The 43,555-nt window shown below is 43.7% G+C and carries 37 protein-coding genes, 2 tRNA genes, 2 rRNA genes, 1 pseudogene and 1 riboswitch (1 of these 43 running past the window's edge); of the genes and pseudogenes, 31 read left to right on the top strand and 11 right to left on the bottom strand.

Features of this window, described 5'->3' with window-relative positions:
- Positions 1–7 precede the first annotated feature (7 nt).
- The 7 genes from rrf to thrS all read left to right on the top strand — a co-directional run bounded on the left by rrf (position 8) and on the right by thrS (position 8,453).
- Positions 8–125: ribosomal RNA gene (gene rrf, locus OCV65_RS06280) — 5S ribosomal RNA — on the top strand.
- A 47-nt stretch (positions 126–172) separates the two neighbouring features.
- A tRNA-Ile gene (locus OCV65_RS06275) sits at positions 173–246 on the top strand.
- A 73-nt stretch (positions 247–319) separates the two neighbouring features.
- Positions 320–392, top strand: a tRNA-Ala gene (locus OCV65_RS06270).
- 1,076 nt (positions 393–1,468) lie between these two features.
- Positions 1,469–4,356 (top strand): 23S ribosomal RNA (locus tag OCV65_RS06265).
- A 333-nt stretch (positions 4,357–4,689) separates the two neighbouring features.
- On the top strand, positions 4,690–5,544 hold the full coding sequence (locus OCV65_RS06260; protein ID WP_262581348.1) for a DUF3990 domain-containing protein: 855 nt from the start codon (positions 4,690–4,692) through the stop codon (positions 5,542–5,544).
- Between the two features lie 15 nt (positions 5,545–5,559).
- Positions 5,560–6,042 (top strand): antitoxin, encoded by a 483-nt coding sequence (locus OCV65_RS06255; protein ID WP_262581347.1) that lies wholly within the window; start codon positions 5,560–5,562, stop codon positions 6,040–6,042.
- 443 nt (positions 6,043–6,485) lie between these two features.
- The gene (thrS, locus tag OCV65_RS06250) at positions 6,486–8,453 is read left to right on the top strand and encodes a threonine--tRNA ligase (RefSeq protein WP_118453322.1); all 1,968 of its coding nucleotides are present in this window, start codon (positions 6,486–6,488) and stop codon (positions 8,451–8,453) included.
- 92 nt (positions 8,454–8,545) lie between these two features.
- On the opposite strand, the gene OCV65_RS06245 is transcribed toward thrS, so the two are convergent.
- Positions 8,546–9,433: a LysR family transcriptional regulator gene (locus tag OCV65_RS06245; protein WP_262581346.1), complete on the bottom strand. Its 888-nt coding sequence runs from the start codon at positions 9,431–9,433 to the stop codon at positions 8,546–8,548.
- Positions 9,434–9,680: 247 nt separating this feature from the next.
- Here OCV65_RS06245 and OCV65_RS06240 point away from each other — a divergent pair, with 247 nt between their 5' ends.
- The 20 genes from OCV65_RS06240 to OCV65_RS06145 all read left to right on the top strand — a co-directional run bounded on the left by OCV65_RS06240 (position 9,681) and on the right by OCV65_RS06145 (position 31,908).
- On the top strand, positions 9,681–10,517 hold the full coding sequence (locus OCV65_RS06240) for a sugar phosphate isomerase/epimerase family protein (protein ID WP_118453320.1): 837 nt from the start codon (positions 9,681–9,683) through the stop codon (positions 10,515–10,517).
- A 37-nt stretch (positions 10,518–10,554) separates the two neighbouring features.
- Entirely contained in the window at positions 10,555–12,525 is a 1,971-nt protein-coding gene (locus OCV65_RS06235; protein WP_262581345.1) for an NAD(P)/FAD-dependent oxidoreductase, read from the top strand.
- 82 nt (positions 12,526–12,607) lie between these two features.
- The gene (locus OCV65_RS06230; protein WP_262581344.1) at positions 12,608–13,483 is read left to right on the top strand and encodes a shikimate dehydrogenase; all 876 of its coding nucleotides are present in this window, start codon (positions 12,608–12,610) and stop codon (positions 13,481–13,483) included.
- Between the two features lie 27 nt (positions 13,484–13,510).
- Positions 13,511–14,797 carry an MFS transporter gene (locus tag OCV65_RS06225; protein ID WP_262581343.1) on the top strand — a complete coding sequence of 429 codons (1,287 nt, stop codon included), beginning with the start codon at positions 13,511–13,513 and terminating at the stop codon, positions 14,795–14,797.
- Positions 14,798–15,051: 254 nt separating this feature from the next.
- Positions 15,052–16,455, top strand: coding sequence for a hypothetical protein (locus tag OCV65_RS06220; RefSeq protein ID WP_262581342.1), 1,404 nt, complete (start codon positions 15,052–15,054; stop codon positions 16,453–16,455).
- Positions 16,456–16,629: 174 nt separating this feature from the next.
- Complete coding sequence (gene pyrE, locus OCV65_RS06215) at positions 16,630–17,310, top strand: orotate phosphoribosyltransferase (protein WP_262581341.1); 681 nt, start codon at positions 16,630–16,632, stop codon at positions 17,308–17,310.
- A gap of 14 nt (positions 17,311–17,324) precedes the next feature.
- Complete coding sequence (locus tag OCV65_RS06210) at positions 17,325–17,477, top strand: hypothetical protein (protein ID WP_199665978.1); 153 nt, start codon at positions 17,325–17,327, stop codon at positions 17,475–17,477.
- 28 nt (positions 17,478–17,505) lie between these two features.
- Positions 17,506–17,961, top strand: coding sequence for a VanZ family protein (locus tag OCV65_RS06205; protein WP_330666891.1), 456 nt, complete (start codon positions 17,506–17,508; stop codon positions 17,959–17,961).
- Positions 17,930–18,325, top strand: coding sequence for a DUF6142 family protein (locus tag OCV65_RS06200; RefSeq protein ID WP_262581339.1), 396 nt, complete (start codon positions 17,930–17,932; stop codon positions 18,323–18,325). Before OCV65_RS06205 ends, OCV65_RS06200 begins: the two co-directional genes overlap by 32 nt.
- Positions 18,326–20,389, top strand: coding sequence for an aminopeptidase (locus OCV65_RS06195; protein WP_262581338.1), 2,064 nt, complete (start codon positions 18,326–18,328; stop codon positions 20,387–20,389).
- Between the two features lie 127 nt (positions 20,390–20,516).
- Positions 20,517–21,029, top strand: a complete 513-nt coding sequence (gene purE / locus OCV65_RS06190) for a 5-(carboxyamino)imidazole ribonucleotide mutase (protein WP_262581337.1) — start codon at positions 20,517–20,519, stop codon at positions 21,027–21,029.
- Between the two features lie 16 nt (positions 21,030–21,045).
- The gene (gene purM / locus OCV65_RS06185; RefSeq protein ID WP_118383137.1) at positions 21,046–22,071 is read left to right on the top strand and encodes a phosphoribosylformylglycinamidine cyclo-ligase; all 1,026 of its coding nucleotides are present in this window, start codon (positions 21,046–21,048) and stop codon (positions 22,069–22,071) included.
- Entirely contained in the window at positions 22,065–22,694 is a 630-nt protein-coding gene (gene purN / locus OCV65_RS06180) for a phosphoribosylglycinamide formyltransferase (protein WP_118453311.1), read from the top strand. The genes purM and purN overlap by 7 nt, the downstream gene beginning before the upstream one ends.
- A gap of 23 nt (positions 22,695–22,717) precedes the next feature.
- Positions 22,718–23,989 (top strand): phosphoribosylamine--glycine ligase, encoded by a 1,272-nt coding sequence (gene purD, locus OCV65_RS06175; protein ID WP_118383135.1) that lies wholly within the window; start codon positions 22,718–22,720, stop codon positions 23,987–23,989.
- A 108-nt stretch (positions 23,990–24,097) separates the two neighbouring features.
- On the top strand, positions 24,098–25,414 hold the full coding sequence (locus tag OCV65_RS06170) for an MATE family efflux transporter (protein ID WP_262581336.1): 1,317 nt from the start codon (positions 24,098–24,100) through the stop codon (positions 25,412–25,414).
- Positions 25,415–25,472: 58 nt separating this feature from the next.
- Positions 25,473–25,847 carry a GntR family transcriptional regulator gene (locus tag OCV65_RS06165; protein WP_262581335.1) on the top strand — a complete coding sequence of 125 codons (375 nt, stop codon included), beginning with the start codon at positions 25,473–25,475 and terminating at the stop codon, positions 25,845–25,847.
- A 6-nt stretch (positions 25,848–25,853) separates the two neighbouring features.
- On the top strand, positions 25,854–28,286 hold the full coding sequence (locus tag OCV65_RS06160) for an ATP-dependent Clp protease ATP-binding subunit (protein ID WP_262581334.1): 2,433 nt from the start codon (positions 25,854–25,856) through the stop codon (positions 28,284–28,286).
- A gap of 133 nt (positions 28,287–28,419) precedes the next feature.
- Positions 28,420–28,833: an endosialidase gene (locus OCV65_RS06155; RefSeq protein ID WP_262581333.1), complete on the top strand. Its 414-nt coding sequence runs from the start codon at positions 28,420–28,422 to the stop codon at positions 28,831–28,833.
- A gap of 106 nt (positions 28,834–28,939) precedes the next feature.
- Positions 28,940–30,298 carry a DNA repair protein RadA gene (gene radA, locus OCV65_RS06150; RefSeq protein WP_118453308.1) on the top strand — a complete coding sequence of 453 codons (1,359 nt, stop codon included), beginning with the start codon at positions 28,940–28,942 and terminating at the stop codon, positions 30,296–30,298.
- A gap of 251 nt (positions 30,299–30,549) precedes the next feature.
- Positions 30,550–31,908 carry a sn-glycerol-1-phosphate dehydrogenase gene (locus tag OCV65_RS06145; RefSeq protein ID WP_118383131.1) on the top strand — a complete coding sequence of 453 codons (1,359 nt, stop codon included), beginning with the start codon at positions 30,550–30,552 and terminating at the stop codon, positions 31,906–31,908.
- 237 nt (positions 31,909–32,145) lie between these two features.
- Here OCV65_RS06145 and OCV65_RS06140 read toward each other — a convergent pair whose 3' ends face one another.
- From OCV65_RS06140 to OCV65_RS06130, 3 genes are read right to left on the bottom strand one after another with little or no spacing between them, the layout of a single operon-like run.
- Positions 32,146–32,820, bottom strand: coding sequence for a beta/alpha barrel domain-containing protein (locus tag OCV65_RS06140; protein ID WP_262581332.1), 675 nt, complete (start codon positions 32,818–32,820; stop codon positions 32,146–32,148).
- A gap of 21 nt (positions 32,821–32,841) precedes the next feature.
- Positions 32,842–33,399 carry a hypothetical protein gene (locus OCV65_RS06135; protein ID WP_262581331.1) on the bottom strand — a complete coding sequence of 186 codons (558 nt, stop codon included), beginning with the start codon at positions 33,397–33,399 and terminating at the stop codon, positions 32,842–32,844.
- Between the two features lie 15 nt (positions 33,400–33,414).
- A complete protein-coding gene (locus OCV65_RS06130; protein ID WP_262581330.1) occupies positions 33,415–34,551 on the bottom strand; it encodes a BglG family transcription antiterminator in 1,137 nt (378 codons plus the stop codon).
- 72 nt (positions 34,552–34,623) lie between these two features.
- On the opposite strand from OCV65_RS06130, the gene OCV65_RS06125 reads away from it, so the two are divergent.
- A complete protein-coding gene (locus tag OCV65_RS06125; protein WP_226815992.1) occupies positions 34,624–34,965 on the top strand; it encodes a transposase in 342 nt (113 codons plus the stop codon).
- Positions 34,965–35,870, top strand: coding sequence for an IS3 family transposase (locus OCV65_RS06120; RefSeq protein ID WP_226815994.1), 906 nt, complete (start codon positions 34,965–34,967; stop codon positions 35,868–35,870). The genes OCV65_RS06125 and OCV65_RS06120 overlap by 1 nt, the downstream gene beginning before the upstream one ends.
- A 105-nt stretch (positions 35,871–35,975) precedes the next feature.
- On the opposite strand, the gene tnpB is transcribed toward OCV65_RS06120, so the two are convergent.
- Complete coding sequence (tnpB, locus tag OCV65_RS06115; RefSeq protein ID WP_262581329.1) at positions 35,976–36,338, bottom strand: IS66 family insertion sequence element accessory protein TnpB; 363 nt, start codon at positions 36,336–36,338, stop codon at positions 35,976–35,978.
- Entirely contained in the window at positions 36,331–36,708 is a 378-nt protein-coding gene (tnpA, locus tag OCV65_RS06110; RefSeq protein ID WP_173790570.1) for an IS66 family insertion sequence element accessory protein TnpA, read from the bottom strand. Before tnpA ends, tnpB begins: the two co-directional genes overlap by 8 nt.
- Before the next feature lie 424 nt (positions 36,709–37,132).
- On the opposite strand from tnpA, the pseudogene OCV65_RS13430 reads away from it, so the two are divergent.
- Positions 37,133–37,294: pseudogene (locus OCV65_RS13430) on the top strand (site-specific integrase); the annotation flags it as partial.
- 75 nt (positions 37,295–37,369) lie between these two features.
- Here the strand turns inward: OCV65_RS13430 and guaA are convergent.
- A complete protein-coding gene (gene guaA / locus OCV65_RS06100) occupies positions 37,370–38,914 on the bottom strand; it encodes a glutamine-hydrolyzing GMP synthase (protein WP_262581328.1) in 1,545 nt (514 codons plus the stop codon).
- A gap of 202 nt (positions 38,915–39,116) precedes the next feature.
- Positions 39,117–39,286, top strand: a riboswitch (M-box (ykoK) riboswitch).
- A gap of 152 nt (positions 39,287–39,438) precedes the next feature.
- Here guaA and mgtE point away from each other — a divergent pair.
- A complete protein-coding gene (mgtE, locus tag OCV65_RS06095; RefSeq protein ID WP_262581351.1) occupies positions 39,439–40,773 on the top strand; it encodes a magnesium transporter in 1,335 nt (444 codons plus the stop codon).
- Here the strand turns inward: mgtE and spoIIID are convergent.
- From spoIIID to OCV65_RS06075, 4 genes are all read right to left on the bottom strand, one after another.
- On the bottom strand, positions 40,760–41,041 hold the full coding sequence (spoIIID, locus tag OCV65_RS06090; RefSeq protein WP_118382991.1) for a sporulation transcriptional regulator SpoIIID: 282 nt from the start codon (positions 41,039–41,041) through the stop codon (positions 40,760–40,762). The two genes, mgtE and spoIIID, sit on opposite strands and share 14 nt — an antisense overlap.
- A 77-nt stretch (positions 41,042–41,118) precedes the next feature.
- Positions 41,119–42,315: a sensor histidine kinase gene (locus OCV65_RS06085; RefSeq protein ID WP_262581327.1), complete on the bottom strand. Its 1,197-nt coding sequence runs from the start codon at positions 42,313–42,315 to the stop codon at positions 41,119–41,121.
- 15 nt (positions 42,316–42,330) lie between these two features.
- Positions 42,331–43,026, bottom strand: a complete 696-nt coding sequence (locus tag OCV65_RS06080) for a response regulator transcription factor (protein WP_262581326.1) — start codon at positions 43,024–43,026, stop codon at positions 42,331–42,333.
- 12 nt (positions 43,027–43,038) lie between these two features.
- A protein-coding gene (locus OCV65_RS06075; protein WP_262581325.1) for a DUF975 family protein crosses the window boundary here: on the bottom strand, positions 43,039–43,555 show its 3' portion. 239 nt of this gene lie beyond the right edge of the window; only the last 517 of its 756 coding nucleotides appear in the window; its start codon lies off the right edge, out of view; its stop codon occupies positions 43,039–43,041.

The raw sequence follows: 43,555 nt of genomic DNA, 5'->3' as shown, positions 1-43,555 counted from the left end.
TAATCTTTCTGGTGGCGATGCGCTTGTGGGAGACACCCGTTCCCATACCGAACACGATGGTTAAGACGCAAGCGGCCGATGGTACTGCACTGGAGACGGTGTGGGAGAGTAGGTGGCCGCCAGATCAAAAAAAGAAAAAGTTAAGGGCACCGGATGGTGGCTGAACTGAGAAGGGCTTATAGCTCAGCTGGTTAGAGCGCACGCCTGATAAGCGTGAGGTCGGTGGTTCGAGTCCACTTAAGCCCACTTACTTAAGTGTTCGCCTGAGGAGGTAAGGTCACTTAAGCCCATTGGTTATCATACCAATAAAACTACATATGGGGGATTAGCTCAGTTGGGAGAGCGCCTGCCTTGCAAGCAGGAGGTCACGAGTTCGACTCTCGTATTCTCCACTTGACCTGAAAAAGGTCAGATATGTACCTTGAAAACCGCATACAAGAAATATGATAAGATTTTTAAATATCTTAATCAAGACATCCGAGGTAATTGTTATAAACAGAGTAATGTAGTAATGATTACACACTTGAGAAAACAAGTAAAAACAAACCTAGAACCAACGCATGTAACGCTATACATGTGTGGATGTTGGAACAACCCGTTTCCAATATCAAGTTGGTTATGCTAATAAGAGCGCAGGGTGGATGCCTTGGCACTAAGAGCCGATGAAAGACGTGATAAGCTGCGAAAAGCTTCGGGGAGGAGCAAATATCCAATGATCCGGAGATATCTGAATGGGGAAACCCACTTGAGCAAACCTCAAGTATCCATACGCCAATCCATAACGTATGGAGGGGAACCCGGTGAACTGAAACATCTAAGTAGCCGGAGGAAGAGAAAACAACATGTGATTCTGGAAGTAGCGGCGAGCGAAACCGGAAGAGCCCAAACCAGCGTGCGTGCATGCTGGGGTTCGGACCGCATAATTGATTGATGAGTCTAGCAGAATGGTTTTGGGAAAGCCAGCCAGAGAGGGTGAAAGCCCCGTAAGCAAAAGGCGAATCGACATGGCGGTATCCAGAGTAGATCGAGACACGAGAAACCTTGATTGAATGAGCGGGGACCACCCCGTAAGGCTAAATACTCCTTAGTGACCGATAGCGCATAGTACTGTGAAGGAAAGGTGAAAAGGACCCCGGGAGGGGAGTGAAAGAGAACCTGAAACCCTGTGTTTACAAGCTGTGGAACATCCATATGAGATGAACCGCGTACTTTTTGTAGAACGGTCCGGCGAGTTACGCTGGCTGGCGAGGTTAAGTTCTNGGTCAGATATGTACCTTGAAAACCGCATACAAGAAATATGATAAGATTTTTAAATATCTTAATCAAGACATCCGAGGTAATTGTTATAAACAGAGTAATGTAGTAATGATTACACACTTGAGAAAACAAGTAAAAACAAACCTAGAACCAACGCATGTAACGCTATACATGTGTGGATGTTGGAACAACCCGTTTCCAATATCTAGTTGGTTATGCTAATAAGAGCGCAGGGTGGATGCCTTGGCACTAAGAGCCGATGAAAGACGTGATAAGCTGCGAAAAGCTTCGGGGAGGAGCAAATATCCAATGATCCGGAGATATCTGAATGGGGAAACCCACTTGAGCAAACCTCAAGTATCCATACGCCAATCCATAACGTATGGAGGGGAACCCGGTGAACTGAAACATCTAAGTAGCCGGAGGAAGAGAAAACAACATGTGATTCTGGAAGTAGCGGCGAGCGAAACCGGAAGAGCCCAAACCAGCGTGCGTGCATGCTGGGGTTCGGACCGCATAATTGATTGATGAGTCTAGCAGAATGGTTTTGGGAAAGCCAGCCAGAGAGGGTGAAAGCCCCGTAAGCAAAAGGCGAGTCGACATGGCGGTATCCAGAGTAGATCGAGACACGAGAAACCTTGATTGAATGAGCGGGGACCACCCCGTAAGGCTAAATACTCCTTAGTGACCGATAGCGCATAGTACTGTGAAGGAAAGGTGAAAAGGACCCCGGGAGGGGAGTGAAAGAGAACCTGAAACCCTGTGTTTACAAGCTGTGGAACATCCATATGAGATGAACCGCGTACTTTTTGTAGAACGGTCCGGCGAGTTACGCTGGCTGGCGAGGTTAAGTTCTTAAGGAATGGAGCCGAAGGGAAACCAAGTCTTAATAGGGCGAGTAGTCAGTCGGAGTAGACCCGAAACCGGGTGATCTATCCATGTCCAGGTTGAAGTTGCCGTAAAAGGCAATGGAGGACCGAACCCACATCCGTTGAAAAGGGTGGGGATGAGGTGTGGATAGGGGAGAAATTCCAATCGAACCCGGAGATAGCTGGTTCTCCTCGAAATAGCTTTAGGGCTAGCCTCATGAGAGTCTTGCGGAGGTAGAGCACTGAATTTCCTAGGGGGCGTCAAAGCTTACCGAAGAATATCAAACTCCGAATGCCGCGTAGATGATTCATGGGAGTCAGACTGCACGAGATAAGTTGGGTAGTCAAAAGGGAAAGAGCCCAGACCTGCAGCTAAGGTCCCAAAATGTGTGTTAAGTGGAAAAGGATGTGGGATTTCAAAGACAACCAGGATGTTGGCTTAGAAGCAGCCATACATTAAAAGAGTGCGTAATAGCTCACTGGTCGAGAGGTCCTGCGCCGAAAATGTCCGGGGCTGAAACACACTACCGAAGCTCAGGAATCAACTTAGTTGATTGGTAGAGGAGCATTGCATACGGGAAGAAGCAGTACCGGAAGGAGCTGTGGACTGTATGGAAGAGAGAATGCCGGAATGAGTAGCGAGAGGAAGGTGAGAATCCTTCCGGCCGAATATCTAAGGTTTCCAGAGTAAAGCTGATCTGCTCTGGGTAAGTCGGGACCTAAGGCGAGGTCGAAAGACGTAGTCGATGGACAACAGGTTGAAATTCCTGTACTACGGTAATACAGAACTGTGGGGACGCAGTAAGAGAGCACAACCGGGAATGGAAAAACCGGGGCAAGCGAGGTAGGAGTTACGTTGGCAAATCCGCGTAACAATCCGAAGACGTGATGCGTACCGAACTAAGAGTAGGGAAGAGTGTGAGCTAACTGCCAAGAAAAGCCGCTATTGTTGTTACCGTACCCGTACCGTAAACCGACACAGGTGGATGAGGAGAGAATCCTAAGGCCGACGGGAGAAGCATTGTTAAGGAACTCGGCAAAATGACTCCGTAACTTCGGGAGAAGGAGTGCCTGGGAGACCAGGCCGCAGAGAATTGGCCCAAGCAACTGTTTAGCAAAAACACAGGTCTATGCAAAACCGAAAGGTGAGGTATATGGGCTGACGCCTGCCCGGTGCTGGAAGGTTAAGGGGAGAGGTTAGCGCAAGCGAAGCTTTGAACTTAAGCCCCAGTAAACGGCGGCCGTAACTATAACGGTCCTAAGGTAGCGAAATTCCTTGTCGGGTAAGTTCCGACCCGCACGAAAGGCGTAATGATTTGGGCACTGTCTCAACAATGCACCCGGTGAAATTGAAATACCAGTGAAGATGCTGGTTACCTGCGCCAGGACGGAAAGACCCCATGGAGCTTTACTCCAGCTTGATACTGGGATTCGGTATTGCATGTACAGGATAGGTGGGAGACTAGGAAATGGTAACGCCAGTTGCCATGGAGTCGCTGTTGGGATACCACCCTTGTGGTACTGGATTTCTAACCTGCGCCCGTGAACCGGGCGGGGGACAATGTCAGGTGGGGAGTTTGACTGGGGCGGTCGCCTCCGAAAGGGTATCGGAGGCGCTCAAAGGTTCCCTCAGAATGGTTGGAAACCATTCGAAGAGTGCAAAGGCAGAAGGGAGCTTGACTGCGACACCGACGGGTGGAGCAGGTACGAAAGTAGGACTTAGTGATCCGGTGGTATAAAGTGGGATTGCCATCGCTCAACGGATAAAAGCTACCCTGGGGATAACAGGCTTATCACTCCCAAGAGTTCACATCGACGGAGTGGTTTGGCACCTCGATGTCGGCTCATCGCATCCTGGGGCTGAAGTAGGTCCCAAGGGTTGGGCTGTTCGCCCATTAAAGCGGTACGCGAGCTGGGTTCAGAACGTCGTGAGACAGTTCGGTCCCTATCCGGCGTGGGCGTAGGATATTTGAGAGGAGCTGTCCTTAGTACGAGAGGACCGGGATGGACTGGCCGCTGGTGTATCTGTTGTTCTACCAAGAGCATGGCAGAGTAGCCAAGCCGGGAAGGGATAAACGCTGAAGGCATCTAAGCGTGAAGCCCCCCTCAAGATGAGATATCCCAACGTAAGTTGTAAGACCCCTTGAAGACGACGAGGTAGATAGGTCAGAGGTGGAAGTGTGGTAACACATGTAGCTGACTGATACTAATCGGTCGAGGGCATAACCAAGACGGAGATAGGTAAGAAGATGTAGAGTTTCTTGTATACGGTTTTGAAGGTATATATGAAGAGGCTGTAGACCATAAGGTTTGCAGCTTTTTTTGTTCAGTTCAGAGCCAGGCAGAAGTAGAGGGAAGAACTATGCCGTGCTTGCACGAGGTATAGTTCTTCCCTCTACTTCTATTTGGCGGATACGTTCACTGACGAAACGCGTAGCGTTTTGGAAGTGAACTGGCTCTGAATATGTCTCTGAAAAACTTATTTAAGTAATATGATATAAACAAGTTTTGGTTGAACTTATTTAAGTAATATGATATAAATAAGTTTGAGAGGATGATACGTATGAAATATAATTTTTCAAAGGACCTGCAGTCAATTCGAGAGATATTAGGTCTTACACAAAACGAATTTGCAAAACAGATTGGCGTGGAACAAGTAACAATTTCAAGAAATGAACTGGGAAAAACAGATCCTTCTGCAAAGCTTTTAGAGAGAGTATACATATATGCATTTGTAAAAAATATAAAGATAAATAAATTAAAGGAAATGCTTTGGAGAGATGACTTAGAAAAGAATGAAAAATTACTTTTCCATGGTGCGAAAAGTGGAATTGACGGAGAGATAGATATTCATAGAGGCAGATGCAATAATGATTTCGGACAGGGATTTTATACAGGAGAAAGTTATGAACAGGCAATATCGTTTGTATCAGGGTTTGAGCATTCATCGGTGTATTATATTTGTTTTGATGACAGGAATCTGAAATGTAAAAGATATAAAGTGGATCAGGAATGGATGATGACGATTGCCTACTATCGAGGTGCACTGGATGAGTATAAGAATCATCCGGCTATAAGAAAACTTATAGAACAGTCAAGAGATTGTGATTATATCATTGCGCCAATAGCAGATAATCGTATGTTTCAGATTATCAATTCATTTATTGACGGAGAGATCACGGATGAACAATGTAAGCACTGTCTTGCGGCAACGAATCTTGGAATGCAGTATATTCTTATAAGCGAAAAAGCTGCCTCGCAGGCAAAACTTATAGAACGTTGCTATATTTCAGAGAATGAAAGGGAATACTATAAGAACGTACGATTTGAAGAGTCGAAGCTGGGTGCTAATAAAGTGAAATTGGCGAGAAAGCAATATAGAGGAAAAGGTCAATATATTGATGAAATTCTGGTGTAAAGAGGTGAGTGATGTATGAAGAAGATAGATAAGAATGGCTTGCTTTTGTGCGACCTCCAGGCGACGGCATTTGAATGTTCTGTGGATAAAATGGAGTCAAGCTCAGAGATTTTTATCAGACGATTTATGAAAAGTGAGATAGCTAAAAGATTTGATAATGAATCGATCCTTGAAACTAATATACAGGCGAATGATATTTTGCAGTTAGTAGATGAAGAGTATGGTGTGTCTGATTATGGCTCTGTGAAATATACTCACAATGAGATGTACTGGATTGGATATATTTACAGATATTTTGCTGTTACTTATGAATTAACATCACCACAAGTTTATAAAATTGTAAAACCTAAGGAATTACGCGGTTTATTTTTACCGTATCACACTATGGACCCGGCTCAGGCAATTGAGAGAATATTGGAAGCAAAAGAGATGTTGATTGATGAGGATATGGAACTGAAACGTCAGTATGAAATTTTTAAAAGAATAAGAAATCAATAAGATTCATATTGACTATTTGGGTGTTTCGTACTAGTATATTAAAGAACACGAAGAAGAGACGAGTAGCATGTGTTGAAGGACCCAGAGAGAGAAGTATTTGGTGGAAGCTTCTTGACTGATCATATGTGAAGACCAGCTCTGAGTGACCCTAATCCGGTCCGGTGATACCGTTATCATCAGTAATGAGATTTTCCATAGATGATTTATACATAAGTAATTTATGCATGGATAATTCTAGTTGAGATATGACTTAGGATATGGAAGATGAAGATGGGTGGAACCACGATAGATATATCGTCCCTGACATTGTTTTAAGACAGTGCCAGGGACTTTTTTATATGTTAAAGAGGGTAGAAAGTCAGAGGCATGATCTTAAAATCAGAAGTATCTATTTTATGCTCATATACAGGAGCACACATTTTTATCATGAGGAGGAAATTAAAATGAAGATCACATTAAAAGACGGATCTGTCAAAGAGTATGCAGAAGCAAAATCAGTATATGATATTGCATCAGACATCAGTGCAGGTTTGGCAAGAGTTGCCTGTGCAGGAGAAGTGAATGGAGAAATCGTTGATCTTAGAACAGTAGTAGATCAGGATTGTGAATTGAATATTGTAACAGCCAGTGATCCGGAGGGACTCAGAGTTATCCGTCATACAGCATCTCACGTGCTGGCTCAGGCGGTTAAGAGAGTGTTCCCAAATGCAAAGATCGCCATCGGACCGGCAATCGACGATGGTTTCTATTATGATTTTGAAGCAGAACCATTTTCAAGAGATGATCTGGATAAGCTGGAAGCAGAGATGAAGAAGATTATCAAAGAAGGACATGAATTAAAGAGATTTACACTTCCTAGAGAAGAAGCAATCGCATTTATGAAAGAGAAGGATGAGCCATTCAAGGTAGAGTTGATCGAAGACCTGCCGGAAGGCGAAGAAATCTCATTCTATGATCAGGGAGAATTTGTAGACCTGTGTGCAGGACCGCACCTGATGAGTACAAAGGGCATCAAGGCATTTAAGCTGACATCATCATCTATGGCATACTGGAGAGGTGATTCCGAAAAAGCACGTTTGCAGAGAATTTATGGTACTGCATATAATAAGAAAGAGGAACTGAAAGCACACCTCGAGAAAATGGAAGATGCAAAACGCAGAGATCACAATAAACTTGGCCGTGAGATGGAATTATTTACAACGGTAGATGTGATCGGACAGGGACTTCCACTCTTCCCACCGAAGGGAACGAAGATGATCATGAAGCTGCAGAGATGGATCGAGGATCTGGAAGATAAAGAGTGGGGCTATGTACGTACCAGAACTCCGCTGATGGCCAAATCTGATCTGTATAAGATTTCCGGACACTGGGATCACTACAAAGACGGAATGTTCGTACTGGGTGATGAGGAGAAAGATAAAGAAGTGTTTGCACTTCGCCCGATGACTTGCCCATTCCAGTACTATGTATATAAGAATACACAGAAGTCATATCGTGATCTTCCTTACAGAATGAGTGAGACATCTACACTGTTCCGTTCAGAGGATTCAGGAGAAATGCACGGACTGACACGAGTTCGTCAGTTTACAATTACTGAGGCTCACAATGTTATCCGCCCGGATCAGGCTGAAGAAGAATTGAAGAACTGTCTGGATCTGGCATACTATGTGCTGACTACATTAGGACTGCAGGATGATGTGACATATCGTCTGTCTAAATGGGATCCGGCTAATAAAGCAAAATACCTTGGTGATGACAATTACTGGAACAGCACACAGGATGCGTTGCGTGCCGTACTTCATGAGAAGAATGTGCCATTCGTAGAGGCTGACGGAGAAGCTGCATTTTATGGTCCAAAGATCGATATTCAGGCTAAGAATGTATATGGTAAAGAAGATACCATGATCACAATTCAGCTTGACTGTGCGATTGCTGATAACTTCGATTTGTATTACATTGATCAGAATGGCGAGAAGAAACGTCCTTACATCATTCACAGAACATCGATGGGATGCTACGAACGTACACTTGCATGGCTGATCGAGAAATACGCCGGCAAGTTCCCGACATGGCTGTGTCCGGAGCAGGTGCGTGTACTTCCTATTTCTGAAAAATACGCAGACTATGCGAATGAAGTATGCAAAGAGTTGAAGAAAAATGATATCGACGCTACAGTTGATAACCGTTCAGAGAAGATTGGATTCAAGATCCGTGAGGCAAGACTGGATAAGCTGCCATATATGTTAGTAGTCGGACAGCAGGAAGAAGCAGACGGAACAGTGTCTGTAAGAAGCCGTTATGCAGGTAATGAAGGAACCAAGCCACTTGCTGAGTTCATCGATGCAATCTGCAAAGAGATCCGCACAAAAGAGATCAGAAAAGAATTGCCGGAAGAAGAAAAGGCAAAATAATCATTAGAATGAAAATAGCTGGTACACAGTTCTGTCAAGAATCATAGATTCGATGTGCTGTGTACCGGCTATTTATTTGCATTTGGCATGCATTATACTTCGGCATGTTCAGTAACATACTTTTTAAAGTTCATAACAACCGGTGCCTGGTATACATTTTTTAAAGTAGCCATATAGAAGAGTCTTTCCCAGGATGGGGTTGCGATTTCTATGATGGATACAGGCATGTAGGAAAGAATCGGCATCTTCGGAACGACAGCAATACCAAATCCGGCACCGACAAGTCCGGCAACACCCTGATCTTCTTCCATGGAATAAGCAATCTCCGGATAGCCGCCACATTTTTCAAATAGTTTATCAATAACCTGCCTTAAACCACTTCGCTTAGAAAAGACGATATGTGGATAAGCAAGTGAATCTTTCAAATCTATAGAAGTCCTATCTTCTAAAGGATGCCCTTTGGGTACGATCAGTACAAGTTCCTGTTTGGCAACAGGGGGAAATTCGATCAATGGTTCATTATCCATCTTTGAACAGAATGCAATGTCATATTTCCGTTCTTTTAATCCTTGGATCATGTCAAAGGTAAGACCGGTCGAACTGTGAAAATGAAAATCAATCTTCTTATTAGATGAGGAATCCAAAAAACCTTTCACAAAGTTAGGAACAACAGTGCTGCTGAGTACACGAAGTTCAGCAATATCTATCCGACCTTCCCCAAATCCTGTCATTTGAAGCTTATTGACGCTTGAATCAAGCATATTCAGAGCCTGTTCAACATCAACCAGAAAAGCCTGTCCACATTTGGTAAGTACCACATTGCGGCCATCCTTTTCAAAAAGCTTAACACCGAGTTCCTTTTCCAGAGATGAGATTGCATGACTCAGGCTGGGCTGGGTAATAGAGAGGATTTCAGCTGCTTTTGTATAATGTTCCAGATGAGCGAGAGTAGCAAAATATCTGAGATGATAGAGATTCATAAGGTTTTCTCCTTTTCTGATTAATATTTGTATCTTACCGTTATTTGTAAGTGAGTATTTAGTATTCAGTTATATCATCGTACCACGAATTGCCAATAAAATCCATAAACAAAATCTATCGATTGTGACAGAATTATCAATTTGTCTTTTATTTAACGATTCGTTATAATTTAGACATAGAAAATATTACAAGATTGAACGACCAAATTAACGGTATAGTATTCAATTTCACAATGGAGGTAGAATTATGTCAAAGAAGAATCCAATCACAGTAAGCTCATGGACACTTGGAGATCAGTGTAAATTTGAAGATCGTGTAATCGCTGCCAAAGAAGCAGGATATGAAGGAATCGGTCTTCGTGCAGAGACTTATGTTGATGCTTTGAATGAAGGACTTCATGATGAAGACATTCTTGCAATTCTTGACAAACATGACATGAAAGTAACAGAGGTAGAGTACATTGTTCAGTGGTGTGAAGAACATCGTTCCTATGAGCAGAAGTACAAAGAGCAGATGTGTTTCCATATGTGCGAACTCTTTGGAGTAGGTCACATCAACTGCGGACTGATGGAAAACTATTCTGTAGAGTACACAGCTCAGAAGTTAAAAGAACTGTGTCAGAGAGCCGGCAAATACATTATTGGTGTTGAGCCGATGCCATACAGTGGAATTCCGAACCTTCAGAAAGGCTGGGAAGTTGTAAAAGCTTCCGGATGTGACAATGCAATGCTGATTCTTGATACATGGCATTGGGTAAGAGCAGATCAGCCGTACGATATCCTGACACCGGAAATCGCTGAGAAAGTTATTTCTATCCAGATTAATGATGCTTATGACAGACCGTATGCAGCTTCAATTTTAAGAGATGAGTCTATGCATGACCGTCTTGCACCGGGAACAGGAGCAAAGGATACAGCAGGATTTGTTAAGATGATCAAAGATGCCGGAATCGATCCAAAGGTTGTTGGTGTAGAAGTAATCTCTGATGAGATCCTTGGAAGAGGAATCGATGCAGCAGCTGCTTATACATATGAAAACACAGAAAAAGTATTAAAAGAAGCCTGGCCAGAACTGGTAGACTAATTCAGAAAACAGATTCATTGAAAAAAGAGGTAAAATAATGAAATTCAAAAATATGTTTTCTCCGATTCAGATCGGACCTATGACAGTTAAGAATCGTTTTGTAGTTCCCCCGATGGGAAATAACTTCGCTAATTCAGATGGAACATGGAGTGATCAGTCCGTTGCATATTACAGTGAACGTGCAAAAGGACAGTTTGGTCTGATTACGATTGAAGCAACTGTAGTACATAAAGGTGCTAAGGGAGGCCCTAAGAAACCTTGCCTGTATGATGATAACAGTATTGAAAGCTTGAAGAGAATTACAGATGCCTGTCACGCAGAAGGCGCAAAGATTTCTATCCAGCTTCAGAATGCAGGACCGGAAGGTAATGCAAAGAATGCAGGAGCACCGATCGAGGCTGCAACAGCAATTGCATCTGCAGACGGAAGGGACATTCCGGAAGCAGTACCTACAGAAAAAGTGTATGAACTTGTAAAAGGATATGGTGATGCAGCAGTTCGCGCGATGAAGGGCGGAGCTGATGCAGTAGAAATTCACATGGCACATGGTTATCTTGTAAATTCATTCATGTCACCAAGAACCAATAAGCGTGTCGATGAATTTGGCGGAAGCTTTGAAAACAGAATGAGATTTTCTCGTCTGATCATTGAGGAAGTTAAGAAGAAAACAGAAGGAAAGATTGCCGTTCTTGCACGTATCAACAGTACAGAAGATATGTTTGGCGGACTTGATAATCACGATATGTGTGCAGTAGCAGCTTACCTGGAAGAGTGTGGAATTGACGGACTTCACGTATCTCGTGCAGTACATCTGAAAGATGAATATATGTGGGCACCTACAGGTATCCACGGCGGTTTCTCGGCAGAACTGGTTGCTAATATTAAGAAGTGTGTATCTGTTCCGGTTATTACAGTTGGTCGATATACAGAGCCACAGTTTGCAGAACAGATGATCAAACTTGGCAATGCAGATCTGGTAGCATTTGGACGTCAGTCACTGGCTGATCCTCATACTCCGGAAAAAGCGCAGGAAGAAAGACTTGAAGATCTGACACCATGTATCGCCTGTCTGCAGGGATGTGTTGCTAATATGTATGCAGGTAAGCCACTTTGCTGTCTGGTGAATCCAGTACTTGGACGTGAGGTTGAAGGACTTCCGAAGGCTGAAAAAGCGAAAAAAGTATACGTGATCGGCGGTGGCGTAGCAGGTATGTGTGCTGCATTCACAGCTAAGAGACGTGGACATGATGTTACTTTATTTGAAGCAACAGATAAGCTTGGCGGTAATATGAGACTGGCTGCTTACCCACCGGGAAAAGGTGATATCACCGGTATGATCAGGAGCTACATTGTAAAATGTGAAAAAGCCGGCGTTAACATCAAGATGAATACAAAGGTGACAGCACAGATGTTAAAAGAAGATACACCGGATGCAGTTATTCTTGCAACAGGATCAGAGACATTAGTACTTCCATTTATCAAAGGTATCCACAATCCGGATATTGTATATGGTGTTGACTGTCTGGAAGGAACACGCCCGGTAGGACACAAAGTCTTAGTTGTTGGTGGCGGTATGGTAGGTGCAGAGACTGCTGACTTCCTTGCAGAACAGGGACATGAAGTAGCTGTTATCGAAATGAGAGATGCGATCGGACCGGATGTAATTCACGAGCACCGTGTATTCCTCATGGAAGCATTTGAAAAATATGGTATCAAGCAGATCACAAGCGCTGCTGTATCAGAGATTTTCTCAGATGGTGTAAGCTACAAGAACGCAGCAGATAAATCTGACGAGACAATCTATGAGGCAAGAGGATTTGATACCGTAGTTCTGTCTATGGGATTCAGCTCACGCTATACACACCGTGACGGTCAGAACGTAGTATATGACTTCGCTGAAGAATTAAAAGACATCGTACCAGAAGTTCACATGGTAGGTGACGCTGTAAGAGCACGTCGTGCACTGGATGCTACAAAAGAAGCATACGATATTGCGTTAAAACTGTAAATCTTATAATAACATACATATTCATCTGGCAGTCCGTGATATACGGACTGTCATAGAAAAGAAAACCAGGAGGATTAGGATTATGGAAAAAAGAATTTCCGGACACACAGGCTTAATGGGATTATTTGGAACACCGGTTGGACATTCAGGATCTCCGGCAATGTACAACTTCAGTTTCCAGCATGACGGATTGGATTATGCATATATGGCATTTGATGTAACAGAAGAAGAGATGCCAAAAGCATTTGATGCAATTCGTTTATTCAAAATGCGTGGTGGTAACTTTACTATGCCATGCAAAAATATTGCAGCAGAGTTAGTAGATAAGCTTTCTCCGGCAGCAGAGATCATTGGTGCCTGTAATGTATTTGTTAATGATGACGGTGTAATCACAGGTCACATTACAGATGGTGTTGGATTCGTTAAGAACCTTGAACTTAACGGAGTACCTGTAAAAGATAAAAAGGTAGTTGTACTTGGCGCCGGCGGAGCAGCTACAGCTATTCAGGTTCAGTTAGCACTTGACGGAGCAAAAGAGATCAATATCTTCAGCATTCAGGATAAGTTCTTCGAGAGAGCAAAAGGAACACAGGCTAAATTAGCAGAGAAGTGTCCGGAATGCGTTGTTACCGTTGAAGATCTGGATGACAAGGCAAAACTGGAAGAAGCAGTTAAGGCTTGTGATATTCTGGTAAATGCAACAATTATGGGAATGAAGCCACATGAGGATGTAACACTGGTTGACAAATCATTGTTCCGTAAAGACCTGGTTGTAGCAGATACAGTATATAATCCGGAGAAGACAAAGATGATCGTTGAAGCAGAAGAAGCCGGATGCAAAGCAATCGGTGGTGTAGGAATGCTTCAGCAGCAGGGGGCAGTAAACTACGAACTGTTCGTTGGAAAAGAGATGCCACTTGCCGAGTATCAGGAATTTCAGAAGGCACAGGCAAAATAAAACAATTCGACAAAGGAGATTGAGGGAATGAAAGCAAAAAAATATTTATTGTCTATCATTTGTGTTTATTTTTGTTATTTGACACATGGTATTCAAGCTATTATTTTAAGCCAGAATAACGTAAATTTTGCAAAACAGTGGGGATTCAATATGTCAGACCCACAGTCTGCAGCATATGCGGCAGGTATTGCAGCAGTTAGTACAGCAGTTGCATGGACTGGTTTCGGTAAATTCGTCAGTGTGTGGATCGGTGGAGAAATCTCTGACCGCGTAGGACGTAAGAAATTAATGATCGGCGGAGCTATCTTATATATTATCTGCTTCCTTGGATTCTTATTTACAAGCAGCGCTGTAGTCGCTTCTATCTGCGGATTTGTTGCTGGAGTTGCAACATCAGGATTCTGGGATGCATCCGGATATCCGGCTGTACAGGAAGCTTATCCTGCAGCACCTGGTTCTGCGCTGATCGGAATCAAATTCTTCGTTTCATTGTCTGGTATGGTGTATCCGCTCCTGGTTGTACATAACGCAAGCAATGGAAACTGGAAATTAAATGTAATCATTCCGGTTGTACTGTCAATCGTTTGTTTAGTACTTGCAATTGTTGCTCCATTTGTTTATGATGATCAGAAGAAGGCATCAGAAGGAAAAAATGGCAAATCAAATGATGAAGTACAGGCAGAGATTAATGCAGCTAAGGCAGCGATGCTTACTAAGCCAAACAAATTTGTAGTATTTCTGGTAATGTTTTATGCATTCCTTTGCATGGCAATCATGTATGGTGCACAGCAGTATACAAAGGCATTTGGATTATCCGTATGTGGACTTTCCGAGATGCAGGCAGCCGGTATGACTTCCATTTATACAATCGGATCTATCTGTGCAGTAATCTTCTGGGCATTCATGATGGCTAAATTAAAATGGAGTCCGCTGAAAGTTATCCTGATCGATTCTATCTGTACAGCAGTTGCACTTGCAGGTGTACTGTTTATCCATCAGGTAGCAATCATTTACATCGCAATTGCAATGTTAGGATTCTTTGCAGCAGGTGGTGCTCTTCAGACAGGTCTTGCAGTGGTTCAGTTGTTTAACCCAGGACCAAAAGGAAGAAACACAGGTATTTATTACACATTCATGGGTGCAGCAAGCTACCTGATTCCGGTAGTAGCAGCACAGCTTACAAAAGCATCAGGTGAGGCTAATGCAGTTTACACCCTTATGATCATGTTATTAGTATTTGCAATTCTTGCTATTTTAAGTTCCCTCTACTTAGTAGCTCAGCACAAGAAAATCTTCGGAAAAGGTGCATTGTAGAATATAATAAAGAAAATTGGGACTGGCGTTCCGAAAGATGTTATCATCTATAAGAATACAGTCCCGTTTTTTTAAGAATGCATTGTTAAAAAAAAGACATTTATAAAAAATATACTTAAAATTAGAGGAAAATCCAGTTGTTCTATAAAATTTATCTATAGAATAACTGGCATTGTGTTTAGACGACTGAATTGCCGGAAGTATACAGTTTAATGCTGTGTAATAAATTATAAGATAAAGGAGGACGCTCAAAGATGAGTCCGAAAAGAGCAAAAAGACCTAATGAACTTCCATATATTCCACTTGGTCCATTTCAGTGGAGAATTCCAGGGGTTCATTATAAAATTGAGTATGTAGAGTTTTTTCAGGGCCTGATCCTTGGCGCTACAGCTTTAAGTTCGATTCCATACCTGACTGATAATCTTGGACTTCCATATGAACTTGCATGGAGTTGTGTCATCATTGAAGTATTTATGTATATGCTTCACGGATGGCTGGGAGATCCGGTAGTTCCTGGATGGATCACCCCGACCCTGCCATTTACTTTGGCATATTTGAATGGATTTGAAAAAGGACCTGAGCGAATTCAGGCAATGATCGCATTGCAGCTGCTGGTAGCCTTTGTATTTATATTTATGGGAATCACCAAGCTTGCAGATAAATTTGTAAATGGTGTGCCGAATTCGATTAAAGGTGGTATTCTGATCGCAGCCCCGATCACGGTATTGCAGGGACAGTTGTCTGACGGAAGTCAGTTGATGACAGCACCGATAGCAACACTTGCAGGTACCTTGTTACTTGCATTCCTGAGTTTTTCACCGTTCTGTGAAAAGAACAGAGACAAATATAAAATACTGGATATTATGGCAAAATATGGTAATTTATTCCCATATCTTGTTGCTATGTTAGCCGGAGTTGCACTTGGAGAATTATCAAAACCGGTTCTGGAACTTGGAACAGTCATCAGAATCCCTGATTTCAGTAATATCTTCCATACAGTCAGCATTTTTGCAGTCGGATTTCCACCGATTTCAAAATTCATCAGTGCACTCCCATTAGCATTGATCTGCTATGTACTGGCATTTGGAGATTTTGTTACGTCTAAGACACTGGTAGCAGAGGCACAGGAGAGCCGAAGTGATGAATATATTGACTTTAACTCAAGCAGATCGAACCTGATCAGTGGTCTGAGAAACTTGATCCTTGCAATATTTGCGCCGTTCCCACCACTGGCCGGACCGCTCTGGGTAGGTATGACAGTATCCGTTGCTATGCGTTATAAAGAAGGAAAGAAAGCAATGAAATCTCTGATCGGTGGAATGAGTTCTTTCCGTATGGCAACATTCCTCAGTGTTATTTTGGTGCCGATCGTGTCATTCATGAAGCCGATCATGGGTGTTGGTTCAGCAATCACTCTCTTATTCCAGGCGTATGTATGTGCAAGAATCGGTATGGAATATTGTAAGACAAGCACAGATAAGAGTATTGCCGGTGTTATGGCAGCAGTTCTGGCATTCAAGGGTTCAGGCTGGGCATTGGTTGTAGGCTTTGCAATGAACCTGATGTTATCGAACATGGAATTCCAGAAGAGAAAACTGGGATTGGTTGATACAGAGAATGTAGATCAGATTGAAACAAAGGACAATGAGCCTTCATAATATATGACAGCGTAACAGGGAAAACCGGAATGATTCCGGTTTTCCCTGTTTTTTTGCAATGATGAAATGATTGATATGTCAGAGTTCACAGATACTTCATTTGAAAATGTGTATTACCTGTGGTAGAATTATACCATTAATAAAGAATGACGATGTGATGGAGGTTAATAGATAATGGAAGCATATAAACAGGAATTTATTGAATTTATGGTAGAGAGTAATGTATTGAAATTTGGCGAATTTACATTAAAGAGTGGCAGAAAGTCTCCGTTCTTTATGAATGCAGGAGCATATGTGACCGGTTCGCAGCTTAAGAGACTGGGTGAGTATTATGCGAAGGCGATCCATGATACTTATGGTGATGATTTTGATGTGCTGTTCGGACCTGCATATAAGGGAATTCCGCTTAGTGTAGTGACTGCTATTGCATACAGTGAATTGTACGGAAAGGAAGTACGTTACTGCTCTGATAGAAAAGAAGAGAAGGATCATGGTGCAGATAAGGGTAAATTCCTTGGAAGCAGCCTGCAGGACGGCGATCGTGTAATCATGATCGAGGATGTAACCACTTCCGGTAAATCTATGGAAGAGACTGTACCGAAGGTAAAAGGCGCAGCTAATGTCGAGATTGTAGGACTGATGGTATCTCTGGACCGTATGGAAGTTGGCAAAGGCGGCGTGAAGTGTGCGCTGGATGAAGTGAAGGATCTGTATGGATTTGAGACAAAAGCGATCGTTACGATGAAAGAAGTCGTAGAGCATCTGTATAACAGAGAGTGTCAGGGTAAGATCGTGATCGATGATACTTTGAAAGCTGCGATTGATGCATATTATGAGCAGTATGGAGCAAAATAGCAGGAGGTGTAAGTATGAACGAAAAGGCATATAAGACAATGGGACTTACGGGAGCAGCGAATATCGCGATCGGTATCGTGGTGATGGTTGTCGGTGTGGCAGCCGGTGTGGTAGCTGTGATCGGAGGAGCAAGACTTCTGAAGAACAGAGAGGGACTGATGTTCTAATATGAGTAGAAATAAAAGGGGAAAGGGCATGCGCTTTCTGGGGAAGGTGCTGTTCGTGTTATATATAGGATTTATCATTTATTTCCTCCTGTTTTCAGATCTCTATGGACGAACAGGCGTTATGGAGGAATATCGATATAATCTGGTACTGTTCAAGGAAATTAAAAGGTTCTGGCAGTACCGTGAACAGCTTGGATGGTATGCGATGTTCACAAATCTTTTTGGAAATGTGATTATTTTTATGCCATTTGGGTTCTTCCTGCCGATGGCGAGTAAATACCGCAGCTTTTTTGCAGCGGTATTTTACAGTTTTACACTGAGCCTGTGCGTGGAGACATTTCAGTTGTTGACGAAGGTGGGAAGTTTTGATGTGGATGACCTGCTTCTAAATACAATCGGCGGAGTGGCAGGATATATTATATTTGTGATTTGTGCAGCAGTAAGGAGGCGGCATGTTAGACTATCTACGAGAAAGCGCAGATGAAAGAGCGATACGAAGAGAACATACGAAGCGCGAGAAGGAACGCAGGAAGAGAAGAATACACAAATACGGTCAGATGGAACTGAAGCATTCCAGAAGAGGATGCATCTCTTGTATGCTGGCAGTTCTGTCTGCGTTTTTGCTGGTCAGTATTTTTTCTGTGTCATATCTCAGGCATGGTGATGTGAATATTCTGATCGGCATTGCAGGGCTTCTGGCACTTGTGCTTGCCGTATCCGGACTCAGACGGGGAATCGAAGGCTTCAAAGAACGCAATAAAAATTACATAACCTGCAAGGTCGGAACGGCATGTAATGGAATCCTTTTGCTCATTTATCTTGCAATATTTATAAGGGGGCTATTTTAAATGACAACAGAACGATATGAACTGGCAGCAGAGCGAATCAGACAGATACCGAAGGAAGAGGCAGTCAGCCTTCCTTTCCGGCGGTATTTTCAGAGTGTGTCTGAATTTGTTCTGCTGCTTCTTGATTTAAAGAAAATGATGGAAAACGGAAGCTATGGGAAGCTTTCGGTAGAAGAAAAGAAAGAATGGAACCATAAGCTGTATGCAGATATACTGCCGGAGCAGTATGAAGAGAGTTATGCGAATCCGACATATGCAGTGAAGGAGCTTGGCGAAGATTACGGACAGATCTTAAGCTTCCTGTATGCAGAAGTCCGTGGAGGAATTGCCTGGGTATTTGAAAGAAAAGAAGAATACCTGACGATCCTGATGGAACTTTTTCTGGAGGTCTATAGCTGCTTTGCGGTGGCAGAGGCTGAAGAAGGACGTGAGGTATCGCTTCATGAGCTGAAGGATATCCTGTATTGGTATGCCAGCGATTACTGTGATGTATTTGCGGCAGAACGGATCTGTGACCAGATTGATCCGTCCAGGGATTTTGCGAAGAATATTATTGAAAATGCAGATCTTACGAATGCAGAGTATCTGTATAGCTTTGGAGAATATATTGGTGAGAACCAGATCCGTACAGCAGAGCATCTGGCAGAACTTCCGGAGGAAGTGATCCGTAAGATGGCAGAGGTGTATACCGAAGGTTACCGCATCGGTTTTATTAATACGGGCAAAGATCTGTCTAAGAAATCGGTTGTCAGCATCCGTTACGTGCTGGGATTTGAACGCGTGATCAAGCTTGCGATTGCAAACTTTGCGAAGATGGGACTGAAGCCTGTAATCTATCGCGCGGGCGTCAGCGTCCTGACAAAAGCGAGAAATGGACGCGCCGGATATTATGGAGGTATTCCGAATCCACAGTATGATTATGACCATAAGGATGATATGGGATTATTCTTGAATAAACGATTCATCGAGCGGAAGCTGGAAGTAATGAAGCATACGTATGAGGAACACAAGGAACTGGCAGCGCAGTTTGCTGGACCGGCAGTGATTGAGACTTTCGGCGAGAAACCATTTATACCGGAAGTTAAGGAAGAAGCAGTAACGCTGAATGAGAAGCAGGAAAAGATCTTCCTGTCTTACACCAGCAAAGCGGGGCAGCTCATGAATACCTATATCAAGGGTGAGGAAAGAAGCTTCACGATTGTGGCTTATCCGGTGCCGGAGATTGGCTCGAAGTATGAAGAGATCTTCAACGAGACGATCCGGATCAATACGCTGGATGCGGCATTGTACACGAAGGTACAGCAGACGATCATCGATGCGCTGAATCAGGGAACTTCTGTGCATATTCTCGGACGTGGCAAGAATAAGACAGATCTTACCGTACAGTTGCATACGCTTCAGGATCCGGAGAAGGAGACAATATTTGAAAACTGTGTGGCAGATGTGAATATTCCGGTGGGTGAGGTGTTTACTTCACCACAGCTACAGGGAACGAATGGTAAGCTGCATGTGACACAGGTATATCTGGGTGAATTACAGTACCTGGATCTGGAAATGGATTTCCTGGATGGTAAGATCGCAGATTACCGTTGCAGTAATTTTGATAATGAAGAAGATGGTAAGAAATATATCGCAGACCATGTATTGCATAATCATGAGACACTTCCGATGGGTGAATTTGCCATTGGCACGAATACGACTGCCTATGTGATGGGAAGAAAATATGGCATCGAGGACAAGCTGCCGATCCTGATCGCGGAGAAGACGGGACCGCATTTTGCAGTAGGCGACACCTGCTATAGCTGGTGTGAGGATGTCAGAGTCTACAATCCGGATGGAAAAGAGATCATTGCAAAGGATAATGAGATATCCCTGCTCCGGAAAGAGGATGTGTCGAAAGCATACTTTAACTGCCATACGGATATTACCATTCCGTATGATGAGCTGGGAAGTATCCGTGTGCAGACTGCAGAGGGAAAAGAACTCTCAATAATAGAAGGCGGAAGATTTGTGCTGCCGGGTACAGAGGTGCTGAATGAGCCGCTGGACCAGGAAAATGCATAATAACTGGTCATTAATTCATCTAATAAGTAACTTGGGTAAATGCATTGAATAATTAGTTCTGCTTATGCTATGATATGAGCGTAAATAGGAAAACAGACACATTTTCGGAAGAGAAAGGATGAAAAAGATGCCAAAAGTAGGAATCGTAATGGGCAGTGACTCGGACTTAAAAGTAATGAGCAAAGCCGCTGACATGCTGGATAAACTTGGAATCGAATATGATATGACGATCATATCCGCACATCGTGAGCCGGATGTATTTTTTAAATATGCGGGATCAGCAGAAGAGAAGGGCTATAAAGTAATTATTGCGGGCGCAGGAATGGCAGCACATCTGCCGGGAATGTGTGCAGCAATATTCCCACTTCCGGTAATCGGCGTACCGATGTCCGGCAAGAACCTGGACGGACAGGACGCACTCTATTCTATCGTGCAGATGCCGCCTGGAATCCCAGTTGCGACAGTAGCGATCGACGGAGGCATGAACGCAGCAATCCTGGCAGCCAGAATGCTGGCTGTATCTGATCCGGAGCTCCTTGACAGACTGAAAGCATATACGACAGAGATGAAAGAGACCGTACAGGGTAAGGATGCAAAGCTTCAGGAGATTGGACATAAAGCATACATGGAACAAAAATAGATAAAGGAGATTCGAAATGGATTATAAGAACGCGGGCGTAGATATAGAAGCAGGTTACAAATCAGTTGAGCTTATGAAAGAGCATGTAAAGAGAACCATGCGTGCAGAAGTACTGGGCGGTTTAGGTGGATTTTCCGGTGCGTTTTCACTGGCAAAGATCAAAGAGATGGAAGAGCCGGTACTGCTTTCCGGTACAGACGGATGTGGTACAAAGGTAAAGCTTGCATTTCTGATGGACAAGCATGACACGATCGGTATCGATGCAGTGGCAATGTGTGTCAATGACATCGCATGTGCCGGTGGAGAACCATTATTCTTCCTGGATTACATTGCATGTGGCAAGAACTATCCGGAGAAGATCGCAGCGATCGTAAGCGGTGTGGCAGAGGGCTGTGTACAGTCTGAGGCGGCGCTGATCGGCGGCGAGACAGCAGAGCATCCGGGACTGATGCCGGAGGAAGAATATGACCTGGCTGGATTTGCAGTTGGCGTATGTGAGAAGAAAGAACTGATCACAGGCGAGAATCTGAAGGACGGAGATGTGCTGATCGGAATGGCATCTACCGGTGTACATAGCAATGGATTCTCACTGGTCCGCAAGGTATTTGAGATGACAAAAGAGTCTCTGGATACTTATTATGATGAACTTGGTAAGACTCTTGGTGAGGCACTGATCGCGCCGACCAGAATCTATGTAAAAGCACTGAAGAGTGTAAAGAATGCCGGCGTTACGGTAAAGGCATGCAGCCATATTACCGGCGGTGGATTCTATGAGAATATTCCGCGTATGCTGAAGGACGGTGTACGTGCAGTTGTTGAGAAAGACAGCTATCCGATCCCTCCGATCTTTACCCTGATGGCAAAGAAAGGTGATATCACAGAGCAGATGATGTATAACACATTTAATATGGGAATCGGTATGGTAGTTGCAGTTGATCCGGCAGATGTGGACAAGACCATGGAAGCAATCAAGGCAGCCGGAGATCAGCCATATGTGATCGGACATATCGAGGCTGGAGAAAAAGGAGTTACATTATGCTAAGAGTACTGGTGATGGTATCTGGCGGCGGTACGAATCTGCAGGCAATCCTGGATTCCGTGCAGTCAGGAGAGATCACAGATACTGAAATCGTAGGTGTGATCAGTAATAACCCGGGTGCCTATGCACTGGAGCGTGGTGAAAAAGCAGGGGTGCCTGTAGAGTGTATTTCTCCGAAGAGTTATGCATCCAGGGCAGAATTTAATCAGGAATTTTTGAAAGCAATTGATAGTTACGAGCCGGATCTGATCGTACTTGCCGGGTTCCTGGTAGTGATTCCGCCGGAGATGATCCAGAAGTACAGAAACCGGATCATCAATATCCATCCGTCACTGATTCCGTCGTTCTGCGGAACCGGCTTCTATGGGCTGAAGGTGCATGAAGCAGCACTTGCCCGCGGAGTGAAGGTGGTTGGAGCTACGGTGCATTTTGTAGATGAAGGAACGGATACCGGTCCGATCATTTTGCAGAAGGCAGTGGAAGTGCAGAACGGAGATACACCGGAAGTGCTTCAGAGACGGGTAATGGAACAGGCAGAGTGGAAGATCCTTCCGAGAGCGATTGATCTGATCGCCCACGGCAAGGTCAGTGTGACAGACGGCAAAGCCATTGTGTCAGAGGATTAGATGACACAGAAGGAGTAGATAGAATGAAAGTACTGGTAGTCGGAAGCGGCGGAAGAGAACATGCAATCTGCTATTGCGTCGCTAAGAGTGAAAAGGCAGATAAGATATATTGTGCACCGGGTAATGCAGGCATTTCTGCGCTGGCAGAATGTGTGCCGATCGGCGCAATGGAATTTGATAAGCTGGTGGCATTTGCCAAAGAGCAGCAGATTGATCTGGTGATCGTAGGTATGGATGATCCGCTGGTAGGCGGTCTGGTAGATGAGCTGGAGGCAGCAGGCATCCGCACATTCGGACCACGCAAGAATGCAGCGATCCTGGAAGGCTCCAAAGCATTTTCCAAGGATCTGATGAAGAAATACAATATTCCTACTGCAGCGTATGAGAATTTTACCGATCCGGACAAAGCACTCGCATATCTGGAGACAGCGAAGTTCCCAATCGTATTAAAAGCAGATGGACTTGCACTGGGTAAAGGTGTATTGATCTGTCAGAATCTGGAAGAAGCCAAAGAAGGCGTGAAGACGATCATGCTGGATAAGAAATTCGGCACGGCCGGTAATGAGATGGTCATCGAAGAATTTATGACCGGACGTGAAGTATCTGTACTGTCATTTGTAGATGGCAATACGATCAAGACCATGACTTCTGCACAGGATCACAAGCGCGCAGGAGATGGGGATACAGGACTGAACACAGGTGGAATGGGAACATTTTCTCCGAGTCCGTTCTATACAAAAGAAGTAGAAGCATTTTGTGAGAAATATATTTATCAGGCAACTGTAGATGCGATGAAAGCAGAAGGCAGACCATTCAAGGGAGTTATCTTTTTTGGTCTGATGCTGACAGAGGATGGTCCGAAGGTGCTGGAATACAATGCAAGATTCGGAGACCCGGAGGCACAGGTTGTGCTTCCGAGAATGAAGAATGATATCATCGAAGTGATGGAAGCATGTATCGATGGAACACTGGATCAGGTAGATCTGCAGTTCGAGGACAATGCGGCTGTCTGTGTGGTACTGGCGAGCGAAGGCTATCCGGTATCTTACGAGAAAGGCATTCCGATCAGCGGACTGGAAGAATTTGACAGGCATGAGGGATATTACTGTTTCCATGCAGGAACCAAATTCGACGGAGACCAGCTTGTGACCAACGGTGGACGCGTGCTTGGCGTGACTGCTAAGGGAAAAGATCTGAAAGAAGCCAGAGCCAATGCCTATGCAGCAACCGAGTGGGTACAGTTTGCCAACAAATATATGCGTCACGATATCGGTAAGGCGATTGATGAAGCATAAAGCTATATTAGAGTTATAAATATTAATAAAAGTAACTGTATGGTTACGGATGATAAAGAGCAGCCTGTGGAGAGCCACAGGCTGTTTGAGTTAGGAGAGTACGTAAGAATGAAGACCAATGATCTGACACAGGGAAGTATCGGGAAAGGATTTGTGCTGTTTGCGATACCGCTATTTCTGGGAAGCCTGTTTCAACAATTGTATAACACGGTAGATATGCTTTTTGTGGGAAATGTGCTTGGCAAGAACGCGGCGGCAGCTGTAGGCGCGAGCAGTATTCTGGTGACCTGTCTGATCAATCTGTTTACCGGAGTGGCAGTAGGAGCCGGGATCGTGATCTCGCAGCTCTTTGGCGCGAAAAAAGAAAAAGATATGAAAGAATCCGTATGGATTGCAGTCCTGGCGGGAGCTGTGGGAGGACTAATCCTTACGGTGATCGGTGTGACCTGTTCCCAAGCAGTATTAGTCAGGCTTCACACGCCAGCTAATATCATTCCGGATGCGGTTCTCTATGTGAGGATTTATTTTCTGGCGGCAATCCCGATGGTGCTTTACAACATGTGTTCCGGTATCCTGCGGGCACAGGGAGATTCCAGGACTCCATTTCATGCACTGGCAGCAGGAGGCGTGCTGAATGTGATTACGGACGCTGTGTTCCTGATATTGCTGGACTGGGGAGTTGCCGGAGTCGCAGTGGCTACGTTATTTTCCCAGAGCATGACAGCAGTATTTCTGTTGATCCATATGCTTCATCATCGCATATTGACTCGTCAGCGTCTGCGGTGGGATCTGCTGGGCAAAATTATCTGTGTGGGAGTTCCGGTAGGGATCCAGTCGATGATCCTCACGCTTTCTAATGTAGTGGTACAATATCATATCAACGGATTTGGGAAAAATGTGATCGCTGCATTTGCAGTATATTTCAAGGCAGAGAATCTGCTGTGCCTGCCAATCATTGCATTCGGTCAGGCGATGGTCACATTTACCGGACAGAATTATGGCGCTGGTAAATATGAGCGCATCCGAAGAGGTATTTTAGTGTGCAATGGAATCGCGGCAGCAGTGCTGGTGGTGTTATCCTGGTCAGCATTAGCAGCAGGTAAATGGATCCTCAGTGCATTCTGTCCGGATCAGCAGGTTGTAGCAGAAGGAATGAGGATCATCAGCGTGACATTTCCGGTGTATTTTGTCTACAGTCTGTTTGAAGTGACCGGAGGTGTGGTGCGTGGAATCGGCAAGTCGGTGCCATCTATGGTCATTGTCATTGTGAACTTATGTGTAATCCGTATTCTCATGCTGGAGATCAGTGACCGGGTATTCCACAGTGTGCAGGCGGTGGCAGCTGTTTATCCGCTGACGTGGCTGATGGCAACATTGTCATTTGTAGGATATTATCTGTATGCCCGGAAACAGATGTTGCAATGAAATAATGCCTGTGCTACTATGGGTATAACAAAATTGTAACAAAGGAAGCGATGAGACGATGATTATTGAAATTGACTTCAATAGTGATGAAGCAATCTACATACAGCTCAGGAATCAGATCATTATGGGAATTGCCACGTCTGAGATACAGGAGGGTGAATCTCTTCCATCGGTGCGTCAGCTTGCAGAGACGGTGGGTATTAATATGCACACGGTCAACAAAGCCTATACGGTACTGAAGCAGGAGGGATATATCCAGCTTGACAGAAGGAAGGGAGCGGTGATCGCTCTTGATGTGAATAAGATCGAGGCGGTGGAGAAGATGAGAGCACAGCTTCGGATCCTGCTGGCGAGAGGACTCTGCAAGGATATCAGCAGAGTAGAAGTACACGAGATGGTGGATGAGATCTATGACGAGATGATAGGAGGGTAATACAGAATGAATTATACAACACAGGCACAGGAAGTGCTGAAGCTTGCGGCAGAGTCGGCGAAGCTGATGCAGCATCCTTATATCGGCACGGAGCATCTGCTGATCGGACTCAGCAAGATCTATTCCGGCGTGGCCGGTCAGGTGCTGGATATGAATGGAGTCAAAGAGGAAGACATGCTGAAGATCATGAATGAACTGGTGACTCCACCGGAAGATATGGAGATATCCGGTAAGCCGATGGAGAGTCCGAGACTGCAGTTTATCTTAGAAGAGGCAGCAGGCGAAGCGCAGCATCTGAAAGCAAAAGAAGTGGGAACCGAGCATTTGCTCCTTGCTGTATTAAATGATGCTGACTGCGTGGCATCCCGGATCCTGCAGACGTTAAATGTGAATATGCAGAAGCTGTATCAGGATATTATGCTGGCAGTGGGTGCTGATATGAATGAATATATGTCAGACCTTCAGGGAGAGGGAAGAAAAAAAGGCGTGCTGGAGCAGTTTGGTACAGATCTTACGGAACAGGCAGCAGAAGGAAAGTTAGATCCTGTGATTGGGAGAGAACAGGAGATTGGCAGACTGATGCAGATCCTCAGCAGAAGAACCAAGAACAATCCGTGTCTCGTAGGGGAGCCGGGTGTCGGCAAGACCGCAGTGATCGAAGGTCTGGCTCAGCGCATTTCCGGCGGACTGGTGCCGGAAGGCATGAAAGAGAAGAAGATATTTACCATGGATCTTGCCAGTATGCTTGCCGGTTCCAAGTACCGTGGTGAATTTGAAGAACGTATGAAGAAGCTGATCCAGGAAGTAAAGGCAGCAGGCAATGTGATCCTGTTTCTGGATGAAGTGCATACCATTATCGGTGCCGGAGGCGCAGAGGGAGCCATGGATGCGTCCAATATCCTGAAGCCGTCGCTGGCAAGAGGCGAGATCCAACTGATCGGTGCGACGACCATTGGTGAGTATCGCAAATATATCGAAAAAGATGCAGCACTGGAACGGAGATTCCATCCGGTTACGGTGGAGGAACCAACCAAGGAGCAGTGCCTGGAGATTCTGGAAGGTTTGAAGAGTCGTTATGAGAATCATCATCATGTGACGGTAGAGCAGGAAGCATTGGAAAGTGCGGTCGCATTATCTGTGAGATATGTGAATGACCGTTTCCTGCCGGATAAGGCAATCGACGTGTTGGATGAGGCATGCTCAAAGGTAAGCCTCCGTGGCTTCAAAGTGCCGGACAGTATCGAAGAACTGGAACAGGTGATTGATAATCTGAAGGTTCAGAAAGAAGAAGCAATCCGGGAAGGCAATATGACAGAGGCATCGACTCTCCACAAAGAACAGATTGCAGCAGAAAAGAAATTAGATCAGGCGCGTAACCGTTTTCAGAAAAAGAATAAAGACCGTCAGGTTACAGTTACCGAAGAAGATATTGCTGCTGTTGTATCAGAGTGGACGAAGATTCCGGTGCAGAAGCTTGCAGAATCTGAGAGTGAACGCCTGCGTAAGCTGGAAAAGACATTGCACAAACGTGTGATCGGTCAGGAAGAAGCCGTTACCGCAGTTGCAAAGGCAGTAAGACGAGGCAGGGTCGGATTAAAAGATCCAAACAGACCGATCGGATCTTTCCTGTTCCTTGGTCCTACCGGAGTTGGTAAGACAGAGCTGTCAAAGGCACTGGCGGAGGCATTATTTGGTGATGAAAATGCCATGATCCGGGTAGATATGTCTGAATATATGGAGAAGCACAGCGTGTCGAAAATGATCGGTTCGCCTCCGGGATATGTGGGACACGATGATGGCGGACAGTTATCTGAACAGGTGAGAAGACATCCGTATTCGGTAGTCCTGTTTGATGAGATTGAGAAGGCGCATCCGGATGTATTTAACATTCTGTTACAGGTACTGGATGATGGTCATATTACCGATTCCCAGGGAAGAAAAGTAGATTTCCGTAATACGGTTATCATCATGACATCCAATGCCGGGGCACAGGCAATCATCGATCCGAAGCGTCTTGGATTCGTGACCAAAGAAGACAAAGGTGCGGACTACAAGCGTATGAAGTCTAACGTGATGAATGAGATCAAGCTGGTATTCCGTCCGGAATTCCTGAACCGAATCGATGAGATCATCGTATTCCATTCACTGGGAACAGACGAGATGAAGAAGATTACCGGACTCATGTGCAAAGAAATCGTAAAGCGCGCCAAAGAGCAGCTGAATATCACGTTGACCATCCGTGATTCCGTGAAGAAGCACATCGTAGAGACCGGAACCGACCAGAAATACGGTGCCCGTCCGCTCCGCCGTGCGATCCAGAATCAGTTAGAAGACGCACTCGCAGATGCAATCCTGTCCGGAGAGATCAAATCCGGCGATCATGTAGAAGCAGGACTTCATAAAAAAGAAATAAAATTCTTCGTAAAAGTTGAAGCGTAACGGGGAACGATGTGGTACAATGAGCGTATAGTGACGAACGCACTTTGGAAAGCGTTTGGAGCGACAGACAGAAAGAGCGCGGATAATAATGCTGAACGCGCTAGATGAACAGAAATTCCAGGAGGATAAAACTATGGCAGTAGTAAAAGAACTGTTGAGAGCAGAAAATGACGGAACACTTAGCTTTGGAGATTACACATTGGGATCCAAGACCAAACTGGATGGATTCGAATTTCAGGGCGATATATATAAAGTAAAGACCTTTAACGAGATCACGAAGCTTGAAAAGAACGGCATGTTCGTATACGAATCCGTGCCGGGAACAGCGGTAGAGAACTTCAAAGCATCTGCAGATGAAGTAGTATTCAATGTATCTGCTGATAAAGATATTCAGGTAACACTGGAGCTTGAAGCTGATACAGAGTATGTGATCTACATGGACAATGTCAATATTGGAACCATGAAGACGAACCTGAGTGGTAAGATCAGCGTGAGTGCTGAGATGGATCCGGGTAGAACCGTAGAAATCAAGGTTAAAAAGAAATAAGTAAAATATGTAAGAGATTGCGAGGGGCAGCAGATTGCGGCCCCTCGTTGCATCATAGTTGGGGACTTGTGAGCTCAACAGCATAATGTTAATGGGAGGTAACCGGGTGGCGAAAGCAAAAAAGAGTATATATTTCTGCCAGAACTGCGGACATGAGGAAAGCAAATGGCTTGGGCAGTGTCCGATGTGTAGGGAATGGAATACATTTGTAGAGGAAAAGGTGACGGTATCAAAGGGTACGGCTGCAAAGAATACAGTGCGTGAAGCAGAGGTTGTGACATTATCCAGCGTGTCTACTGATCAGGAAGACCGGATGCAGACGGAGATTGAGGAATTAGACCGTGTATTGGGCGGCGGAGTCGTACCGGGATCACTGGTGTTGGTCGGTGGAGATCCGGGAATCGGGAAGTCAACCTTGCTGTTGCAGGTGTGTAAACGGTTATCAGATCAGGGACGAAAGGTGCTTTACATTTCCGGTGAGGAGTCATTAAAGCAGATTAAACTGAGAGCGAATCGGATGGGGACATTCAGTGACCATCTGCTGTTGTTGTGTGAGACGAATCTGGAAACAATTCGCCAGGTGATCGAGAGAGAGCATCCGGCGGTGGCAGTGATTGACTCGATTCAGACCATGTACAGTGAGGAAGTGACAGCGGCACCGGGAAGTGTGTCGCAGGTGCGAGAGGCGACTAATACGCTGATGCAGATTGCAAAGGGATTAAATATTACCATATTTATTGTAGGTCATGTGACTAAGGAAGGCACCGTGGCAGGGCCGAGAGTGCTGGAGCATATGGTAGATACCGTGCTGTATTTTGAAGGAGACCGTCATGCGTCATATCGTATTCTGAGAGGCGTGAAGAACCGTTTTGGATCCACCAATGAGATTGGAGTATTTGAAATGAGGGAGACCGGACTGGAGGAAGTGCCGAATCCATCGGAATATATGTTGAACGGCCGCCCGGAGGATGCATCCGGATCAGTCGTGGCATGCTCAATGGAAGGAACACGTCCGATCCTGATGGAGATTCAGGCACTGGTGTGTCGGAGTAATTTTGGTATGCCAAGGCGTACAGCAGCAGGTACAGATTATAACAGAGTGAACCTGTTGATGGCAGTGCTGGAAAAGCGAGTGGGACTTCCGCTTTCGAATTACGATGCATATATTAATATTGCGGGTGGTATCCGCATGAATGAGCCTGCGATCGATCTGGGAATTGTCATGGCGATCGTGTCCAGCTACAAGAACCAGTCGATCTCGCCGGGAACAATCGTATTCGGCGAAGTGGGACTGAGCGGCGAAGTGCGTGCGGTGAGTATGCCGGAACAGCGTGTGGCAGAAGCAAGAAAGCTTGGATTTAAAACATGTATTATGCCGCAGGTGTCCAAAGATATGCTGAAAAAGATCGAAGGAATTGAAGTCATTGGTGTAAAATCGGTAAATCAGGCAATGAATCTGATCTAAATCAGGAAGTGGAAAATAAATCAGTGTGGTAATGTAGGAAATAGCTTACAAATAATGATTGCGTAATTGGAATATCAATTACGCAATTTTTTTGCGCAAGTCGTTAAAAAAATATTTTGCATTGCGAATTTTATTCGGAGTGTCTGAAGCTTTATGTTTGATAGACTAAGTTAAGGATAGCGTGGACTTGTAATTTTGGTTTGCGTTTTTAGAGAGAACAGATTTTATTAAATTGAAGGAAGGTTAGTGTGATGAGTAAGACATTAAAGCTTGCAGATTATCTTGGAAAACCATTTGATTGTTCATGTGGAAGAACACATTCTACTACACTGGAAGGTGTAACAGTTAGCGCAGGAGCTATGAAGGCACTGCCAGAATATGTAGAGAAATACGGATTTAAGAATTTATACATCGCATGTGATGAGATTACATACGGTATTGCGGGAGAGAAAGTAATGAACATCCTGAAAGATGCCGGAATCAAAGCAAAAGCACATGTATTCAAGGGAAAGAGATTTATCCCGGACGAGAAAGCACTAGGAGAACTTATGATTGATGCAGACAGAGATTGTGATCTGGTTGTAGCAGTAGGAACAGGTTCTATCAACGATATGTGCCGTTTCTTCAGCTTCCAGATGGGAGTTCCTTATGCAATCGTTGCAACAGCAGCACCGATGGATGGATTTGCTTCTTCAGGAGCAGCTCTGATCATCAACAGCATGAAGACAACAATCCCGGCTCAGACACCGCTGTTTATTATCGGAGATACAGATATTCTTTGTGGAGCACCTGCAAGAATGGTATCTGCAGGACTTGGAGATCTGCTTGGCAAATTCACATGTCTGAATGACTGGAGAATCTCTAAGGTAGTTAATGATGAGTACTACTGTGATGAAATTGTAAATCTGGTAACAGATTGTATTGAAAATGTATTAGCTGATGCTGATAACGTAGCATCAAGAGATCCGAAGGTAATCGGAGACATTATGGAAGGACTTGTACTTACTGGTGTAGCAATGAGCTTTATCGGTAACTCTCGTCCGGCAGCAGGATGCGAGCATCATATGTGTCATTTCTGGGAGACACTGGAACTTCAGGAAGGCAAGATCCCGGTACTTCATGGTACAAAGGTGGCTGTAGGTACAGTTATGATCCTGAAGATGACAGAGTTCCTGCGTGAGAACAGACCAGACTTCGATGCAGCCCGTGAGAAAGCAAAAGCTTACGATCAGGCAGCATGGGAAGCTAAGATCAATGAAGTATACGGTGCATCTGCAAGCTCTATCATTGCACTGGAGCATGAATCTCAGAAGAATGAGGTGAATGGCAGACTGAAACGTATCGATGCAATCGAAGCTCACTGGGATGAGATCGTTAAACTGATGGATGACAACATGCCAACAGCAGCTCGTATGATCGAGATCCTGAAGAGTCTGGATGCTCCATACCTTCCATCACAGATTGGATTCGATGATGACCGTCTGTACAATGCAATGCTTTACGCAAAAGAGACTCGCGCACGTTACACAATGCTGTCTATGATGGCTGACCTTGGTGTAACAGAGGATCTTGCTAAGAAGGTAGTAGCATTCGTAAATGAGGAAGCCTAATTTACTTATTTATAGTATCCTAATATGCGACCGTTTAGAGACAAGCAGATTTACAGGAAAAGGCAAATTGTGCTTGCACAAATGAGACTTTTTCCTGTAAAATCTATTTGGCGGATACGCTACACCTTCAAAGTGCTGTATAGCAATTTGAAGGTTGCTCTGAAGGGAAGCAAAAAAAGACATTGTTTTGTGGATGGACAATCATCCTTGAAACACTGTCTTTTTCTTTATCATAATTTATGCATTTTCAATATTTCTTATAAGCTGGTAATAAGCTTCGTCCAATGTCAGTCCCTGTTTCATCAGACCAAATAATCCGCTGCCGACAATGTAGGATTCTACACCGGCCTGCTTTAATTCCGTGAAATGTTTTTCATTACACTGTCCATCGGCTTCTACGATGTAATGATAGCCTTTTTCTTTTCTTAATTCCTTCAGCTTACAAACGGTATCAAGAGCTTCCGGGACGAAGATACCTCCGGAAAATCCCGGATCGACCATCATGACGGTGATCTTGTCCAGATGTGAAATGTAAGGATAGATCATTTCAATCGGAGCGCCCGGTACCAGGACTACGCCAAGCTTGCGCCCGTGTTTGTGCAGGTAGTGCGCTGTACGGAATGCTTCATTCATGAGCATTTCCGAATGGAAGGACAGATAAGTGCTTCCGGCTTCGATCATATCATCCAGATAATAAAATGGATCGGTTAACATTACATGAATATCGAGAGCAGCGTCTGTAATCTTGCGCATGGCTGCGATAAATGGCAGCGTGATGGAAAAATTCTTGAGATACACGCCATCGATAAAGTCTACATGATACATCGATACGTGTTTGTTAAGTGTTTTAATCTGCTCGCCAAGGTTCATAAGATCCATGCACATGACGGAGGGGCTGATAATGTAATCCATAATGAATCTCCTTATTAATGTCTAGTCGTTAAAGTCGTCGGAGTTAAAATCCATAGAAGCTTTTTTCTGTAACTCAATCTCTTTTTTGTCAGAGAATTCTTTGGCTTTTTTCTTACGCTGCTGATTTAGACGTTGTTGTTTGAAAAAGCTGGCATTTAAGATATTTCCGCGGGCGTCTAACTTTAATGAAGTAAGATCGTCTCCGTTAATTCTTGCAACGTGCGGAGAGAGGTTGGCACCTACGTCAGGATCTACGCTCATGGCGAAGGCTTCCTTTCTGGTACGGAAAGTTACTTTGTACTGCATGATCATGCTGGTCTCTTCGCAATTCTCCAGATCACGGATATTCATGCAGATGTCGCGTTTGATACCCGGAATTCCGCATGCAGCGATGACTCGTTGATCGGTAATTACAACGATTCCCGGGAATTTATCACGGCGTGTATAAATATTGGCAATGGCTGCTGCTTCAGGTTTTTCACCTGGAAGCAGCAAAGTCTCAGCGTAATTAACAGAGGCTTTATTAATCAAGCCAGCCTTTTTTTTCTGTGTTTGGGCTAATGCCTCTTTTACTGTCATGTAATGACCTCCTGTTTATTTTTGAAAACTTCCGGCTATTGCTTCTTTCAGAAGCGCAATAAAATGTTCATAGCTCGGATCCGGAAGCAGACGTTCCACGAAGTGCTTGTCTGAAAATACTTTGGCCAGATAGTTCCACAACTGAAAAGCCTTGGAACTGTTCTTGCCGACACAGACCAACAAAACCAGATTGACCATATTTTTCTGATCATCCCATACAACTGCCTGCGGCAATTCCGTAACAGCTACAAAAGAGTCAGAAGATACAGCAGTCAATGGATGCGGTACGGCAATACCATTGCCCCAGTAGGTACTACGCATATTTTCACGCTGGAAGACTGCATCTTTGAATTCAGCTCCGTCCAGTTCGAAGTATTCACTGGATTTCTGACACATGTTTTCAACGATTTTTTCACGTTTTTTGCCATCACCGATACTGTACAGATCTTTGTAGAATATTGAGGTAATATCTTCAATGCTCTGGAAACCATCAATTGCAAGCTTCAGGTTTAGATAATCCTGCTGTCCTGGGAATGGATCTACATAGAAAGCAAGCCCGGAATCGTAATAATGATTGTGTTCGGTTGTAAGGAAAATATCGTAATCTTCAATGTCTTTGTCTTCAATCTGTTCCGGCGTTTTAAATGTGAGTTCGGAGGTGGTCTCTGCGAACCAATTTAAAAGCGTCTGTTTCAATAGAATATTCTCACTCTGACGCATAGATGAAATGACAAGTACTTTTTTGGTTCCGACGGCTTGATGCTGACTTGCAAGAGCTGTGTACAGGTGAATTGCAAGGAAAGCAATTTCGTCGTCAGTTACTTTCTTATGGAAGACTTCCTGTAAATGTGAAGCGAAATAAATACCCAGATCAAATCCCTGCGGGAATGTCTGCTTGATATAATCTACCAGATGATTCTTTAACTGCATGTTGTATTTGATACGCACAATTAATGACGCAGTGTGTAATGACAATGCAATACGCAGATTCAGGTTATCAGTAAGATCGATATTATACTGGTCGCGGATTTCTTCTAACGCATCTAAGATTAGTTTATCAACGTCGGATGAAATGACATCAGCAGAACTGAAACTTCCCTGACCTTTCATATATAAAGCTAAGTAATTGATCTCCGTTTGATGTTGTATCATAAAAGTTGACACCCTATTCTCAAGGATTTTGATATATAATTATAATCAATACGAGAACAGGAGAAATAACCTATGGCACAGAATCAAAAATCTTATGACAATGAGTTTAAAGCACAGGCTGTAAAGCTTGCACAGGAAATTGGCGCACATAAAGCCGCCAACGAATTAGGAATTCCAAAGGGTACCATGTACACCTGGATTAAGGCCTTCAAAGAAGGTCGGCTCAGCGCAAATGAGGCAGTTCATACCCCTAAGAATGCTTTATCACTTAACGATGAGCTTATTGAACTCAGAAAACGTGTTAAAGAGCAGGATAAGGAAATACGCCGCTTAAAAGAAGAAAACGAATTTCTTGAGGAAGCAAGTGCTTTTTTCGCAGCCAGCCGTCGGAAGTCAGCAAAAAACAGAGATTAATGTTTATTGCAATCAAAACGGATGACGGCAGGATTAAGGGCAAAATTTCTTTTTATTGCAAAGTACTTCATGTTTCCAGGCAGGCATTTAACAAATTCCTAAAAACGAAGGATGCTCCTTGGAAATATCAGGCACTGGCAGATGCAATGATTGATATTTGCAACCAAGATGAATGCAATGACACGTATGGAAGAATGCGTATGTATCAGGCATTACAGCTTAAACAGCCGGAGGGAGTACATATTCCCAGTGAAAGAACTGTTTATCGTGTCATGGAAGAAATTGGTCTTAATCATAAACCTAAGCGTAAGCCTAACGGTATTACCAAGGCTGATAAAGAAGCACGTAAATCCGACGATTTAATTAAGCGTGATTTCACAGCTAATAAGCCTCTTGAAAAGTGCATTACCGATATGACTGAAATAAAGGCTTCCGATGGAAAACTGTATGTTTCAGCTATCTTTGACTGCTATGATTTGGCAGTATTAGGGCTTGCCATGGATACAAATATGAAAGCAACCCTTTGTGAACAAACTTTAGATAATGCTTGCAAAGCTTACCCTATGCTCCGTGGAGCTATTCTTCACAGCGATAGGGGTACCCAGTATACCAGCGAACTATATCGTAAAGCAATCAACAAATATGGCATTCTCCAAAGCATGAACAGTGCCGGTGGCCGATGCCATGACAATGCCAGATGTGAAAGCATGTGGGCACGCTTCAAAGATGAATTACTTTATGGGCGTTATGACACCACCGCAATGACTGTAGCACAGTTAAAAACTCTCATCTGGAGATACTTCATCAGCTATTGGAATAACCGGAGGATCTGCTCTGCTAACGGTGGACTGCCTCCGATGGTTAAACGACAGCAATACTATGCTTCACTGCAGGGGGCTGCATAAGGTCGAACATTCTTGAGAATAAAGTGTAAACCAATATTGACAATATCATAAATATCCTTTTCATGTATATAAAAAGAAAATATTTTTTCTACGAATTGCACAATACTACATGGTTTTAGGTGGATTCTTCAATTCTTTGATTGGGTGTTTTGCAACAATAGACAATCCCTGCATCAACATTTGAAACTGCTCTGGTGTAATCTCCATGGCTTCTTCCTTTGTACGCGGCCAGCTAAAACCGCCGATGTTCAATCTTTTATAAAGAAGCAAGAATCCATCACCTTCCCAAACGAGCCCTTTAATTCGATCGGTGCGTTTTCCACAGAACAAGAACAAAACATGCTTTTGAAAAGGATCCAAATCAAACTGAAACTTAATGGTAGATGCCAAACCGTCAATTCCACGCCGCAAGTCAGTATACCCTGTGGCAATAAAAATTTTTTCAAATCCGACAGCATCGTTAAGCATGGAGAAGACCTCCAACCTTATTTAGAAGTTCTTCCGTAGCTGTATTAGATATTTCAATTGAAACAGATCCTTTTCGTATAACAACATCCGGTTTAAAAGGACTGTCAGCTGAACTTACTTGATCAGTCATTTTGATTTCAATGAAATCTGTAGTTGTTGGAGCTGAATTCTCTTTAACAGCAGGCGTTAAGGTATTCTCTAATGTGGTAAGGTATGCTTCTTCACGAAGAATTCGTTGCCAGTAAAAAAAAGATTTGTCCGAAATACCGTGCTCTCGACACCAGGTTGTTTTAGGCATTCCACTAGCAAGACATTCTTTGATGATATTTGTCCATTGTTCACACCGGACTTTATGAGTTATTTTATCCATGAGATTATCCTCCCTCTAAAAAACCTTAGATTTTTTAAAGTAATTATCTCATGAAAACTAGCAAAAATCGTGGTACCTACTATTCACCGTTTACGATTTTTCTTTTATAAAAACTTGCTCTTATATTTATGCAGCACAAAAAGACAGATTGCTATCTGCCTAAATTAACGATATACTTTTATCGATGTTATGCAACTCGATACAGAAAACTTACTGCTGACTTAGGCTTGACTTTGCGAGGGTCGGAACGCCCGGGTCTTACAGGTAAAAGATTCTTCTGTATCAGCGTCTCAACGTCAGGTGGAGAAATGTCATTTCGCAGGAAATAACGACATATATGAATTGCTATTGTGTAATTCATTTGATAAACATGTTTTGATGTTGTATCATAAAAATCTTAGATTTTTGTCTTGACAACTGAGCCACTATACTCGGCACTTATGGTCATCTGTATCCAAATACGAATCTTGAAGTTGCTAAAAAACTGACTGGAATATTACAAGTACAATCTGCTACTGAAAGCATTGCTAATTATACCAGCAATCAACATACAGCAATCTATCACAGAACAGTTGAAGAAAAATAATGCAATGAAAATGCAATCCTATAAAGGAAAAGCTGTAAAACCCTTGTAAACAAAGGCTTTACAGCTTAGCTCCAACTATTCAAACTCAATCGTACCCGGCGGCTTACTTGTAAGATCATAGAATACTCTGTTGACTCCTCTGACCTCATTAATAATTCTGCTCATTACCGTCTGCAGTACTTCAAATGGAAGCTCAGCTGCCTCTGCAGTCATAAAATCGATAGTATTAACTGCCCGCAATGCTACTGCATAATCATAGGTTCTTTCGTCACCCATAACACCAACGCTTCGCATATTGGTCAGTGCTGCAAAGTACTGTCCGATTCCACGGTCAAGTCCTGCTTTCGCGATCTCTTCACGATAAATTGCATCTGCATCCTGTACGATGCGTACCTTTTCTGCATTGACTTCTCCAATGATACGGATACCAAGTCCCGGTCCCGGGAATGGCTGACGAAATACGAGATACTCCGGAATACCCATTTCCAGACCCGCTTTTCTTACCTCGTCTTTAAACAGGTCACGCAGTGGCTCGATGATCTCTTTAAAATCTACATAATCCGGGAGTCCGCCTACGTTATGATGAGACTTGATCACTGCTGATTCACCACCCAGACCGCTTTCTACTACGTCCGGGTAAATGGTTCCCTGTACCAGAAAGTCTACTGCACCGATCTTCTTAGCTTCTTCTTCAAACACACGGATAAATTCTTCTCCGATGATCTTACGCTTTCTCTCCGGTTCTTCCACCCCGGCAAGCTTACTATAAAAACGTTCCTGCGCATTCACGCGAATAAAATTCAGGTCATACGGTCCATCTGGTCCAAATACTGCTTCTACTTCATCTCCTTCATTTTTACGAAGAAGTCCATGATCTACAAATACACAGGTCAGCTGATTACCGATTGCCTTTGACAACATAACAGCTGCTACAGATGAATCTACACCACCTGATAATGCACAGAGCACTTTACCGTCTCCGACCTTTTCACGGATAGCCTTAATAGAATTCTCTACAAACGCATCCATCTTCCAGTCGCCGGCACATCCACAGACGTTTCTTACAAAATTATACAGCATCTTGGTTCCTTCTGGTGTGTGCAATACTTCCGGGTGGAACTGAATTGCATACAGTCCTTTCTCCTGACACTCTGCCGCTGCTGTCGGGCAGTCTGCTGTGTGTGCTGTAATCCGGAATCCCGGAGCAATCTTTGAAATATAATCAAAATGGCTCATCCAGCATACCGTCTTCTCTGACACATCACCGAATAATGGAGATGTCTTATCTACAAATACTTCTGTCTTACCATATTCACGGACATCTGCACGCTCTACTTTACCACCTAATATATGCATCATTAACTGTGCACCATAGCAAAGTCCGAGTACCGGAATACCCATTTCAAATAATTCCTTTGCATATGTCGGAGAATCCGCTTCATAACAGCTGTTCGGACCTCCGGTCAGGATGATTCCCTTCGGGTTCATGGCCTTGATCTTCTCAATGTCAGTCTTATAAGAATAAATCTCACAATATACATTGCACTCACGGACACGTCTTGCAACCAACTGATTATACTGTCCACCGAAATCAAGTACAATTACTAATTCTCTATCCACCTGTGTTCCTCCTCAATCTTGTCCTAAAAGCCAGATACTATGCCAGGCTTCCGTACTTCTTTCCATTATAAAATAGCACTCCGATATTTACAAGCATCGAAGTATGATTTCTTTTACCAAAATTTAACCCAATTTCTTCATATAACTAGTAACTATTGGTTGACATCCCCTAACTCGGGCGGTAGAATGAATTTGCAGAATTGAATATTCTCGGTAGGTGAGGTTACCGCAGGGATATGGTTATTCCTAAGATTGCTGCCGCAAAAACGTGGAGACACGATTCGCTGGTCAACAGGCTATGTCGTATTTAAGGCATAACCTAATGCAATTATTAAGCCCTGCGATACTAAAGCTTGAACGATGATGATTATTTGGAGACAGAACAACCTTGTCATTGCTCAGGCTTTGATGAGGTTTTTTATATTTTTACGAGAAAAAGGTGGTGAGAGTAATGGATTCGGACGCGGATAATTTGATATACAACTTTCGATTATTATTAGTGAAAGGATGGGATTCCGATGAATATGACAATAACAATCTTCAAAGATCTGCTTTTGAAGAAAGACTACAAGACAATCCAGAATATATTAAATGTAATGAACGCAGTAGACATTGCTCTCCTGCTTTCGGAATTAGAAGATAAGGAACTGGCCATTGCATTCCGGCTGATTCCAAAAGACGAAGCTTCTGACGTATTTTCCAATATGAGCAGCACCATGCAGGCTTATCTGGTTGAAATTTTTACCGAAAAGGAATTAAAAGAGCTTCTTGATAACCTTTATATGGATGATACCGTAGATATGCTGGGAGAACTTCCGGCCAATCTAGTTACCCGTATTTTGGACACGGTAGACAACAGCAAACGTAATGATATTAACCTGTTGCTGAACTACCCTGATGACAGTGCCGGCAGTATCATGACTACCGAATATGTAGCACTGAAAAAAGACATGACCGTGCGCGATGCCATGCGCCACATCAAGGACGTCGGCATCCACAAAGAGACCATTTATACCTGTTACGTACTGGAACGCAGAAAACTGATCGGTATCGTAACTGCTAAGGATCTGATGACTATGGACGACGACACCAAGATCGGTGACATCATGGAAACCGAACTCATTTCCGTACACACACATACTGACCAGGAAGAAGCTGCAAGGCTCTTCTCTAAATATGACTTCCTTGCTCTCCCGGTACTGGATGCGGACGGATTAATGGTTGGCATCATCACCGTCGATGATGCTATTGATGTCGTAGTAGACGAGGCCACAGAAGATATGACTGTGATGGCCGCTGTAACACCAAGTGAAAAAAGCTACTTTGATACATCCGTTTTTGCTCACGCTAAAAATCGTTTCGTATGGTTGCTGGTGCTGATGTTTTCCGCAACAATTACCGGAACGATCATTACCCGTTACGAAAATGCATTTGCGGCAGTGCCACTTCTGGTATCATTTATCCCAATGCTGATGGATACCGGCGGTAACTGTGGTTCCCAGAGTTCGACTCTGATCATCCGCGGACTTGCCCTGGACGAGATCAAATTCAAAGACATTTTCCGGGTGATTTTCAAAGAATTCCGCATCGCATTGCTAGTCGGAATCGGTCTGGCAATTGCCAACGGTATCCGTATTTTTATTATGTACAAAGATTTAAAAATGGCAATCGTTATCGCACTGTCGCTGTCATTGATTGTCATCATTGCTAAGATCATCGGCTGTACGCTTCCATTGTTTGCAAAGAAGCTACACATGGATCCTGCCATCATGGCATCGCCGCTGATCACAACTGTAGTAGATACCTGTTCGATCATGATCTACTTCTCAATCGCAACCAGAGTGTTTACACTGTCTTAAATGTTGTCTCTGACAGTTCGTGCTGATGAAGATATTTTTCACGCGTCGCCATACCGCCGCGGATGTGCCGCTCGGATTTGTTCACATCCAGAACCTTGCGCACCTCCGCTGCCAGCGATGGATTAACTGTAAGAAGTCTCTCTGTTACATCCTTGTGTATAGTGCTCTTACTGACTCCAAACTGCCTGGCCGTCTGGCGAACCGTAGCCTTATGTTCGATGATATAATAGGCGATCTCAATTGCACGTTCTTCAATATATTCTTTCATACAAAACCCCTGCATAGTTCGTTTTTTACAATCTATGCAGGGGCGTTTTGATGTATGTCTATGTTAAAATTCTTCCCTTACTCATATTCATATGGTTTCTCTTCCACTTGTTTTATCTTAATACAGAATGCTTTCGTATATCCTTCTTCTGTCGGCTGCTCCAATGTCAGATTGCCTCCGTGCATTTCAATGACTTTTTTTGAAACACTCAATCCGAGTCCACTTCCGCCCCGACTGTTTCGCGACTCATCTCCCATAACAAACGGATCAAACAAATGCCCTGCCAGCGCCGGATCGATCCTCTCGCCGGAATCCATGACTTTGATCACCAGATAACTAAGCTTCTTTTTCATGCTGATTTTTATGCTGGTTCCCGATTCATTATGCTTGATAGCATTCGTAAGCAAATTTGTAAATGCACGGCTGAACTGCATTTTATCTATTTCTGCATAGTCCGCTTCTTCCGGAATATCTATATCAGGAATCATCCCGGCCTCTTCCATATCGGTATACGCACCTGCCACAAGCTGAAGGACAAGTTCTGTGATATTGATCCGTTCCTTTTTCAGATCAAATCCTTCGCTGTCAAGCTTCACGTAATTAAAAAGCAATGTGATCAGTTCACTCATTTCCAACGATTTCTTCCGAATTGATTCCAGGTATTGCTTCTGCTTTTCCGGGTCTTCGACCATGCCGTCATTCAATGCCTGCACATATCCGGCAACCGTCGTGATCGGCGTTTTCAGATCATGGGTAATATCAGACAGTAACAGATTCCTCTTTCTGGTAAATGCTTCCCGCTGCCTTCTGTCATATTCCCGCACTTCTTCCATTTTCCTTACTACAATACCGCTGTAATATAAAATACCTACCATATACGGAAGCAAATAAAGGCAGATAAAAACAAACAACACTACAAATATCAACATCTGTTCCGTCCCGGACATTTCGGTGAGAAGATTGCTGTTTTTCCACAAGCCTGCTGAAATATAGGAAAATATTCCAGCCAGCCCTTTTGGAAGTAGTATATTAATTCCAGTCAGCAATAAATAACCGGCCATTCGCAGCAATAAAATGATATTTTCCCCTGCTGACTGATTTGTAAAAATCGACTCTGTCCCAAATAATGTATTAAAAACAGGAAACATGATTCTGGTTACAATCAGATTAATAATTGCTTCACAGGCAAAGATAAATACCATTACTGCCAACAGACGAATAATCAGGAAACGTTTCAGATGTTCTATTGTCTGCGACGTATCTGTTTGTGCCATTCCCTTTTCCTCCATCTATTTCTCCAATCGGTATCCCAGCCCTCTGACCGTCTTGATATATTTACTTCCATCATTCGATAACTTTGCTCTGAGTTTGCTGATGCACACCATAACATTATTATCATCGTCCATATATTCTTCGTTCCATCCAGCCTGAAAGATCTGCCCTTTTGTAAATACTTTTCCGGGATGTTCCATGAACATATACATAATCCGGTATTCCACAGAAGACAGTTCAATTTCTTCATTTCCCCGATACAACACGCAGCTTTCTGTATCCAGCGTCAGATCCCTCACCTTCAGATTGGCAGTCTCTGACTCCATCTTCCCATCATGCCCGCCCAGCGAATAGAAGCGTCGGATATTCGACTGAATTCTTGCTACTGCTTCAAGTGGATTAAATGGCTTCGTCAGATAATCGTCCGCGCCCAAATTGAGCCCAAGAATTTTATCCGAATCTGCGTCTTTTGCAGAAAATACAAGCACTGGAATATTACTCGTTTCCCGAAGCTTTTTCAGCACATGAAGTCCATTCATGCGTGGCATCATCACATCCAGTACTGCAAGATCCACATGTTCTTTCTCCAGAACCGCCAATGCCTCGAGACCATCTGCGGCCTCGAGGACATCATATCCACTATTTTCCAAGTATAATCTTAGCAAATCTCTGATTTCTGCTTCATCATCAGCAATTAGAATCACGTATTTCATAAGAGTCCTTCCCTACTGTTCTCCCACTACATTCTCTGTTCTTGCTATCATCTGTTCTTTCAGTGTCTGATAAAGACCGGCATCCGTAAGTCTTTTATATGGCTCGATATAGAATACGTGAAGAATACCCATTGTGCATGCTCCAAGAAGATCCCACAGGATAAATGACAGATCCAGGACAAATGTATTCCATTTATTTCCATCCATCATCTGCTTACTCATTGCAAATGCCTGTTCCCGATTCATATCTGGATTTTCACCCAGAATATATGGAATCATGCGATATTCATAAGACTTAACAATACCAGGAATGATAAACAAAAGTGACCAGAGGACGGTATACAGATCACGAAAGAACATGATCTTCACACCATTCTTGTAACCTCTGTCAAACGTAAAGCACACTTCTTTAATCTCTGCATTTTCCTCCAGATCTCTGTGGAAGAAACGGGCACGTCCAATCTCCAGCGGATTGATCAGCAATACATTTAAAACAATTGCTATCGCAATCGCGATACATGCCACAGCC

It is taken from the genome of Dorea ammoniilytica (assembly GCF_025567415.1).
In the GTDB taxonomy this organism is placed as follows: Bacteria; Bacillota; Clostridia; order Lachnospirales; family Lachnospiraceae; genus Claveliimonas; species Claveliimonas ammoniilytica.
Note: the sequence above shows the minus strand (reverse complement) of the source record. Positions and strands in the feature narration are given on the sequence as shown.

Excerpts from the sequence above, each read along its gene's own strand:
- OCV65_RS06230 (WP_262581344.1), top strand. The coding sequence starts at position 12,608 with ATGGAAAAAAGAATTTCCGGACACACAGGCTTAATGGGATTATTTGGA.
- OCV65_RS06160 (WP_262581334.1), top strand. The coding sequence starts at position 25,854 with ATGAATTATACAACACAGGCACAGGAAGTGCTGAAGCTTGCGGCAGAG.
- OCV65_RS06120 (WP_226815994.1), top strand. The coding sequence starts at position 34,965 with ATGTTTATTGCAATCAAAACGGATGACGGCAGGATTAAGGGCAAAATT.
- OCV65_RS06225 (WP_262581343.1), top strand. The coding sequence starts at position 13,511 with ATGAAAGCAAAAAAATATTTATTGTCTATCATTTGTGTTTATTTTTGT.
- OCV65_RS06085 (WP_262581327.1), bottom strand. The coding sequence starts at position 42,315 with ATGGCACAAACAGATACGTCGCAGACAATAGAACATCTGAAACGTTTC.
- purN (WP_118453311.1), top strand. The coding sequence starts at position 22,065 with ATGCTAAGAGTACTGGTGATGGTATCTGGCGGCGGTACGAATCTGCAG.
- thrS (WP_118453322.1), top strand. The coding sequence starts at position 6,486 with ATGAAGATCACATTAAAAGACGGATCTGTCAAAGAGTATGCAGAAGCA.
- OCV65_RS06130 (WP_262581330.1), bottom strand. The coding sequence starts at position 34,551 with ATGATACAACATCAAACGGAGATCAATTACTTAGCTTTATATATGAAA.
- OCV65_RS06200 (WP_262581339.1), top strand. The coding sequence starts at position 17,930 with ATGTTAGACTATCTACGAGAAAGCGCAGATGAAAGAGCGATACGAAGA.
- OCV65_RS06235 (WP_262581345.1), top strand. The coding sequence starts at position 10,555 with ATGAAATTCAAAAATATGTTTTCTCCGATTCAGATCGGACCTATGACA.
- OCV65_RS06080 (WP_262581326.1), bottom strand. The coding sequence starts at position 43,026 with ATGAAATACGTGATTCTAATTGCTGATGATGAAGCAGAAATCAGAGAT.
- OCV65_RS06125 (WP_226815992.1), top strand. The coding sequence starts at position 34,624 with ATGGCACAGAATCAAAAATCTTATGACAATGAGTTTAAAGCACAGGCT.
- OCV65_RS06170 (WP_262581336.1), top strand. The coding sequence starts at position 24,098 with ATGAAGACCAATGATCTGACACAGGGAAGTATCGGGAAAGGATTTGTG.
- OCV65_RS06140 (WP_262581332.1), bottom strand. The coding sequence starts at position 32,820 with ATGGATTACATTATCAGCCCCTCCGTCATGTGCATGGATCTTATGAAC.
- pyrE (WP_262581341.1), top strand. The coding sequence starts at position 16,630 with ATGGAAGCATATAAACAGGAATTTATTGAATTTATGGTAGAGAGTAAT.
- tnpB (WP_262581329.1), bottom strand. The coding sequence starts at position 36,338 with ATGCTTAACGATGCTGTCGGATTTGAAAAAATTTTTATTGCCACAGGG.
- purD (WP_118383135.1), top strand. The coding sequence starts at position 22,718 with ATGAAAGTACTGGTAGTCGGAAGCGGCGGAAGAGAACATGCAATCTGC.
- OCV65_RS06195 (WP_262581338.1), top strand. The coding sequence starts at position 18,326 with ATGACAACAGAACGATATGAACTGGCAGCAGAGCGAATCAGACAGATA.
- OCV65_RS06145 (WP_118383131.1), top strand. The coding sequence starts at position 30,550 with ATGAGTAAGACATTAAAGCTTGCAGATTATCTTGGAAAACCATTTGAT.
- OCV65_RS06240 (WP_118453320.1), top strand. The coding sequence starts at position 9,681 with ATGTCAAAGAAGAATCCAATCACAGTAAGCTCATGGACACTTGGAGAT.
- OCV65_RS06205 (WP_330666891.1), top strand. The coding sequence starts at position 17,506 with ATGCGCTTTCTGGGGAAGGTGCTGTTCGTGTTATATATAGGATTTATC.
- OCV65_RS06165 (WP_262581335.1), top strand. The coding sequence starts at position 25,473 with ATGATTATTGAAATTGACTTCAATAGTGATGAAGCAATCTACATACAG.
- OCV65_RS06210 (WP_199665978.1), top strand. The coding sequence starts at position 17,325 with ATGAACGAAAAGGCATATAAGACAATGGGACTTACGGGAGCAGCGAAT.
- OCV65_RS06220 (WP_262581342.1), top strand. The coding sequence starts at position 15,052 with ATGAGTCCGAAAAGAGCAAAAAGACCTAATGAACTTCCATATATTCCA.
- spoIIID (WP_118382991.1), bottom strand. The coding sequence starts at position 41,041 with ATGAAAGAATATATTGAAGAACGTGCAATTGAGATCGCCTATTATATC.
- OCV65_RS06135 (WP_262581331.1), bottom strand. The coding sequence starts at position 33,399 with ATGACAGTAAAAGAGGCATTAGCCCAAACACAGAAAAAAAAGGCTGGC.
- tnpA (WP_173790570.1), bottom strand. The coding sequence starts at position 36,708 with ATGGATAAAATAACTCATAAAGTCCGGTGTGAACAATGGACAAATATC.
- mgtE (WP_262581351.1), top strand. The coding sequence starts at position 39,439 with ATGACAATAACAATCTTCAAAGATCTGCTTTTGAAGAAAGACTACAAG.
- purM (WP_118383137.1), top strand. The coding sequence starts at position 21,046 with ATGGATTATAAGAACGCGGGCGTAGATATAGAAGCAGGTTACAAATCA.
- OCV65_RS06155 (WP_262581333.1), top strand. The coding sequence starts at position 28,420 with ATGGCAGTAGTAAAAGAACTGTTGAGAGCAGAAAATGACGGAACACTT.
- OCV65_RS06255 (WP_262581347.1), top strand. The coding sequence starts at position 5,560 with ATGAAGAAGATAGATAAGAATGGCTTGCTTTTGTGCGACCTCCAGGCG.
- purE (WP_262581337.1), top strand. The coding sequence starts at position 20,517 with ATGCCAAAAGTAGGAATCGTAATGGGCAGTGACTCGGACTTAAAAGTA.
- OCV65_RS06260 (WP_262581348.1), top strand. The coding sequence starts at position 4,690 with ATGAAATATAATTTTTCAAAGGACCTGCAGTCAATTCGAGAGATATTA.
- OCV65_RS06245 (WP_262581346.1), bottom strand. The coding sequence starts at position 9,433 with ATGAATCTCTATCATCTCAGATATTTTGCTACTCTCGCTCATCTGGAA.